The 57,671-nt window shown below is 63.8% G+C and carries 47 protein-coding genes and 4 tRNA genes (2 of these 51 only partly in view); 18 read left to right on the top strand and 33 right to left on the bottom strand.

All coding sequences use genetic code 11. The features are described 5' to 3' along the window. The 8 genes from INP52_RS10220 to INP52_RS09615 all read right to left on the bottom strand — a co-directional run. Window positions 1–156 carry the 5' portion of an ArsR/SmtB family transcription factor gene (locus INP52_RS10220; RefSeq protein WP_194371263.1) on the bottom strand. 126 nt of this gene lie to the left of the window's left edge, so the window shows 156 of its 282 coding nt (coding positions 1–156); its start codon is at window positions 154–156; its stop codon lies off the left edge, out of view. A 118-nt stretch (window positions 157–274) separates the two neighbouring features. After that, the gene (locus INP52_RS09960) at window positions 275–811 is read right to left on the bottom strand and encodes a rhodanese-like domain-containing protein (protein WP_232364354.1); all 537 of its coding nucleotides are present in this window, start codon (window positions 809–811) and stop codon (window positions 275–277) included. Window positions 812–862: 51 nt separating this feature from the next. Next, window positions 863–1,918, bottom strand: coding sequence for an NAD(P)/FAD-dependent oxidoreductase (locus INP52_RS09955; protein WP_228478343.1), 1,056 nt, complete (start codon window positions 1,916–1,918; stop codon window positions 863–865). Further along, the gene (locus tag INP52_RS09635; protein ID WP_194371262.1) at window positions 1,906–2,235 is read right to left on the bottom strand and encodes an ArsR/SmtB family transcription factor; all 330 of its coding nucleotides are present in this window, start codon (window positions 2,233–2,235) and stop codon (window positions 1,906–1,908) included. Before INP52_RS09635 ends, INP52_RS09955 begins: the two co-directional genes overlap by 13 nt. A gap of 251 nt (window positions 2,236–2,486) precedes the next feature. After that, window positions 2,487–3,245 carry an ABC transporter permease gene (locus INP52_RS09630; RefSeq protein ID WP_194371260.1) on the bottom strand — a complete coding sequence of 253 codons (759 nt, stop codon included), beginning with the start codon at window positions 3,243–3,245 and terminating at the stop codon, window positions 2,487–2,489. Beyond that, window positions 3,242–3,898, bottom strand: a complete 657-nt coding sequence (locus INP52_RS09625; protein WP_128742603.1) for an ABC transporter ATP-binding protein — start codon at window positions 3,896–3,898, stop codon at window positions 3,242–3,244. The genes INP52_RS09630 and INP52_RS09625 overlap by 4 nt, the downstream gene beginning before the upstream one ends. A gap of 75 nt (window positions 3,899–3,973) precedes the next feature. After that, complete coding sequence (locus INP52_RS09620; RefSeq protein ID WP_205703251.1) at window positions 3,974–5,146, bottom strand: MFS transporter; 1,173 nt, start codon at window positions 5,144–5,146, stop codon at window positions 3,974–3,976. A 359-nt stretch (window positions 5,147–5,505) separates the two neighbouring features. Beyond that, window positions 5,506–5,581: transfer RNA gene (locus INP52_RS09615), tRNA-Ala, on the bottom strand. An 86-nt stretch (window positions 5,582–5,667) separates the two neighbouring features. Between INP52_RS09615 and INP52_RS09610 the strand changes: the two genes are divergently transcribed. Beyond that, the gene (locus INP52_RS09610; protein ID WP_194371259.1) at window positions 5,668–5,973 is read left to right on the top strand and encodes a YraN family protein; all 306 of its coding nucleotides are present in this window, start codon (window positions 5,668–5,670) and stop codon (window positions 5,971–5,973) included. Window positions 5,974–6,321: 348 nt separating this feature from the next. On the opposite strand, the gene INP52_RS09605 is transcribed toward INP52_RS09610, so the two are convergent. The 5 genes from INP52_RS09605 to INP52_RS09585 form a co-directional block, all read right to left on the bottom strand. Beyond that, complete coding sequence (locus INP52_RS09605; RefSeq protein WP_194371258.1) at window positions 6,322–8,277, bottom strand: type IV secretory system conjugative DNA transfer family protein; 1,956 nt, start codon at window positions 8,275–8,277, stop codon at window positions 6,322–6,324. 10 nt (window positions 8,278–8,287) lie between these two features. Further along, window positions 8,288–9,646: a hypothetical protein gene (locus INP52_RS09600; protein WP_194371257.1), complete on the bottom strand. Its 1,359-nt coding sequence runs from the start codon at window positions 9,644–9,646 to the stop codon at window positions 8,288–8,290. Further along, window positions 9,627–10,091: a hypothetical protein gene (locus tag INP52_RS09595; RefSeq protein WP_194371256.1), complete on the bottom strand. Its 465-nt coding sequence runs from the start codon at window positions 10,089–10,091 to the stop codon at window positions 9,627–9,629. The genes INP52_RS09600 and INP52_RS09595 overlap by 20 nt, the downstream gene beginning before the upstream one ends. 54 nt (window positions 10,092–10,145) lie before the next feature. Then, the gene (locus INP52_RS09590; protein ID WP_194371255.1) at window positions 10,146–10,367 is read right to left on the bottom strand and encodes a hypothetical protein; all 222 of its coding nucleotides are present in this window, start codon (window positions 10,365–10,367) and stop codon (window positions 10,146–10,148) included. A gap of 161 nt (window positions 10,368–10,528) precedes the next feature. Next, window positions 10,529–11,389 carry a DnaB-like helicase C-terminal domain-containing protein gene (locus tag INP52_RS09585; protein WP_194371254.1) on the bottom strand — a complete coding sequence of 287 codons (861 nt, stop codon included), beginning with the start codon at window positions 11,387–11,389 and terminating at the stop codon, window positions 10,529–10,531. A 164-nt stretch (window positions 11,390–11,553) separates the two neighbouring features. On the opposite strand from INP52_RS09585, the gene INP52_RS09580 reads away from it, so the two are divergent. Then, entirely contained in the window at window positions 11,554–12,810 is a 1,257-nt protein-coding gene (locus INP52_RS09580; RefSeq protein WP_456300384.1) for an IS256 family transposase, read from the top strand. Between the two features lie 360 nt (window positions 12,811–13,170). Here the strand turns inward: INP52_RS09580 and INP52_RS09575 are convergent, their stop codons facing one another. The 7 genes from INP52_RS09575 to INP52_RS09545 form a co-directional block, all read right to left on the bottom strand. Beyond that, entirely contained in the window at window positions 13,171–14,883 is a 1,713-nt protein-coding gene (locus tag INP52_RS09575) for a diguanylate cyclase domain-containing protein (RefSeq protein ID WP_194371252.1), read from the bottom strand. A 30-nt stretch (window positions 14,884–14,913) separates the two neighbouring features. Further along, a complete protein-coding gene (pknB, locus tag INP52_RS09570; protein WP_194371242.1) occupies window positions 14,914–16,914 on the bottom strand; it encodes a Stk1 family PASTA domain-containing Ser/Thr kinase in 2,001 nt (666 codons plus the stop codon). Window positions 16,915–17,037: 123 nt separating this feature from the next. Continuing rightward, window positions 17,038–19,947: an FtsW/RodA/SpoVE family cell cycle protein gene (locus INP52_RS09565; RefSeq protein ID WP_194372945.1), complete on the bottom strand. Its 2,910-nt coding sequence runs from the start codon at window positions 19,945–19,947 to the stop codon at window positions 17,038–17,040. A 52-nt stretch (window positions 19,948–19,999) separates the two neighbouring features. Beyond that, window positions 20,000–21,265 (bottom strand): Stp1/IreP family PP2C-type Ser/Thr phosphatase, encoded by a 1,266-nt coding sequence (locus INP52_RS09560; protein WP_228478342.1) that lies wholly within the window; start codon window positions 21,263–21,265, stop codon window positions 20,000–20,002. After that, window positions 21,262–21,675: an FHA domain-containing protein gene (locus INP52_RS09555; RefSeq protein WP_194371240.1), complete on the bottom strand. Its 414-nt coding sequence runs from the start codon at window positions 21,673–21,675 to the stop codon at window positions 21,262–21,264. The genes INP52_RS09560 and INP52_RS09555 overlap by 4 nt, the downstream gene beginning before the upstream one ends. Next, window positions 21,672–22,814: an FhaA domain-containing protein gene (locus INP52_RS09550; RefSeq protein ID WP_194371238.1), complete on the bottom strand. Its 1,143-nt coding sequence runs from the start codon at window positions 22,812–22,814 to the stop codon at window positions 21,672–21,674. Before INP52_RS09550 ends, INP52_RS09555 begins: the two co-directional genes overlap by 4 nt. Continuing rightward, the gene (locus tag INP52_RS09545) at window positions 22,798–24,573 is read right to left on the bottom strand and encodes a serine/threonine-protein kinase (protein WP_228478341.1); all 1,776 of its coding nucleotides are present in this window, start codon (window positions 24,571–24,573) and stop codon (window positions 22,798–22,800) included. Before INP52_RS09545 ends, INP52_RS09550 begins: the two co-directional genes overlap by 17 nt. Window positions 24,574–24,845: 272 nt before the next feature. Between INP52_RS09545 and INP52_RS09540 the strand changes: the two genes are divergently transcribed. Continuing rightward, window positions 24,846–24,932, top strand: a tRNA-Leu gene (locus tag INP52_RS09540). A gap of 74 nt (window positions 24,933–25,006) precedes the next feature. Here INP52_RS09540 and INP52_RS09535 read toward each other — a convergent pair. Continuing rightward, window positions 25,007–25,210 (bottom strand): DUF6724 family protein, encoded by a 204-nt coding sequence (locus INP52_RS09535; protein WP_194371234.1) that lies wholly within the window; start codon window positions 25,208–25,210, stop codon window positions 25,007–25,009. Between the two features lie 97 nt (window positions 25,211–25,307). On the opposite strand from INP52_RS09535, the gene serS reads away from it, so the two are divergent. From serS to INP52_RS09520, 3 genes are all read left to right on the top strand, one after another. Then, window positions 25,308–26,591 (top strand): serine--tRNA ligase, encoded by a 1,284-nt coding sequence (serS, locus tag INP52_RS09530; RefSeq protein ID WP_194371232.1) that lies wholly within the window; start codon window positions 25,308–25,310, stop codon window positions 26,589–26,591. A 114-nt stretch (window positions 26,592–26,705) separates the two neighbouring features. After that, the gene (locus tag INP52_RS09525; RefSeq protein ID WP_194371230.1) at window positions 26,706–27,110 is read left to right on the top strand and encodes a hypothetical protein; all 405 of its coding nucleotides are present in this window, start codon (window positions 26,706–26,708) and stop codon (window positions 27,108–27,110) included. Between the two features lie 29 nt (window positions 27,111–27,139). Further along, window positions 27,140–27,499, top strand: coding sequence for a hypothetical protein (locus tag INP52_RS09520; RefSeq protein WP_194371228.1), 360 nt, complete (start codon window positions 27,140–27,142; stop codon window positions 27,497–27,499). Here the strand turns inward: INP52_RS09520 and INP52_RS09515 are convergent, their stop codons facing one another. From INP52_RS09515 to INP52_RS09495, 5 genes are all read right to left on the bottom strand, one after another. Beyond that, window positions 27,500–28,621 carry an IS1249 family transposase gene (locus INP52_RS09515; protein WP_194371226.1) on the bottom strand — a complete coding sequence of 374 codons (1,122 nt, stop codon included), beginning with the start codon at window positions 28,619–28,621 and terminating at the stop codon, window positions 27,500–27,502. Window positions 28,622–28,929: 308 nt separating this feature from the next. Continuing rightward, window positions 28,930–29,006: transfer RNA gene (locus INP52_RS09510), tRNA-Arg, on the bottom strand. 138 nt (window positions 29,007–29,144) lie between these two features. Further along, window positions 29,145–29,236, bottom strand: a tRNA-Ser gene (locus tag INP52_RS09505). A gap of 74 nt (window positions 29,237–29,310) precedes the next feature. Continuing rightward, complete coding sequence (gene gluQRS, locus INP52_RS09500; protein ID WP_194371224.1) at window positions 29,311–30,300, bottom strand: tRNA glutamyl-Q(34) synthetase GluQRS; 990 nt, start codon at window positions 30,298–30,300, stop codon at window positions 29,311–29,313. A 269-nt stretch (window positions 30,301–30,569) separates the two neighbouring features. Next, entirely contained in the window at window positions 30,570–31,223 is a 654-nt protein-coding gene (locus INP52_RS09495; protein ID WP_194371222.1) for a GNAT family N-acetyltransferase, read from the bottom strand. 69 nt (window positions 31,224–31,292) lie between these two features. On the opposite strand from INP52_RS09495, the gene purH reads away from it, so the two are divergent. The 3 genes from purH (at window position 31,293) to INP52_RS09480 (ending at window position 36,824) form a co-directional block, all read left to right on the top strand. Then, on the top strand, window positions 31,293–32,918 hold the full coding sequence (gene purH, locus INP52_RS09490) for a bifunctional phosphoribosylaminoimidazolecarboxamide formyltransferase/IMP cyclohydrolase (RefSeq protein WP_194371220.1): 1,626 nt from the start codon (window positions 31,293–31,295) through the stop codon (window positions 32,916–32,918). A gap of 381 nt (window positions 32,919–33,299) precedes the next feature. Further along, a complete protein-coding gene (locus INP52_RS09485) occupies window positions 33,300–36,017 on the top strand; it encodes an InlB B-repeat-containing protein (RefSeq protein WP_194371218.1) in 2,718 nt (905 codons plus the stop codon). A gap of 141 nt (window positions 36,018–36,158) precedes the next feature. After that, window positions 36,159–36,824, top strand: coding sequence for a hypothetical protein (locus INP52_RS09480; RefSeq protein WP_228478340.1), 666 nt, complete (start codon window positions 36,159–36,161; stop codon window positions 36,822–36,824). 239 nt (window positions 36,825–37,063) lie between these two features. Here the strand turns inward: INP52_RS09480 and INP52_RS09475 are convergent, their stop codons facing one another. Then, window positions 37,064–37,849: a C39 family peptidase gene (locus INP52_RS09475; RefSeq protein WP_194371216.1), complete on the bottom strand. Its 786-nt coding sequence runs from the start codon at window positions 37,847–37,849 to the stop codon at window positions 37,064–37,066. Between the two features lie 289 nt (window positions 37,850–38,138). On the opposite strand from INP52_RS09475, the gene nifJ reads away from it, so the two are divergent. Then, on the top strand, window positions 38,139–41,678 hold the full coding sequence (gene nifJ / locus INP52_RS09470; RefSeq protein WP_194371214.1) for a pyruvate:ferredoxin (flavodoxin) oxidoreductase: 3,540 nt from the start codon (window positions 38,139–38,141) through the stop codon (window positions 41,676–41,678). Between the two features lie 307 nt (window positions 41,679–41,985). On the opposite strand, the gene INP52_RS09465 is transcribed toward nifJ, so the two are convergent. Then, on the bottom strand, window positions 41,986–44,157 hold the full coding sequence (locus INP52_RS09465) for a MurT ligase domain-containing protein (RefSeq protein ID WP_194371212.1): 2,172 nt from the start codon (window positions 44,155–44,157) through the stop codon (window positions 41,986–41,988). 204 nt (window positions 44,158–44,361) lie between these two features. Between INP52_RS09465 and INP52_RS09460 the strand changes: the two genes are divergently transcribed. The 5 genes from INP52_RS09460 to INP52_RS09440 are packed head-to-tail and all read left to right on the top strand — an operon-like array spanning window position 44,362 to window position 48,815. Continuing rightward, a complete protein-coding gene (locus tag INP52_RS09460; RefSeq protein ID WP_194372942.1) occupies window positions 44,362–44,910 on the top strand; it encodes a QueT transporter family protein in 549 nt (182 codons plus the stop codon). An 8-nt stretch (window positions 44,911–44,918) separates the two neighbouring features. Then, window positions 44,919–46,211, top strand: a complete 1,293-nt coding sequence (locus INP52_RS09455; RefSeq protein WP_194371210.1) for a glycosyltransferase family 2 protein — start codon at window positions 44,919–44,921, stop codon at window positions 46,209–46,211. Next, window positions 46,208–47,635: a sensor histidine kinase gene (locus INP52_RS09450; RefSeq protein ID WP_194371208.1), complete on the top strand. Its 1,428-nt coding sequence runs from the start codon at window positions 46,208–46,210 to the stop codon at window positions 47,633–47,635. The genes INP52_RS09455 and INP52_RS09450 overlap by 4 nt, the downstream gene beginning before the upstream one ends. Continuing rightward, on the top strand, window positions 47,623–48,339 hold the full coding sequence (locus tag INP52_RS09445; RefSeq protein ID WP_194371206.1) for a LytR/AlgR family response regulator transcription factor: 717 nt from the start codon (window positions 47,623–47,625) through the stop codon (window positions 48,337–48,339). The genes INP52_RS09450 and INP52_RS09445 overlap by 13 nt, the downstream gene beginning before the upstream one ends. An 11-nt stretch (window positions 48,340–48,350) precedes the next feature. Further along, window positions 48,351–48,815 (top strand): metallophosphoesterase family protein, encoded by a 465-nt coding sequence (locus INP52_RS09440; RefSeq protein WP_194371204.1) that lies wholly within the window; start codon window positions 48,351–48,353, stop codon window positions 48,813–48,815. Between the two features lie 75 nt (window positions 48,816–48,890). Here the strand turns inward: INP52_RS09440 and INP52_RS09435 are convergent, their stop codons facing one another. Then, the gene (locus tag INP52_RS09435) at window positions 48,891–49,604 is read right to left on the bottom strand and encodes a phosphatase PAP2 family protein (protein WP_194371201.1); all 714 of its coding nucleotides are present in this window, start codon (window positions 49,602–49,604) and stop codon (window positions 48,891–48,893) included. Between the two features lie 19 nt (window positions 49,605–49,623). Continuing rightward, complete coding sequence (gene trxA, locus INP52_RS09430) at window positions 49,624–49,941, bottom strand: thioredoxin (protein ID WP_194371199.1); 318 nt, start codon at window positions 49,939–49,941, stop codon at window positions 49,624–49,626. A 168-nt stretch (window positions 49,942–50,109) separates the two neighbouring features. On the opposite strand from trxA, the gene INP52_RS09425 reads away from it, so the two are divergent. The 3 genes from INP52_RS09425 to INP52_RS09415 all read left to right on the top strand — a co-directional run bounded on the left by INP52_RS09425 (window position 50,110) and on the right by INP52_RS09415 (window position 53,860). After that, window positions 50,110–50,664, top strand: coding sequence for a hypothetical protein (locus tag INP52_RS09425; RefSeq protein ID WP_194371197.1), 555 nt, complete (start codon window positions 50,110–50,112; stop codon window positions 50,662–50,664). A 110-nt stretch (window positions 50,665–50,774) separates the two neighbouring features. Beyond that, window positions 50,775–52,469, top strand: coding sequence for a glucose-6-phosphate isomerase (gene pgi, locus INP52_RS09420; RefSeq protein ID WP_194371195.1), 1,695 nt, complete (start codon window positions 50,775–50,777; stop codon window positions 52,467–52,469). Between the two features lie 368 nt (window positions 52,470–52,837). After that, the gene (locus INP52_RS09415) at window positions 52,838–53,860 is read left to right on the top strand and encodes a helix-turn-helix transcriptional regulator (RefSeq protein WP_194371193.1); all 1,023 of its coding nucleotides are present in this window, start codon (window positions 52,838–52,840) and stop codon (window positions 53,858–53,860) included. A 41-nt stretch (window positions 53,861–53,901) separates the two neighbouring features. Here the strand turns inward: INP52_RS09415 and INP52_RS09410 are convergent, their stop codons facing one another. The 3 genes from INP52_RS09410 to INP52_RS09400 form a co-directional block, all read right to left on the bottom strand. After that, window positions 53,902–55,362, bottom strand: a complete 1,461-nt coding sequence (locus INP52_RS09410; RefSeq protein ID WP_194371191.1) for a DEAD/DEAH box helicase — start codon at window positions 55,360–55,362, stop codon at window positions 53,902–53,904. Window positions 55,363–55,494: 132 nt separating this feature from the next. Then, window positions 55,495–56,061 (bottom strand): YcxB family protein, encoded by a 567-nt coding sequence (locus INP52_RS09405; RefSeq protein WP_194371189.1) that lies wholly within the window; start codon window positions 56,059–56,061, stop codon window positions 55,495–55,497. A 279-nt stretch (window positions 56,062–56,340) separates the two neighbouring features. After that, on the bottom strand, window positions 56,341–57,671 hold the 3' portion of the coding sequence (locus INP52_RS09400; protein ID WP_194371187.1) for an adenine deaminase. The gene runs 481 nt beyond the window's last position; the window shows 1,331 of its 1,812 coding nt (coding positions 482–1,812); the start codon falls outside the window, past its right edge; it ends in the stop codon at window positions 56,341–56,343.

Below are 57,671 nucleotides of genomic sequence, written 5' to 3'. Positions count from 1 at the left end.
AGCATTTTCCCGCTTAAATCGGTCATTGATCCGATAATAAGTCCATTGCGCTTTTTTAAAACTGTCGAGAATGCCGCACTGTTTCAATGCCGTGAGATGTCTGGACGTGTTAGACTGCGACAGGTTTAGCACCGCTTCGATCTCACAAACGCACATTTCACCTTCTTTGCGTACCTACGATGTTTTCTGTAACCGACGATTATATTAATGAATGCTCATATACGCATATTATATGTTCTCGTTGACCATTTGTTACAAGAACAGAATAACCGATTTATTTCTCTGAATGTATTTTACAGTAATGCTTATATCCTCCCGAGAGGTTATATGCTTTTTGAAATCCGTCGTTGATCAGGATGTTCTGCGCTGCGTTTCCGGTCACGCCCTTATTGCAGTAGGTAACCGTGATAACGTCCCGATCCAGCGCCTCAGCCGTGGCTCTTACTTTGGCATGCGGGATACTTTTCGCGGTTTCGATATGTCCCTGTTTATATTGTACGGCAGCTCTGGTGTCGATCAACGTATAGGGTTTCCCGGACTGCATCAGGGTATCGAGCTCCTGCGCCGTGATCAGCGGCCTGCCTCTGTGAACGACATTGTCCAGGATCATGCCGGTGTACATCACCGGATCCTTTATGGTGGAAAACGGCGGGGCATAGGCCAGATCGAGATGGAAAAGATCTTCTACCTTCGCCTTGAAGGTAATCGCTGTTACAAACACGTCGATTCTCTTGTCCACGCCCTCATATCCGACAATCTGCGCACCCAGAAGCCTACCGCTCACGCGGTCGGCGATTCCCTTGATGACCATTTCCCGGCCGCCCATGTATTCCGGCCTGTTGGGCTTGATGTTGTGGCAAACCTAAACATGATAACCCAAAGCAAGCGCCTCATGTTCGGAAAGGCCGGTCTGCGCTACCGTCATATCAAATATTTTGAAGATTCCGGTACCGAGGATGCCTCTGAACTCCAGATCACCGCCCGTCATGCTGTCACCTGCGATTCTGCCGGTCTTGTTGGCCGTAGAACCCAGCGGCCGGTAAACCGGTTTCCCCGTCACCGCATGAAATTGTTCGATACAGTCGCCGCAGGCATAGATGTCCGGCTGGCTGGTTTGCATCTTTGTGTTCACACGGATCGCACCGGAAACGCCAAGCTCAATCTCCGCCGCTTTGGCCAATGCCGTGTTGGGGCGGACCCCGGCGGAGATCAGAACCAGATCCGCAGGAATCTCTTTGCCGTCCGACAAGATGACACCGCTTTCCGTGATCTCCGTAATAGAAACGCCTGTCAGGACAGGAACGCTGTTCTTTTCGATATGGTCCTGCACATAGACTGCCATGTCGCTGTCGAGCCCTGGTGTTACTTGCGGCAGCTTTTCCAGCAGAGTCACTTCTAAACCGAGTTTTTTCAGATTTTCACAGACTTCCAGCCCGATGAAGCCTGTCCCGATGATCGCCGCACGCTTCGGGCTATTTCCGTCGATATAAGTTTTGATGCGGTTCATGTCACCGATATTGCGCAAGGTAAAGACGTGCCGTCCGTCTGCGCCCTTGATCGGCGGAACAAACGCCTGCGCGCCGGTTGCGATCACCAGCTTGTCATACGAATCGGAAAACACCTCTCCTGTGGTAAGGTCTTTTACTTCCAAAACCTTTTTTCCGGGGTCAATCGAGAGAACTTCATGGCGGGTTAAAATATCCACATTGTATTTGCTCTTGAAAAACGCAGAATCGCGTGGGGTGAGTCCATCTGCGTTTTCGACTTCGCCGCCGATGTAATAGAGCATACCACAGCCGGAATAAGAAATAAAGCTGTCCTTGTCATAGACAACGATTTCGGCGCTTTCGCTGTTCCTTCTTGCTTTTGCCGCTGCGGAAGTTCCGGAAGCAACTGCACCTATGATTATGATTCGCATTTTCCTGCCTCCTCGACATTATTACAGATACAATCCCGATGCTCCGATGTGATTTCGTCCCAGAATCTTTTTATGGCGGAAACCTTTTTGACGTTGATCGTATACCTCATCCAGGCTCCTTCGCGCCTGCCGTTCACAAGGCCGCAATCCGTCAGGATCTTCATGTGGTAGGAAAGGGTAGGCTGCGTGATCTTGAAGGATTCCAGTATGTCGCAGGCGCACATTTCGCCGCAGGAAAGCATCTCGACGATCTTCAGCCGCGTTTCGTCGGACAGCGCCTTAAACACCGGGGCATATTCCGCGTGGGAATATTTCATTTTCTGTACGCCTCCCAGTTCTGCATTAAGATAGACATGCGTCGATTTCATTCAAATTCATCTATATTATATGCTCATATCGATGAATGTCAATATGTCGGGGAAAAAATTTATAAAACAGAACCCGGGAAGCTGCAGCCTTGGGCTTCATTTTCAGGTTATCCATTGCTTTTTACCGGTGATAAGCAACGATGAGCCACTCGACGACGTGAACGGCAGGCAAAAATGTTACAGACCGGTTGTCCTGTCAATTAAATCAGCTGCTTCCTTTCATTGAAAAAATTTCGGTAAGCGAGGAAACAGGCCATGAACGAGGCGATCGCGGTCGTCGAAAGCAGCATGAATGTCACCATGATCTGGTACCGGATCGCCATGAGAGGAGATGTGCCGGCAAGGATCAGCCCAGACATCATGCCGGGAAGGGAGACGATTCCCAGCGTCTTCGTGGAGTCGATGGTGGGAACCATCCCCGTGCGGATCGAGTCCCGGAGAATATCCATCGAAGCCGGAAGAAGGTCCGCGCCCAGCGAAAGCTTGATTTCCACTTCGCTCCTCCGGCTTTTGAAATTGCCGGTGAGCTGCCGGTAGCACAGGCCGATGGCGACCATGGCGTTGCTGATGATCATGCCGCTGATCGGAATGATCTGGTTCGCCTCGTACCGCACTGCGCCGGAGAGGACCAGGACGGAAAGCGTGGCGCCTGCGCCGACTAAAATGGAAAGGAAAGAAATCAGAATCCCGTTTTTGATCCCTTTTCCCCGCTTGGCCGCATTCAAGGCCGCGTTGAAGGTCATGAAGAGCACAATCAGCGTCGTGACGGCCGGGTTGCGGAGTCCGAAGATAAACTGAAGGACATATCCCACCGCAAAGAGCTGGATGACTGCCCGGATCACGCTGATGAGGGTCTCTTTTTCCAGCCTGAGTTTCTGAAAATAGGAAAACAGCAGGGAGACGAGAACTAACGAAGATGCCATCAGAAGAGAGACGTCGCTGATATTCGCACCGTTCATTTGATTTCCTCCGATGATTGAATTCGGCCGTTTTCCAGAGTCAGCAGCCGGTCGGCGTATTTCCGGCTCTGGGCATCGTTGTGGGTGACCCACAGAACCGTGACGCCCTTCCGGTTCATCCGCAGAATTTCCTTTTCAACCAGCTCCGCGTTCTCGGCGTCGAGCGCGGAAGTCACTTCGTCCAGCAGCAAAATCTCCGGCTCGAAAAGCAGCGTGCGGACCAGGGAAATCCTTTGTTTTTCCCCTCCCGACAGCCCTTTGACCTCATGCGAAAGATAGCTTTCGTCCAGATGGAAGCGGGCGAGCAGCGAAACGATTTTTTCCCGGTCGATCTTCCGGTCCCTGACGCGGTAGGGGAACGCGACGTTGTCTTCCACCGTATTCCCCCAGAGGACCGGCTCCTGAAAACAGTAGCTGATTTTTTTCCGCAGCCCGATCGGGTCTTCCTGAAGCATATCCTTCCCATGGAAGAAGATTTTTCCTTCCGTCGGACTGATCAGATGGCAGCACAGCCGTAAAAAGGTGCTTTTTCCGCTTCCGGAAGGGCCGACAATGGAGACAAAGTCGCCGGCTGAAAACTGTGCCGAGACGTCTTTGAGAATTTCTTTTCCGCCCTGTCGGTAGAAAACATCCCGGAATGTGAGCTGTTCCAACTCTTTCACCTCAAGATCAAGATTTTCTGCGGCGGCAGCGGCCGCTTTTTCTGAAGATTCTTTTCCGTTCCAGTTTCAAACCGAACGGCTCATCGCTTTCCGCCCTTTCCCGGAGCGGAGGATGACGGCGATCAGCAGTGCGGAGACGATGCCCAGAACGCCGCCGAACCAGAACGGCGCGTCGGAGCCCCAGACATTCCACATCCCGCCGGCGATCATGGAGGAGAACAGGAGGCCGAAGCCCTGCAGCATGCCGTAGATGCCGAGCACGGTTCCCTTATATTCCGCCGGCGACGCTTCCGCGATCAAGGCCCGTTCCGCTCCGCTGATAAAAGCGGTATAAACGCCGTAGGCGACAAACAGAATCAGCAGGGAGACTTTCGAGGTCAGCAGGGCAAACCCCAGATAGACCAGTCCGTAGATCAGATAACCGGGAACCAGAATCCTGCTTCTGCCGAACCGGTCCGACAGCCGGCCGGCCGGGATCGCCAGGATCGACGCGGAAACGTTGAAAATCAGATAGAGCAGCATCACCTCGGAGGTGGAAAATCCGCGCGACTGCGCCTTGAGCAGCAGAAAGGCGTTGGAAGAGTTGCCGAGACAGAAAAGGAAGATAACGGCAAAATACCATTTCAGCCTTGCGTCCAGTTTCAGGCCCCGAAAGACCAGCCTCCGTTGTTTTTGGACGGCACCTTTTTCTTCCCGGATCAGCGGAATGATTGCCACGGCGACGACGCCCGGAATGACGGACCAGAGGAACGCCGGGCGATATTTCATTCCGAAGGCGATAAACAGAAAAGCAAAAAGGGCCCCGAGGGAAGACCCCGCCATATCGAGCATCTTATGTAAACCGAAGGAACCGCCCAGTTTCCCTTTTTCACTCGACTGCGCCACCAGGGCGTCGCGCGGGGCGGTCCGGATCCCCTTGCCGGTGCGGTCGATCACCCGCGCCGCCAGCACGCCGCCCCACGAGCCGGCTATCAGAAGGACGAACTTATAGAGCACCGAGGCGGAATACCCGAGGAAAGCCAACCGTTTTTTATTTTGATATCGGTCCCCGATGTAGCCGCTCGCCACTTTCAGAAGGGAAGCCACGCTTTCCGCAACGCCTTCGATCACGCCGACGATGGCCGGCGTCGCCCCGAGAACCGCCGTCAGGTACAGAGGAATGATCGGGTAGATCATTTCCGTACTCATATCCATAAAAAAGCTGACCAGCCCGATCAGAAAAATATTGGAAACAATCATTGTCTTTTTTTTCGACAAAACAAACGCCTCCCCGTATTTATGACACTCTGTCAAAAAGCCGACCGCGCCGGCACAATCCGCCGTCATGCCGCCGTGAAAACAGAGAATTACAAATTTATCTTATGATAGCGCAGATATGGAATAAAGTTAAATAGGTTCAGTATAATTACTTTTTTCTGCCAAATCAAGTGCTTCCGCTTCTATACGTGAAGGGGGTAAGGATGATATGCAAAAAAGAGGCGCGGTCGTGTGCAGTAATGTGCAACGGCGTCTCTTTTTATGCTTTGCTCTTTATCAAGTGCCCGGTCTGATAGGTAAAACGAAAGCCACAAGGTTTTGGCCTTGTGGCTTATTGTTTTTGGTGGAGATAAGCGGGATCGAACCGCTGACCTCTTGAATGCCATTCAAGCGCTCTCCCAGCTGAGCTATACCCCCATGTGTTCGGAACCCCTTGATTTTACTGCATTTCCGGGCTATTCGATTTTTCGTTTATTCCTGATGTTAAGGTGTTGTTTACTTGGTTGCTTGCGCTCGAGCGCGACTGGCGGTGCGCCGTGGGGGAGGTCGACGTCGTGGCCGAGGACGAGGGCACGCCCGTCCTCGTGCTCGTGAAGACCGCTCGCAGGCTCGGGGAGGGCTCCGACCTTATGCCCGAGCTCGCCATCGACAAGGCGGAGCAGGCCAGGTGCCGCAGGCTCGCCCTGCTCTGGCTCGCGGTGCATCCCGAGGCCGAGGGCGTCCGCGTGGACGTCATCGCCCTCAACATCGTCGGCGAGCGCTGCGCACGCCTGCGCCACCTCATCGGCGCCTACAGCTGGGAGGAGTAGCCCTAGATACTCATAACCGCTGGGAGCGAAGAGACGACCGCTCGGGGAAACCTGGGCGGTCGTCTCTTCTCGCGGGCCACGGTCGCAGCCAAGCCCTCCCGCGGCCGCCCCTCGGCACACCAGGAACACCTGACGGCGTGCCGAGGGGAAGGGCCTCCCCTCCTCGCCAAGGACGCTTGGAAGGGGAGCGCAGGATAAGAGGGCATTACGAGCGTGCGGCGCAACCCGGCTCGCCGGGTTCGGAAGGGCAGGTCAGCCCCCTAGGTTGCCGCCTCGTGCCATGTAAACGCCGTGGCGGCATCCCGCTACGGATTCTGCCCTTGTGCAGCTCACATGCGTAGCAAGTTCTTAGAAACCCACGGGGACACTTGGGATGCTTGCCTTGGCCTTGGGGGCCTCGTCGGCGTCGATGGCGGCGGCTCCGGTGCCGTCCCAGACCGGTGGCAGTTCGGCGTTGCGAATCTCGCCGTCGACGAGGGCAGCCTCCATCATGGCCCTCTCGGCCTCCGGCGACGTCATGCCAAGCTCCCTGCCCAGGAAGGTCTCGGTGACGTCGCGGCTGGGAAGAGCGAGCGTCCCGGAGCCGCGCATGACGAGCGCGCCCGTGCCCTTGGCCGTCCACCTCATGAGCTCGTCGGGGCTTATGAGGGGTCGCCGCATGACCGATTCGCTGGAACCGGCGGACGAGGTGTTGGCGCCCCTGCTCCTGCTCTGGCTCCTGGTCGTTGCGCCGTATGTGCCCATGGAGTCGGAGAGCTTCCTGGCCGTCTCGACGTTCTCGACCGAGAGGATCACCTTGTCGCCGAGGAGGTCCAGGACCGTCTCGGCCTCGGCCTTGGTGTAGCCGGCACGGCTCTCGAGCTGGTTCAGGCTCTGGAACGCGCAGACGACGCTCAGGCCCGCGCTGCGTATCTCGCCCAGGTCCCTGAGCAGCCTATCGATCTTGCCGATCGCCGCGAACTCGTCCAGCAGCAGCATGGTCCTCACGGGGAGCCGGCCGCCGTGGACGGCGGCCTCCACGCGCAGGGCCGAGAGCGCCTGGGACCAGAAGGCCTGGACCAGGCGGTCGCGGTTGCCGGTCGCCGAGCTCGAGCTGACGTAGACGACGGTGGGGCGCCTGCCCGCCGCCGCGAGGTCGACCTCGTTGTCATGGAGCATGAGGGAGACGTCCTCGTCCGCGAACTCGACGAGGTAGTTCTGGAGCGTGGAGATGATGCCCTGTCCTCCGCCCCCGTCGCCGGAGACCCCGGCAAGGAAGGGGAGCGCCGGGTCGCCGGGCCCGAGCGATGCGGCCAGCGAGGCCACGCGCTCGACCGGTGAGGAGCCGTCCGTCGGCGCGAGCAGCGCCTGCACGGTGCGGAGGTTGCGGCACTCGTCCGGCACCACGGGGTTCGAAAGGACGAACAGGCATAGGCCCACGAACACGTTGCGCGCGCCGTCAGAGAAGAAGGGCTGCCCCGAGAGGGCCTGCGGAACGACGCACCTGGCGAGCTCGCGAAGCTCGCGCGTGGCCGCCCCCGCGCCGCCCGAGGCGAGGGCCTCCCCGGCGCGGGCCAGCGGGTCGAAGCGCATCGAACCGGCGGGCGCGTCGAACCTCACGGCCACGACGTCGTGTGTGCCCCTTGAGCGCACCCAGGCCTCGGTGAAGGCACGCAGCTCGCCCTTCACGTCGTTGACCATCACCGAATTGCCAGAGCACATGTTCACGCACAGGGTCTCGATGATGACGCGGCGGCTCTTGCCTCCGCCGCTGCCGGCGAGGAGCGCGGCATGGACGGCGTCGACGAGGCGGACGGAGCTACCCAGCTCACCCACCACGAGGTTGCCGCCCTCCGGCGCCTTTCCGGGCACCCAGCCGTAGGTGGCGCGCCGGAGGGCCGATGGCCTGCTCTCGAGCCATGCGTCGCCGTGGGTGCGCACGCCGGAGCGCGAGCCCCCGACCCACGTCCCGTCGTGGAGTGAGCGCCACGCGGCGAGCTCGCTCCAACCCCACATGGCCGCGAACGCCGCGACGGTGACGGCGCAGCCCATGGCGAGGGCGGTGCCGTCCAGCCCGATTGCCGCGAGCGCGGCCTCGGGGCCGGACCCTGTTCCATCGAGGCCCTGCGGCGGCTCGAGATCCGCCAGCATGGCCGAGCCGCCCGAGAATGGCGCCATCGCGTCCCAGACCGCCGCCCGAAGCGTCGGCCACCAGCACGCCAGTGCCACGCACGCCGCGACGGCGAGCGCCAGCGCGACGGTGCCCCCGCGCAGGGCGCGCGGCGCGAAGGGCTCGTTGAACGACTTCGACCTCTGGTGTCCCATGTCCCACTCCTCACATCGAGATGCTCATGATCGTCCTGATCGGCTGCGACACGGCGACCGCCACCCTCGCGGCGGTGCCGAGTGCGCCGGGGGCGCGCAGCAATGCGCGCACGGCGACGCGGGACAGGGCGCGCAGCATCGTCCTCGCCTCCTCGTCGGGGTCTCGCCGCCCGTCGGGCATGGCGCTCGCGAAGGCGCGCGACGCACCCGAGAGCGCGGACTCCAGGGGCGCGGGCGAGTGCCGCCCCAAGGCCTCGAACGAGGGACATCCCCTCACGGCGGACTTGGGCACGGGGTGGCCCTCGCGCGCGGCGGCGACGGCCTCCGCCGTCTGGCGCTTGCCCATGCACGCGGCAAGCTCGCGCCCCACGGCCCGCTCGCGCCTCCTCGTGGCCGCAGGACCGTCCTCGGGCGCGGGCCTCGGGGACGTCCGGCGCTCGGGCGACATCGCCCTGAGGGCCGCGTTGCACGCGCGGGCGCGTACGTCGGCGTCGGCCTTGGCGAGATAGGCCCCGCGCTCGGCACCGCCGAGTCCCCTGAGGTCTGCCAGCCCGACACACGCACTTGCGTGCGCGTCGAGCGCCGCGCGAAGCTCGGGCCGCTCCTCGGCGGCCCGCCCCACGGCGGACTCCACCTGGCGCGTGGCCTCGGGGTGCCACCTCCGGAGGTGCGCGTAGGAGACGCGACCCTCCGGGGGCAGCTCCACGCCACGGGAGAGGGAGGCCCCGTCCATGCTCCGCAGGATCTCGACCACCCGCTCGCGGGCGGTCTCGCGCTCCAGCCCCAGCCTTGCGACCTCCGGGGCGACGGCGGCCTCCGTGAGGTCGCGCCGGGCGCGCTCGAGGTCCGGCTTTGCCATGAGGCGGTCGAACCGCCCCGCCTTGTCGAACGCCAGCACGTGTATGTGCTGGTTGGCCTCGCTGTTGAGGTGGTGGGCTGCCACCCACCCCACCCGCGACTCAGGTATGCCCATCATGCGGGCGTACTCGCGCGTGAGGTTGGCGCGGGCGTACGCCTGCCAGCCCTCCTTGGTGTCCAGGCCGAAGCGCTCGCAGTCCTCTCGGCGCACGGAGATGACGCTGCACACGACCGCGCCGCCGCAGGCATCGAGCCTGCGGCGCGCCTCGGCGAGCGAGACCGCGCCGTCGGCGTCGAAGAGGGCCGTCGAGCCCGGACGGCAGCCGAGGTAGCCCACGAAGGCCTCGCGCTCGCGGGCGCGGGCGAGGTCGGCCTCGGTGGCCGACCGGTCGCAGCCCGGCCTCGTGGCGACGTACTCGACGCGGTGGCTGACCACCGCAGCGCGCGCCTTGGTACCCGACAGCGCGACGCGATGGTTCACGATGACGGCGCTACCGCCCCGCGCGGGCATCGGCCTTCACCTCATCGATCGAGCGTCCGGCCTGCAGTTCGCCGGCCTGCCTGGCGTAGGCGCGGTACACGTCCTCCACGGACACGTCCGCCAACCCCTCGAAGAGGCCCTTCGCGAGGTCGCAGGCCACGAGCGCGGCCACGAGCGCCCCCTTGGTGGAGCGGCTGGTCACGCGGGCCAGCCTATCCTCCGCCTCGTCGTTCCTGCGCCTCAGTGCCTCCTCGAAGCTGGCGAGACACCCATTCATCGTGGTGCGCAGGTACTCGCCCAGCTCCGTGCTGTAGAGACCCAGGCCATCCACGGAGAGGCCCTTCACGACCAGCTCTCGGATGGCGGCGCTGTCGGTGACGCCCGACCCGGCTGCGTAGGCTTTGATACGGCGATAGGTCTCCTCGTCAAACCTGATGGATTTGATCTGTCCCTTCTCGTTTGATTTCTCGTTCATGGCTCCTCCAAAATGGCCGCTGCAACCCACCATTGGGCTGCAGCGGCCTTCGTGTTAGAATTCCTGCTCGTACTCCGTATTCGGCCAGTCCATACGGATGCCGTGGCTGTCGATGGCCTCTTCGATAACTCTGAGCTCCTCCTCGGTCTTTGCGAGGCGCAACTCTGTGTTGAGCAGCTGCAGGGCAAGGTCGTGCTCATCGAGGGGCTGGTCAAGCCCGAACTCCGCGAGCTTGGTATGGAGGTGGATGCGGCTGATGGTCTCGAACTTGTTCATGGATACTCCAATCGGTTGGCCGGCAGGGTATGCGGATGCCCCGTCAGCCGAGATGCTTTGAATGAGGTTGAGGTCAGTGCAATCGATTACTTCTTGCAGGTAGGGTTGCGGCAAGTACTGTTCACCCCTACCTGCGATAGAGGTTTGCCCAGATGACCTGGTTAACGCTCAATGAAGGTGGCACGCGGTGCGTCGAAAGTAAAACCAACATGCCCACAGAGGCCGTAGCGGTTCTTCGTCACCGAGGCGACTATGGGACGAATCGGTTTCTCCATGTTCTCGAAACGCTCGGAGCCTTTCCCCTCGACTGACAGGCCGCATATGACGTCGGCTCCATACTCAAAGGCACTACAGCCGCCGACGGAGTCAAGGCCTGCGACCTGCTTGTCGTAGTTGGTGCGATTAATTGATGAGATGGCGATGAGGGGGCACTGAAGCTCGTCGACGATGAGGCGGAGCTGCGAGGCAACCAGCTTGAGGCCAACGCGCTCGTCAAGCGTCTGGAGTTCGGGCGGGAGTGAGACAATCTGGGCGTAGTCGCACACGACCAACGGGGCCTCGCCAAAGCGGTCTGCGGCAATGGCGACGGCATCGCGCATGGTCTTGTACTGAATGGGACCGTCGCAGATGAACAGGCGGGGCGCGATGCACTCGCGGTAGATCTTGAGAGCATCGTTAAAGAGAGCGCGACTCTCGCTATCAAGCGGGCTATTGAACATTGCCGTTGTCGTGAGCACACCCTTCGTGAGGCGGGTTAGGCTTTTTCCGAGCAAGGAGGGCTTGGATAGCTCGCCCTCGAAGAAAACGACGGGATGGCCGGAAGCGGCCCAGTGGTCGCCGATTTCATGTACGAAGGTAGTCTTCCCGACGCCGGGGGCTGCCGGAACCATTATCAGATGCGGCCTTATGCCGCCGAGCAGCCTATCGAGCTGCCTGTGGTGAATGTGGCCTATGGGCTTCGCATCGATGATGGAGCGCGCGGTTTCGTCTAGGCATTCGGCCATGGTCTTCAGAGGCTGCATGGGTCGCTCGCCTCCATCTCGTGCAAGAAGGGATTGCGTGCCGAATGTTGGTGTAAGGAAAAGTTTGAGTTGAGGGCTGGAATAGCCTGAATACGAGAATACGGCCATCGTCTAGAATCTGCTGACGACCAAGAAAACGGATTCAGGGAAAGGCGATGACCGCAATGGATACTTTACCCGATGCGATGCCGAAGCACGATGACGGAATGATCGATCTGCGAGAGTTGGGAAGAACGCTCGTGGAGACGCTCGTCAACGAGGTCATGGCCACGCAGGCCGATATGCTCTGCGAAGACGGCAACTCCCGCAACGGCTACCGCGAGCGCAGGCTCGTCACCAGCGTCGGCGAGATCACGATGAGGATACCCAAGCTGCGCATGGGGAGCTACTTCCCCGATGACGTCATCGAGCGCTATTCCCGCACGGACCGTGCCGTGGTGGCGGCCGTGGCGGAGATGTATGCCACAGGCGTCTCGACCAGGAAGGTCGAGAAGGTAGCAGCAAGGCTCGGTGTCGCCAAGATGAGCGCGAGCCAGGTCAGCCGCATCTGCGGGACATTGGATGAGGAGGCGGCCGACCTGCAGCACCAGACCTTCGAGGACATCGAGTTTCCCTACCTCTGGATCGACGCCACTTATATAAAGGCACGAAACGGCGCCCACACATCTTCGATGGCGGCCGTCACAGCCATAGGCTGCGGCGCGGATGGCATCCGCCGGTTCGTGGGATTCGACTGCGTCGACACCGAGTCATATGCATCTTGGAAGGGCTTTCTCAAAGGCCTCCGCACGCGTGGAATCAAGGGCGTGCGTTGCGTCACGACAGACGCCCACGAGGGCCTGAGGAAGGCGATGTCCGAATGCTTCCCCGGCGCGACCTGGCAGCGTTGCATAGTGCATCTGGAACGCGACGTCTGCTCGCTGCTGAAGACGAGGATGCAGCGTGCCATGGCGGGCAAGGCGATGCAGGCCGTCTTCGGGGAAAGCGATCCGGTCATGGTGCGCGAGGCCTACCATGTGGCGATCGACGAGATAGGCAGGTCCGGCTCCGCAGCCGCGGAGCTGCTGGAAGAAGCCGAGGTAGACGCGCTTGCACATCTGGACTTCCCCGTCGAGCACAGACGTCGTCTGCGCACCGACAACGTGCAGGAGCGGGCAAACCGCGAGATCAAGCGCCGTAGCCGCGTCGTGCAGGTGTTCCCATCGACGAAATCACTGATTCGCCTGATCGGTGCCGTATGCTGCGAGATGGACGAGGACTGGTCGTCGCGCTGCTACATTGCCCCTGATTCACTGGCCGCGTTGAAAGAGGACCCCAAGCCGGCAGAGCCGATCGAAGCGACCGAGGAGGACAAGCAGAGGGCTACAAGGTTGATAGCGGTGGCGATGGAGTCAGCCGGGCAGAAGAGGAGGGCTGCGTAGAACTGCTATGATGCACACGTAACGATTCTGGGCGATAACCCCTTACACCAACATTCGCGACACTACCCAAGAAGGCGAAGAGGCTGGACTGCAAGAGAAAGAGCCGGCCGTGCACACGGATGGCACGGCCGCTTTCCTTCATGAACTTCGACGCGGTGGCCTTACCGAAGCCAGTGAGTTGGCATACGTCGGGTATGCCGAACAAGCGCTCGTGGCCGAGCAGCTGCGAGTTTCGGGTGTCGGTGACACCCACGGTGGAATCATTCATGTTAAACTTTCCTTTAGCTTAGCTCGTTCCTCCCTATCGATCTTGGCGGACTGAGGGGAGGGGCGGGCGGCTTCTGATGCATAGGCGCGCCTCTAGGGCGCTCCCCAACCTTGTGTGACCTTCGTAAGGGTCCTCACCCACTCATCGCGCAGTTCGGCCGAGTCAGGTGCGATGCGTGCATAAGGGTTCCCGGCGATGCGGATTGCCGTGTCGTTGAGGATGGAGAATGCGTCGGCGAGATAGGCACACGTATCGTTACGCAACCCGATGGTGTCGAAGTCCTCGACGGCGTACTGAATGTAGCTTTGGGCTGGTGCGCTGGTGAAGCGTCCTGGGTCTGCCTCCACTAACAAATCGCGCCCAAACGTTACCTTCCGGTAGAGTTCATAGTTCTTGACTGGGCCGCCCCGCTCGGCCAACGTGTGGTCGAGAAAATCGACAACGTTCCCGAAACGCACTCGAAAATGATGGGAATCGCAGTGTCTGGTGTCCAAGGCCATGGAGAGGCCCTTGCGGCGAACTAGGACCAAACCGAACTCGAGGAGCGCGCGATACCCCTCCTCGCGGACGTCACCGACTGAGCCAGTGACGTTCCATCGAAGTACATCGGCTAGATCTCCGAGAAGCGTGGCCTCGCCCGTGTAGATACGCTCAGCATGAAGGCGAGAGAATGGTCCTTCAGGGAGCTGTGAGTTAATGATGTCCTTGATGATCGCGTCCGAATTCGAAAGGCCCCACAGTGCCGATTGGTCATCAATGATGCCCTCAACCAGCACGAGCCGGGCACTCTTGGGACGATGCCAGCGAACGAGCGCCTCGGCCCCGATGGGAACTCCCGTCGCGTGGTCATACTGTGGCTGGAGCCACATCTCGAACTGTCCCTCGTGCAGGGCGCTGAACATCTCGGATGCGATTTCCTGCTCGAACAGCAAGCGGCTGCGCATCGACTCGTCAAAGGTCGCGACGTAGGCGTCATATCTGGACCGAATGGACTCCTCTGCGAGAGCGGCCCTGCTCACAAGGCTTCTGACGGAGACAGACGGGTCGTCTGCGACGCATCGACCCACGTTGATCTTGATGCCTCGGCTCAGGCCGGGTGGATTCTCTGCCTGCGCGCGGCACAGATCCGGCCCTTTCGAGTCCAGGCATTCCCTGGGGTAGAGCAAAACGAAGCGATCGGAGACATAGTGGCAGCCGACCGCGTCGAGGGGCCCGGCAAAGCTCGCGAGGCTGCGTGCCACATGCGCAAGCACCTCGTCGCCCCGCCGCTCACCGTAGCGCTTGTTCAGGGCGGTGAAGCGGAGGATGTTTAGATAGGAGAGCACATAGTGACCTGGCTCGTGACCGGAGATCATTCGCGTTGCCCGGTCGAGAAACTCCTCCCGGCTGGAGAGAGACACCGCTGAGCCTGCTTGCGTCTCCTTGGTGGGCGCCTGTGCCCCACACAGACGGATGACGTTGTCGAGGGCATGAAGCAGTGACCTGGGATCGCAGGGACCTTGGACGCATGAAAGGGCTCCGAGTGAGAGGGCCTTGCCCTGGGCCCTCCCGCCGCCGATGCCCAGAAGCGCTACGGCGGGGATCCTTCTCCCCGTAGCGTTTGTGTTCAGCGCCTTGAGGGCGGCATAGCCGCTCCCGGAAGCATCCGAGAGGTCAACAAGAGCGGCCGCGACGTCATCGGGCCCTTGACCCAAGGCGTCGGCCAGCTCCCTCAGGTTGCCGACTTCCCGGCACCGATGGGCTTCTCGCTCGAGCGCGCTTCTTAGCTCGCGGCGGCGCTCTGCCGTTGCGGCAAAGAGCAGCACGACATTCGCAGGGCGCTCCATGGGAACGGGCTAGCCGTTGCTACTGTTGGCGCTCGTGCTGTTACTAGTGCCGTTTGTGCCGCTGCCCGCGTCGCTCCCGCCGCCGTTCGTCGGGTTCTTGTCGGCCCCTGTTCCATCGGTGGAGGCAGCCTGCGTGGTAAGGGTGATCGTGGTGCCCGCCGTTGCCGACCCGGTGGCGGACTGCTTCGTGACGATGCCCTCGGCGCTGCTCCCGCTTGCGAGCTTGACCGTGAAGCCTGCGCCCTCGAGCTCCGCCTTGGCGTCCGCGTAGCTCCAACCCGTGACGTCGGTAATCGAGACGCTCTCCGGCCCGCTCGAGACGTAGAGGGTGATGGTGGCACCCTTGTCGGCGGACGTGTTGACGCCGGGGTCCGTGGAGACGACGGTGCCCTTGGACACACTGCTCGAGCTCACGCTCTGCACGCTCACCTTGAAGCCCGCCTGCTTGAGTCGCGAGGTGGCGGTGCTCTCGTCGTCACCCACCACGTTGGTCACGACGACCTGCGAGGGACCGGTCGAGAGGTGGAATGTGACGGTGTCTCCGGCCTTGGCGGTCGTTCCGGCCTTGGGATCCTGTGAGCTCACCTTGCCTGCGCCCACGTCGTCGCTCTCCTCCTCGGAGCCAACCTTGCCCACGAGCCCCACGGCCTCCAGGGCGCTCTCCGCATCGGCGGCGGACTTGTTCGTGAGGTCAGGAACCTCGACCTCCTCCGCCGGCTCGGCCCCCTTCGAGACCCAGATGTTTACCGTGGAGCCCTCGGGCATCTGGAGGTTGGCGGCGGGGTCCTGGTCGCAGACCTTGCCCTCCGCGACCGAGGAGTCGTACTTGGAGTTGACCGACCCCACCTCGAAGCCCTCCTCCTCGATCTTCTGAACGGCCTCGTCTTGGGTGTAGCCCAGAAGGTTGGGGACGGCCTTTGCCGTCGTGGAGGAGCCTAGCATCGAGGTGACGGCGAAGATGATCACGGCGATGAGCGCAAGGGCCCCCACGACGCCCAGGATGATGTTGCGCTTCTTCTTGTGGGCCCTCTCGGCCTCCTGATCGGCGGCCTGCTCGGTTGCGCTCTGCGGGCGGAATCTGCCCGTGCGGTCCACGGCGGGAAGGGCGTTCGTGGCCCCGGTGGCCCCGGTGCGATCGAGCGCGGTCGTGGCTGCGGCGGGAAGCAGGGCCGTCGCGCTGTTGACGGACTGCATCCGGCCCGCAAGGTAGTCGCGCAGGGTCCGGTAGAGCTCGTCGGCCGTCTGGAAGCGCGCCGCGGGGTCCTTCTGCATGCACTTGAGGATGATCGACTCGAGCGAGGGGTCAACGGCGGGATTGAGCTGGCTGGGCGGCTTGGGCTGCTCGTTGACCTGCTTGAGCGCTACGGTTATGGCATCGTCGCCCTGGAAGGGGACCTGCCCGGTCGAGGCCTCGTACATCACGATACCCAGCGAGTAGAGGTCGGTCGTGGGGCCGAGCTCCTTGCCCTGAGTCTGCTCGGGGGAGACGTAGTGGGCAGTGCCCAGGACGGAGTTGTCGGTGGTGAGGTGGCTGTTCTTGGCGCGCGCGATGCCAAAGTCCATCACCTTGATGTTGCCGTCGGGCTGCACCATGATGTTCTGCGGCTTGATGTCGCGGTGGATGATGTCGTGCTTGTGGGCCACGGAGAGGGCCTGCGCGATTTGCGAGCCGATCTGGGCGACCTTCTTGCAGTCAAGGGCGCCGTGCTTGCGGATGCCGCTCTTGAGGTCGGTGCCCCGCAGGTACTCCATGACGATGTAGTAGGTGTCCGCGTCCTTGCCCCAGTCGTAGACCGAGACAATATAGGGGCTCTGCAGTGCCGCCGCGGCCTGCGCCTCCTGCTTGAAGCGCGCCGCGAAGGAGGGGTCGGTCGCATACTGGGGCAGCATCGTCTTGACGGCGACGGTGCGGCCGAGCACCTCGTCATGGCCGCGGAAGACCGTGGCCATGCCTCCTGTACCAATCTTGTCCTGGACCTGGTAGCGCCCGCCGAGAACCATCCCTGGCATACGATCTCTCCTTATCACACTCGCGGCTTGCCCGCGTTCCTTTTTCTGAGGCACCATCGCCGCGATGCCCTGCTACGTTTTTGCTGCGTTTCTGCTTCGTTTTGTCTTGATCGTCTGCCTCCATCAGGTGTCGGAGCCGGATGACTGGACGTTGAGCGAGGAGGCGAGCACCTGTCCGGCCAAAGAGGCCGCAAAGCCCTCGACGTCTTCTCCCTGTCCCTCGACGCAGACCGAGATGACCAGCGTCGGGTTGTCATACGGCGCGAAGCCGATGAAGAACGAGTTGATGTTGCCGTTCTCGACCTGGGCGGTTCCGGTCTTGCCGGCGACCTGCGTGCCCGTGATCTGGGCGCGCTGGCCGGTCCCGTGGTCGACGACTCCGAGCATGGCCTCCTTGAGCTGGGAGGCGGTGTCGGCCGAGATGGCCTGTCCGAGAGAGCGCGCCGTGGTGGTGGAGGTGGTGGTCCCCTCAGGAGAGAGGATGTGGTCCACGACGTAGGGGTTCATGGTGACTCCGCCGTTGGCGATCGTCTGGGCGACCACGGCGTTCTGCATGATGGTGGTCTGCGGGCCGGCGGGGCTTGCGTGTTGGCCCACGGGCTGGCCGCAGGCCGCCCAGGCGGTTTCCCACTCGGTCATCTCGGCGGGGTCGGGCATGAGCGAGGTTACGCACGAGAAGTCCTGTCCCAGAGCCTGCCCGTAGCCAAAGGCATCGGCGTAGCGCACGAGCGTGCTCGCTCCCACCTCGCTGCCCACCTGGGCGAACACGGTGTTGGAGGACAGTGCGAGGGCCTCCTTGAGCGTGGGGGCGCCGTAGTCGTAGTAGCCGTAGTTGGAGATCTCGGCGCCGCCGATCTGGATTGCGGGGCTGGCGTCGTAGACGTCCGTGAGGTTCGCCGTGCCCGTGTCGAGCGCGGCAGCGAGCGTGATGGCCTTGAAGGTGGAGCCGGGGGAGTAAAGCGCCTGGGTCGAGCGGTCCAGGAGTTGTCCGCCCGTGCCCGAGGAGATGATGCTGTCCAGGTCATCGACCGAGTAGGTGGGGTTGGACGCCTTGGCCAGAACCGCTCCGGTCTTGGGGTCGAGCACCACGATGGCACCGGTGTAGCCGTCCAGGGCGTTCTCGGCTGCCTCCTGGATCTTCGAGTTTATGGTCAGCGCGACGGTGGAGCCCGACTGCTCGACGCCGGCCATCGAGTACAGAGCGCCCTTCCAGGTCGAGTAGTCGGCATGGCCGGTGAGGGTCTCGTTCATGGATGCCTCGACGCCCGTGGTCCCGTACTGCGTGGAGATGTAGCCCACCGTGTGACGCGCGAGCGTCCCCTGCGGATAGCTGCGCAGGTACGTGCCATCGGCCTGTTCGACGCTCTCCGCCAGGGTGACGCCGTCGGACGTGATGATGGCGCCGCGTTCTACGTAGGCGCTCTTCGCGATCGTGTGGTTGTTCGTGGGGAGGTTCTGAACGCGACTCGCGTCAATTTGCTGGACGTAGGTCAGGTTGGCTATGAGCGCGGCAAACAGGACGGCGAAGACCGTGACCAGGTTGGTGAGGCGCTTTCCGAGCGCGACGCGGCCGAGCACGCCTGACTCGGGGGTCTGCAGGCCAAAGTGGCCGCGCGCATGGCTTCCGCGCACGACGTCAGCGGCATGCGTCCCCGCTGCGGCGAGCCTTCCGGGAAACGCGATCTTTGATCCCAGGCGGTCCTCGGGGTTACCGGGGTTGCTCGCCATCTCGGTCTCCTGGCCGGTGCCCTCGTCGCCCGCGCGCAGCAGAAGCCCCACGATGACGAAGCTCGCCAGAAGCGAGGTGCCGCCCTGGCTCATGAAGGGCAGCGTGACGCCCGTGAGCGGCAGGAACTTGGTGACGCCGCCCACGATGAGAAAGGCCTGGAAGCACAGGGCGCACGTGAGGCCGACTGCTGCGAAGGCGGACGAGTCGGACTTGGCCCGCGCGGCCGTGGCAAAGCCGCGCACGCACAGAAGCAGGAACAAGATGAGCACGCCCGAGGCGCCCAGAAGCCCCATCTCCTCGCCGATGGCCGAGAAGATGAAGTCGCTCTCGACGACGGGGATGATGGTGGCCAAGCCCTTGCCGATGCCGGTTCCCACCAGGCCGCCGTCTGCGAGCGAGTAGAGGGACTGCACGATCTGGTAGCCGCCTCCCGAGGCATCCTTCCAGGGGTCGAGCCAGATGTTCACGCGGGTCTGGACGTGGCTGAACAGGTAGTAGCAGGCGACCCCACCTATGGCCAGCAGAAGCAGGCTCACAATCACATAGCTCACGCGCCCCGTGGAGACGTAGAGCATGATGACAAAGAACACGAAGAAGAGTAGGGCGCTCCCCAGGTCCTTCTCGAAGACGACGAGCAGGAGGCTGATGCCCCACATAACGAACACGGGCATCAGCATGCGAAGGCGCGGCAGCTTGAAGGGGCCAAAGCTGCGCATGGACACCGAGAGGGCCTCTCGGTTGCCGGCGAGGTAGAAGGCCAGAAACAGCACGATGAAGATCTTGGCGAACTCACCAGGCTGGAAGCCGAACCCCCCGATGTAGATCCAGAGCTTGGAGCCGCCCTTCTCGGTGCCTATGAGCATGGGGAGCAGGAGCAAGACGATGCCTATGAAGCCCAGGGTGTACTTGTACTGGGTGAGCCCATCGAGGTTCTTGACCACGAAGAGCACGGCTACCATGACGGCGACCGAGAGGAACAGCCAGACTACCTGGCTGACGGCCAGGGTGGGCGCAAGCCTGGTGAGGAAGGTGATGCCAATCCCCGAGAGCGTGAAGACGATGGGGAGAATGGCCGGGTCGGCGGCCGGCGCCAGCCAGCGAATGGCCACGTGGGCCACGGCGAAGGCGGCGAACAGCGCAAGGGGCAGCCCCAGCGTGGAAGGCGTGACCTCGGCGTTGGCGTTGAGGACGTACAGGGCGTAGAGGAGCAGGACCGGCACGGCCGCCAGGCAGAGCAGGAAGAGCTCGGTGTTGCGCCGCGAGTGCTGCTGACGTCCCGCTGCGGGCAAGAAGGACGAGGTCATGGCCTCGACGTCTCCGCGCGTCCGTCCTCTGACGTAGAGTTTTCTCCTCATGTCAGTCGCCCTCGCTCTGGTCCGAGGTCGTGGTGTCCGTGGGGGTTGCCGTCTCGACCGTGGGATCGCTTCCCGAGCGGGCCTCCACGGCGACCTCCTGTGCCCGGCTCTTCTCGTCGCTGATTTGCTGGCTGTAGGAGTCGAGGGTCTGCTGGGCGCTCTCCTGGTTCTGGACGCGGATTCCCGCCTCGAGCTGGTCCTGCACGGAGGTGGGCAAGTCGGAGGTCGCGACGGCGCTCGTGCTCACGAGATCATAGAGCGGAAGGCCCAGAAGGTCTGCGTTGACGCCCTGGTAGACGGCAACGTTTCCGTCGCTCACCCCGAGGTACCACTCGTTTCTGATAAAGAAGAGCACGCCTGCGAGGCAGACGGCCACGGTGGCCAGCAGAATTCCCGCGATGGCGAAGATACGCTTGGTGAGCTGAGAGCGCGTGGCGTCCGCCACGCCGTCGTTGAGGATGTCGACCACCAGGGCGGTCACGTTGTCGGATCCTCCGGCCGTGAGGGCTGCCCCCACGAGGTTGTCCGCCGCCTGCTGCGGCGTGGCGCTCGAGACGGCCACGGCCTCGATGTCGCTGTCGGGGATCATGCTCGAAAGGCCGTCGGAGCACAGAATCACGCGGTCTCCGTCGCTGACCTCGAGCGAGAAGTGATCGGCGTACATGTCGGGGTCAGAGCCCAGCGCGCGGGTGATGATGGAGCGCGAGGGGTGCGTGCGTGCCTCGTCGGCCGTGATCTGCCCCGAGTCCACGAGCTCCTCGACGTAGGAGTGATCGTGCGTGATGCGCACGAGGGTCCCGTGGTGGAGCATGTAGGCGCGCGAGTCGCCCACATGGGCCACGGCCATCTTGTTCTTGCTGATGAGCACCGCGGTTGCGGTGCAGCCCATGCCGGGCTTGCCCACGCCGTCCTCGGCCCCCTTGATGACGGCCAGGTTGGCTGCCTCGACGGCTGCGCCCAGAAGGACGTCGTCGGCGGTTCCCGGCGCCTGCTCGCCGATGGTCTCGACGGCGATGGAGCTTGCGACCTCGCCCGCGGCGTGGCCGCCCATGCCGTCGCAGACCACGAAGAGGGGCGTGCGGAGAAGAAACGAGTCCTCGTTGTGGCTGCGTACGAGGCCCACGTCGCTACGGGTTCCCCACGAGAGGAACTCGTTGGAGCCCGATATGGCGTCTGCGCCCATGCGGCCCTCGACGGTCATCTCGGCGCGACCGGGAGCGTTGGCGGGCCCGGTCGCACGAAGCGTCTGTATCTGATCCGTACTCATCCGCGACTCACGCGCATGATGGTGTCACCGACCTGGACCTCGTCGGCCTCTCTCAGCGTGACGGCCTGCCCGATGGGATGGCCGTTGACGAGCGTCCCATTGGTGGATCCCAGGTCCTCGAGGACGAGGGCGGGGCCCTGCAGCGTGAAGCGCGCGTGCGAGGCCGAGACGTAGGGCTCGTCGACGACGATGTCTGACGACGACGAGCGCCCGACGACGACCGGCCCCAGGATGTCCACGTGCAGGCCGCGCAGCAAGCGCGTGCCCTTCTCGACGTCAACCGCCCAGATGGCCGTGTCGCGGCGCTGGCCGCGCACGAGGCCCACGCCCGTGCGCATGACCGCGAACAGGAAGACATAGAGGACGACGACGAGCAGGACGCGCCCCAGGAAGAGGACGAGGTCGATCATTGCAGGTTCTCCCTGAACTCAAGGTTCACGAGGCCCACGGTGAGCAGGTCGCCGTCGCGCAGGACGCAGTCAGTCACGTCGACATCGTTGACCAGCGTTCCGTTGGTCGAGTTGAGATCGGTGACGTGCCAGTCGCGCCCGTCGAAGGAGAGCTCGGCGTGGCGGCGCGAGACATTGGGGTCGCGCAGGACGATCTGCGCCTGCGAGCGCTCGCGCCCGATGACGGCGGACGGGGCCGTGCCCGTGAAGGTGCGCCCAGTCTGCCGGTCGATGAGAAGGCAGGTGGCCCGGGGGGCCGACGCGCTCGCGCGGGCGCGGACGTCGGCGACGCCGTGCCCGGAGGTCTCGACGACAGGGGCCGCATAGGCGGCGGGGCTCTCGGTGCTGGTCTGCGCGGCGGCGTGATGCGGGTCCACGAGGGGCACGTTGCGGCGCTGCGTCTGAGGAACGGGAATGGACATGGGTCGTGCCCCCTCGGCGACAACGGGCGCATTTGCCACGGCGACGGGCATGGGGGTGGACGCGGAGGCGGAGGCCACGGGGAGGGGCTCGTCAAAGTCTCCCGGAACGACGCCGAGCCCAGCGTCGGTGTCCGAGAAGGGCACGGAGGCCGGTGTCACGAGCGGCGTCGAGAGCGGGGCTTCCTCGTGGCGCGCGGGGCGCGATGCCTGAGGCTGAGGGCCTCGACGCTGAATCTGCGCCGCAGCGCCCCCGACGCTCGAGTTGCCGCCCAAGAAGGCGCGCTCCTCCTCCCGCAGGCGCGTGAGCGTGCGGGAGTCGACGTTCTCGGCGAAGACGGCGAACTTTCCCGACTTGAGGGAGGGATCGACCATGAAGCGCACGAGGGGGTTGCCCACGAAGGCGTAGTTCTTCTTCTGCGCCTGCGCAGTCATGAGCGTGGATATCTCGTAGGTGATCTGCTCGTAGAGGGGGCGCATGAGCGCGTCGTCAGACGAGGAGACCAGCACGGTGTAGAGCGCGGGCGCGGTGTCGACGCCGTCGATCTCGTACGTCTCGTTTTCCATCTCGCGTGCGGCCCGCTTGGCAAGCTTCTTGAAGGAGAAGGGCTCGGTGTAGCCCTGGGGGGCAGCCCCGAACACGGAGCCGATACGCCCCTCGAAATCACTGAGGAAACTCATTGATATCCTCGCCTTCCCGCTCCTCAAAGAGCGGACCTCTTAGGACCGTCGCGATGCACAAAAACACGAACAAGATTACCGCAAGGGCCACAGACTCCCCATCGGGAGGCATCCATATACCGCTATTCTCCATTCTAGCTGCGAGAACCTCAAAAAGGATGATGCACATAAGGCCAAGGGACTGCCCCGTCACACCAGCGGCCATGCTCCCTCGCAAAGCCACCGCCGAGGACACGGCCGCACACGCGGCGGCACCGGCGGCCATGAGCCAAAACGAGGGTCGCCCCCAGGAGACCAGCAGTGCCGCCACGGTGGGAGAGGCCGCGAAATCCGCTGCGGACGTGAGGTGAAAGAGGCTGCCCATGAGGTAGCCCACCACCCCGGTGAGCGCGGCGGGGGCGGGGTCGAGGGCAAAGCCTGCGAGGCCGGCTCCCGTCAGCGGCGAGGCGAGGCAGCACGGCAGAAGGACTGCCGCCGAGGCTAGGTGCTCGCGGCGTCCCGCGAAGACCCACCAGCCCCCGAGCCCGAGCGCGCTCAGCGCTGCCAGGAGAAATGACGCTACGGTTGGGGTGGTCATGAGGAGCGCTCCGCAGAGCAGCGCCCCCACGAGGGCCGAGCCCAAAGGAGGCCAGAGAGCCGAGGCGCCGCAGATGACGAGAAGGGCCACGACCATGGCCTGCGGGCTCTCACCCGCCAGTGCGGAGAGCAGGGGGTGCGCAGCCAGCAGCACCAGAAGGGCGGTGAGCGCTCGGACGAGCGCGCTCGCGAGCCAGGGGTAGCGCACGTTCAGCGGGAGGTGGCGCACCTCCCAGGAGGTTCTCTCGGCAGGCTCGTCCTGCTCGGACTGCTCGACGAGAGAGGAGAGCGAGGCGGCTCCGTTCTCTGTGGGGCCCAGGAAGGCAAGGAGTTCGCCCGCGAGCTGCCGCACCGAGGTCGTGCGCTCGGAGGTCACGGGGGCCAACGCGCTGAGCAGGACCCGCTCGGGTTCGCCCGCGAGCTCGGGGCAGTCCTTGGAGAGCGCGCGCGTGGGGCCCTTCTGAATCTTGTCGCGCGAGGCGGCGGCACTGGGCGCAAGGAAGGGGTCGGAGCCCGTGAGGGACTGCCATACCACAACCGCGAGCGAGAAGACGTCGGCGCGCTCGTCCACGAGAAGCCCCTCGATCTGCTCGGGTGGCATGTAGCCCACGGTGCCCCCGCGCGCCCCGCCGTAGCCTGCGGCCGAGGCGAGCGCGGCCATGCCAAAGTCGGCGAGCTTCACGACGCCCTGGCGGTCGATCATGATGTTGGTGGGCTTGATGTCCAGGTGCAGCACGCGGTTCTCGTGGGCAAACGAGAGGGCGCGTGTGACGGACTGGAGCATGTGGGCGCACTCCTCGTACGTGAGGCGGCCCCCCTCCACGCGCGCGAGAAGCTCGGCGAGGTTGAGCCCGTCGACGTACTCCATGACCAGGTAGGCATAGGAGCCATCGGTCTCGAAGTCAAAGACGGTCACGATGTTGGGGTGGGCGAGCATGCAGGCGGTGCGCGCCTCTGCTAGGGCCTCCTCGGCCGTGGTTGTGCCGTTTTGGGAAAGCAGCGGCATGCGCTTGATGGCCACGCGCCGTTGCAGGCGCGTGTCCCAGCAGGTGCAGACGGTGCCAAACCCGCCGGTGCCCCGTCGTGCCAAAACGCGATACCTTCCCAGAAGAACCTCGTCGGGAGGGGTGTCGCCTGGCTTGGGGGCCGCGCCGGGACGTACGATGGTCGGCGTGTCACTCACGGCTTCTCCTCGTCTTTTGAGCTGCGTGCTGCCGTGTGTTTGTGGGGCCATTCTACCCCGCATGCCATTGGGCGTGCCCCTCTACGCGCTGCGCACGGCTGGCGCGCACGTGCCGACCATGCCCGAACGCCTCGTTTGGGGCGATTTTGGACCTTAAACACGCGTTCGGGTATGGTCGGAAAAGTAGACTCCCTCCGCGAGGCTCATGACGAGGCGGCTGCCAGAAAAACTCCTTGGCACGCTGCGGTTGATGCGCTAAACTTACGCAGCACGCGGGCGTGGCGGAATTGGCAGACGCGTACGGTTCAGGTCCGTATGAGAGCAATCTCATGAAGGTTCAAGTCCTTTCGCCCGCACCAGTAAAGAAGGAGCCCCCGGCCTTGGTCGGGGGCTTTTTGTGCGCATAGGATGTGAGGGGCGCGGCGACGAAGGACTATTGCTCCTCGCCTTCGTCCTCGTCATCGCCAAAGAGGTCCCAGTCGTCCTCGCCCTTCTCGTGGTTGAAGTACTGACGCTTGGTCTTGCGCTCCATGACGATTGAGATGACGAGGCACAAGACGATGCCTCCCAGAACCAAGGCGATGACGCCGTTCCTGTCGTTGAAGAGCCACGTGAATAAGTTCCCGATCGCCTGCATGCCGCCTCCCGAGCGCGTCGCGTTTTATGAACACAAGTATATACTCGGGATGCCTTGCGACCGCAAGGCAGCAAACAGGCAGGAACGGAGAGCCACCATGCTCGACATCAAGTTCGTCCGTGAGAACCCTGATCTCGTGGACCATTCGTGCGCGTCTCGCCAGAACGCGCACTGGGATCGCGAGCGGTTCTTTGAGCTCGATGAAGAGCGTCGTCACGTCATCTCCGAGGTCGAGGGCCTCCAGGCCGAGCGCAACGCCACGTCCAAGAAGATCGGCGGGCTCATGCGCGAGGGCAAGAAGGACGAGGCCGAGGCCGCCAAGGCGCGGGTCGCGGCCAACAAGGATCGCATCGCCGAGCTCGACGCCCGCCGCGGCGAGGTCGAGGCGGATCTCTTTGACCTGGTCAGTCGCATTCCCAACATCCCCGACCCGAACGTGCCCTACGGCAAGGACGACTCCGACAATCCCGAGGCCCGCCGCTGGGGTACGCCGCGTGAGTTCGAATTCGAGCCTCAGGCGCACTGGGACCTTGGCCCCGAGCTGGGCATCATTGACTTCGACCGCGGCGTCAAGCTCGCGGGCACGCGCTTCTACCTCTTGGGCGGCCTGGGCGCTCGCATGGAGCGCGCCCTTATCAACTTCATGATCGATTTGCACACCAAGGCCGGCTTCAAGGAGTGGTGGCCCCCCGTCATCACCAACCACGACACCCTCTTTGGCACGGGGCAGCTGCCCAAGTTCGAGGAGGACCTCTATCACGTGAACCCCGACCTCTATCTCATTCCCACGGCCGAGGTCATGCTGACCAACATCCACCGCGACGAGGTTCTCGACGGAGCTCAGCTCCCGCTGTGGTATACCGCCTTCACGCCGTGCTTCCGCGAGGAGGCGGGCTCGGCGGGCCGCGACACGCGCGGCATCATCCGCGTGCACGAGTTCGACAAGGTCGAGATGGTCAAGTTCTCACGCCCCGAGGATTCCATGGACCAGCTCGAGAGCATGGTGTCCGAGGCCGAGCTCGTGCTCCAGGCGCTGGGCCTTCCTTATCACGTGGTCACGCTCTGCACCGGGGACATCGGCTTCTCGGCGCGCAAGTGCTACGACCTCGAGGTGTGGCTGCCCAGCTACAACGCCTACAAGGAGATCTCCTCCTGCTCCAACTGCTGGGACTTCCAGGCGCGGCGCGCCAACATCCGCTACCGGGACCCCTCCGAGTTCAAGGGGACGCGCTTCGTGCACACCCTGAACGGCTCCGGCCTGGCCGTGGGCCGCACCATGGCAGCCATCATCGAGAACTACCAGAACGCGGACGGCACGGTGACAGTCCCCGAGGCCCTGCGCCCCTACATGGGTGGCATCGAGGCCATCAAGCCCGAATAGCCAGAAGACCCTCGTCTTCTCTTGGGGCCGCCCTTGTTCAGGCGGCCCTTTTCCAACTATAAAAAGAACATGTGTTCCTAGAACATATGTTTGGGTATACTGGAACAAGGGAAGGTGACAAGAAAGGTCTGGGTGATTCTCATGGGGGAGTTTGAGGTCGCGCGTTTCGAGCGGGCCGGCGACGTGCGCAGAATGTCGGTGGCGCGCGAGGGGGGCGGCATCGTGCTGCGAGAGGACCTCTCGGGTCCCTCCACGCTCATCGCCTATGGGGACAAGGAGCGCAGTCTGCGAATCTTTCTGAAGCCTGCCGCACTTGACGCCCTAATCGAGCGAATCGGATTTTCTGGTGGGGAGGGCTCCCTCTGGGACTTTCTCACTCGGGAGCGTTATGACCTTGCAGATCTGATGGACCTCTGCGATCGCACGGGCATCCCCTACGTCTTCACGGGGATGGGAGACCGGAGCGGCCTGCAGTTCAGGCCCGCGCGCGCCGACTGCCGGCGCATCGCGTACCATTGAGCTGACTGCAAGATTCTGGGGAGACTGCCATGAGGCGCTACACCATCGATGGTCTTGCCCGCCTCGTCGGTCACACCAACCTTCATCCCGATGCCACGCACGAGGACATGCGGGTGCTCTGCGACCAGGCAAAGCGCTATCACTTTAGGATGGTTGCGGTGAACTCCGTCCAGTCACGGCTCTGCTCGGAGCTCCTGGCGGGGACGGATGTCCATACGGGTGCGTCCATCGGGTTTTCCCTTGGTCAGAGCTCGGTTGCTGCCAAGGTCTTCGAGATCAAAGACGCCCTTGCCAGCGGCGCGAACGAGATTGACTGCGTGGTCGATCTTACTGAGGTCAAGGCAGGAAACTGGAAATATGGGGTTATAGGACAAAACGTGTTGCTATGACTAGTCCCAGTCCGAACGCCAGGGGACCGACTGGTGCAGATCCTGCCAGACCAGGCCATCACCCCACTCCATCGGTTCTTCGCTTCTCTGCCCGTAGGTGATGTTGCGATATGCCCGGGCGATCTGGTCATCCGTGGGCATCACCTTCAGGATCTGCGCAGCGGGCAGGGGGCACTCCGTGTGCAGATAGCACCACCAGTAGACGGCCTTGATCCCTCTGGTCGTGCTGAGGCCCCTGTGATCCCTCAGCATGCGTCTCAGCTGGGCGTTCACGCCGCCCTCTATCCTGTTGTTCGTTGCCGGCAGAGGCCCGAGCACGCCCGTGAGGCCAGGGTCGACGTAGGTGAAGAGCGTCCCCTGCCTGACGAGGGTCGTAAGCGAGCCTCTCGCCCTGACGAGCCTCTCGTGGGTGTAGGCCAGGTGTCCGCGCTCGTCACGGGTGCGCTCGGCCAGGAACGCACCCCAGCGCGAGCACCATGACGCGTAGGAGACCATCCAGGCGGCCGCCTGCTCGGAGCTGGCAACATGCGGCAGCCGGCACGCGAGGTCATAGGGCTCGACGCCCGCCCTAAGCTTGGGACGTGAGGTGGTGTACCTTCTGACCTGGCAGAAGGCATGGAAGGTGCAACGCTGGACCCTCGTGGTGGGCCACATGCGCCTGGCGGCCTTGGCGAACCCCGAGCCGCCGTCACCCACCACCACGCCGGGAGGGGCGATGCGGGCCAGCAGGGCCGACCAGGCACGCGAGTTCTCGCTTCTTGCCACGTACCACCCGAGGACATGCTCGTCCGTGCAGGCTATGAGCACGACGACGTCGCGAGCGACCCATATCCCGTCGACGTAGACGACATCGAAGACCTCGTCCACGAGGGGAGGCAGGGGCCATATGTCCCAGAACCTGGAGGTCCTCCTCCTGAAGGTCCTCCCGCCACCCGGCAGGTCGGACTGTCTCTCACCGGAGAGCAGCCATGTCAGGAACCCGTCCAACGTCTTCGCGGAAGCATCTATCCCATGGACGAACGTTGCCCCGCAGGTGAGGCATCTCCAGCGCTGCCTCCCTGCGGTCGTCCTGCCACTCCTCTTGGTCTTGCCCCCGCAGTAGGGGCACCTCACCTTGCCCATCGGACCGCCTGCCTCCGTCGACGTCGACACAGGCAACTAACATGGCATGCTTATGGGCATTTAGCTGGGACGATAGGCGGGATCAGCAACACGTTCTGTCCATCCTCGTAGTTGGGAGGGACCAACTATAGACCCACCTTATTGGGGTGTTACCTGCAAGAACGTGACAGATCAGCAACACGTTTTGTCCTTTAACCCGAAATATGCGCGTGACGAGATGGAGCAGATCGTATCCGTGCGCCGTGCGGTTAGGTTGAATGTGATGATGTAAAAAAGAGGGGCCCCTTTGGGAGCCCCTCGTGCGCGCATGGTGCGGCGTATAGGATTCGAACCTATGACGCCCTGATTCGTAGTCAGGTCCTCTATCCAGCTGAGGTAACGCCGCGTGCAATCAGAAATAATGCCACGGTGCCCCCTCTGCGTCAAGGCGGAAAAAGAAAAAGAGCAAAGTCGTGTGGACGCTAGGGGGACGTTGCACATAAAAAAGAGCCCGCCCTCCTTGGGAGGACGGGCTCGAGCATTCTGGCGGAGAGCTGGGGATTCGAACCCCAGATAGGATTTGCATCCTATACTCGCTTAGCAGGCGAGCACCTTCGGCCTCTCGGTCAGCTCTCCGAACTGGTGCTCAAGCATGATACCCCACAACGGCTCCCGCCCACAACATCACGGCCTTCTTGAGCGAGAAAATCTTATCTGGGGAGGGGCAGAAGGCGGTGGAGAAATCTCTCGTCCACCACAATGTTGCCTCGTTGAGCGGCGAGCTTGTCCCACGAGAAGGAACCCACGAGCTCGGACGGCGCGGCCTCACAGCCGCGGTCGACCAGTCCGGCTGCGGCCGCGAGCTCTCCCGTGACGCGCTCGGCACGAATGCCGCGCGCACGCAGACTTCCGAGGTCGAGGTCACGCTCGCGCTTGGAGAGGCGGCGTTCGTCGGGGGCCACGAGCAGGGGCACGTGTGCGTAGCACGGTTCGTTGAACCCGAGGAGCCGCGCGAGGTAGATCTGGCGCGCCGAGGACTCCAGCAGGTCACGCCCGCGCACGACCTGGTTCACGCCCATAAGGGCGTCGTCCACGACTACGGCGAGCTGGTAGGCCGTCACCCCGTCGCTTCTGCGTACGAGGAAGTCGCCGCACTCGCGTGCCAGTACCTCGCGTTGGGGGCCAAAGACGAGGTCGGACCACGTGATGGTTCCAGCGGGGTCCTTCGCGAGGGGGACGCGCAGCCGCGTCGCAGGCGCGCGCCGCTTTGAGCGGCGGGTCACCTCGGCGGCAGAGAGATTGCGACAGGTTCCCTGGTACAGATAGGTGCCGTCAGAAGCATGGGGAGCCGTGGCCGCATGCAGCTCGGAGCGCGTGCAGAAGCAGGGGTAGGTAAGGTTCGCCGCCGTGAGGCGCGCGATTGCGCTGTCGTAGAGCTCCCCGCGCTCGCTCTGGAAGAAGGGTCCCTCATCCCAGTCGAGCCCCAGCCAGACGAGGTCGTCCACAAGCCGCGCGGCGACCGTACGGTCCTGCGCCCTCGGGTCAAGGTCCTCGATGCGCAGCACGAGCGTGCCGCCTGCGGAGCGTACGGAGAGCCAGGCCATGAGGGCGGAAAAGACGTTTCCCAGGTGCATGCGCCCGGACGGCGTGGGGGCAAAGCGGCCGCGCACGCCCGTAGGGCCAGGTCCGATGGTGGGCATCGCTGTTCTCCGAGAGGTAGTTAGTATCATTTTTCTTCGGACAGAGGGTAGCACAGGGCGAGCGCGGCCCCGCAGTGCTCAGTTTGGGCCTTCAACACATGTCCTCATGGTTTGAAAATAGGATATTGATTTCTTCTTTTTGCTCAATTCTGAAGTTCTCCCAGATGACGAGAAAACTGTCAGACGAGCAGCTCCGTATAGACGTGTATCGAAAGCCCAAACTGCGTCGCAAAATCAGAAAGCGTGCGTCGAAGGCCTAAACTGAGCCGCTAGAGTCGATCTGCGTAGACGTAGAGATTGAAGTCGTCCACGCCATTGCCACCGGCGGGCGACTCGATCTGCGAAGGCCGTGTCATGGTACGAGCGAGTCCCTTGTAGTCATAAAACGAGACGTCGCAGCCGTCATCGGTGAGCAGGAAAAAGCCCTCGGCACCCTCCTCACGAAGATAGCGCCGCGCCTCCCCGAAGAGGTGCCCGCCGATCCCCCTTCCGTGCGTCGCGGGGTCCACGACAAGAAGCTTCATGACGGCCGCACCCTCAGCCGCACCCGACGCGGCAAAGTCTTCCGCTAGGCGACTCTCCTCGTCGATGACGTCGGAGTTCTTTGCGACCTCGCGCGCGAGGTGGGCGTTCCTGTGCGACAGGCGCACGAGCCTGCTGTGCCTTCTGCGCCAGGCGGTTGCGTCTCTGGGAACGCGGTCAAGCTCGGCCAGGAGCATCGCCCCCACGAGCTCATCATCGAGCTCGGCGACGAGCGAATGAGTCGTCTGGGCAAGGTAGCCCGAGAGCTCGATGCGACTGGCGAGCTCACCGGCCTCGGGGATAAGTTCAGAGCACCAGAGTCGGTTGAGCAAAGTGGCGACGGCATCGAAGTCAGACGTTTCAAAAGGACGGTAGGTTACGCCGCCCTGCATCTTACTCATGTTCTCTCCTAGCTGCGTTATGGTGGAAACTACGGTACAACATGCGGTCGCTCTACCCAAGGAGGCTCCATGGAAGACACACCTATCAAGCGCGCGCTCGTCTCGGTGACCGACAAGACCGGCGTGGTCGAGTTCGCCCGGACGCTCGAGGACGAGTTTGGCGTCGAGGTCGTCTCGACGGGCGGCACGGCGCGCACTCTGACGGATGCGGGGGTGAGGGTCGTCCCCATCGAGGAGTACACGGGCTTTCCCGAGATGATGGACGGTCGCGTGAAGACGCTGCACCCCAAGGTCCACGGCGGCCTGCTCGCGCGCCGCGACTCCGCAGAGCACATGGCGGAGGCCGCCGCGCACGGTATCAACATGATCGACCTTGTCTGCGTGAACCTCTATGAGTTCGAGAAGACCGTGGCCGACCCCGAGGTCAGCTTCGCGGACGCGATCGAGCACATCGACATCGGCGGCCCATCCATGCTGCGCTCCGCCGCCAAGAACGCCGACTCCGTGACCGTGGTCACGGACCCCGACGACTACGACCTCGTGCTGGGTGAGATGCGCACCCACGCCGGTGCCACCACGCGCGCCGTCCGTCGGGAGCTCCAGCTCAAGGCCTTCGAGACCACGGCCTCCTATGACACGGCCATCGCCATCTGGCTGGGCGACCAGCTCGACACCGAGGAGAGCGCGCGACAGGAGAGCCCCGTCACCCCCGACGAGTTTGGCATCTACCTCGAGAAGCTCGAGGATCTCCGTTACGGCGAGAACCCCCACCAGACTGCGGCCGTCTATCGCTTCGCGGACGGGTTTGCGTCCCTGGTGTCCTCCGACCACCCGCTTGCGGCCGCGCCGCAGATTCAGGGCAAGCCCCTCAGCTACAACAACTACCTGGACGCCGATGCCGCGTGGAGCCTCGTGCGCGAGTTCGACGAGCCGGCCTGCGTGATCCTCAAGCACCAGAACCCCTGTGGCTGCTCGATGGCCGCCGACGTCACGACCGCCTATGACCGCGCCTTTGCCTGCGACCCCAAGTCCGCCTTCGGTGGCATCATCGCCTGCAACCGCGAGGTGCCCTATAACCTCGTGGAGCACTTCGCCGACAAGAACAAGCAGTTTGTGGAGGTGCTCATTGCCCCGAGCTACACGCCCGAGGCCCTCGAGCGCCTGGCCCGTCGCAAGAACCTGCGCGTGCTGGCCACGGGCGGGACGGGTGACCATGCGGCGCTCGAGCTGCGCTCCATCGACGGGGGCATGCTCGTGCAGTGCGTGGACACGGTCTCGGAGGACCCCTCGACCTTCATCGTCCCCACCAAGCGCACGCCCACTACGGCCGAGATGAACGAGCTCCTCTTTGCGTGGCGCGTCTGCAAGGGCGTCAAGTCAAACGCCATCCTCATCTCCAAGGGCAGGGCGGGCATCGGTATGGGACCAGGTCAGCCCAACCGCGTCGACTCGGCGCTTCTCGCCTGCAAGCGCGCCGACGAGGCGTGCGCGCGCATGGGGGCCGAGCCGGGCGGCTACGCCTGCGCCTCAGACGCCTTCTTCCCGTTTCGCGACAACGTGGACGTGCTCGCCGAACATGGCGTGACCTGCATCATCCAACCGGGCGGCTCCAAGCGTGACGACGAGTCCGTCGCCGCCTGCGACGAGCACGGCATCGCCATGGTGTTCACGGGAACGCGCCACTTCAGGCACTAGAAACAAGGCCGATTTTATAACACCTGAGGCGCGCCCCGCGGGCTGACACTCGCGGGGCGCGCCTTTTTGTTTTGCACAAATAGATAAAGTATTAAATACTACTTATTGTGAGCGTAAGAGGGACATATAGCCTCATATATGCCCCATCAGCGTTCTAAAAACTCGTATGTGGTAGGAAAACAGCAGCATATGGCAGCATTCACAGGGAGGCCTTCTGTAGGCACTCCTGACCCACTCACAAAAAATTGTGCATGCAACCATTGCTTTTTTATTATTGGAGGGGGTATTTTTCAGATGGTTATCAATCTACAGCGTCGATACGCTCGAGACGAAGCTCGCGACGGCACCCAAAAGAGCACCTGAGGTGCGAAGGGAGAAGCGGTGAACATACGGGCACGCATGCGCGTAGTCATTCTTTTGGCCCTTGCGGCGGTCATGGGAATGGCGCCCGCGCTGAGCACCACTGCTCTGGCTGACCCCACGACCCAAGGTGAGGACGGGGGCGATCAGGGCCTGGTGGTGAGCATCGCCAGCGCAGACGATCTTGCCCGCGCCATCAAGAATCAGGCCGACGGCCAGACGTGGAACCTCGCGTCGGGCACGTATGATCTGGGCGAGGATCAGCTCGCGCAGTACGAGGACGTGCAGGCCAGCGGACGCGTAGGCTGGTACCTCCCCCTCGCGGCCAACAACATCACCATCAATGGAAACGGGGCGACCCTCACGAGTAGCGTCGTCAGGTCAGATGGTGCCTGGCCCACGCAGAACTTCATCACCGTCTCTGGTTCCGACGTCACCATAAACGACGTGAACATCATCTGCAAGAGGGAGGTCAACAAGGCCATCGAGATTCTCGGTAAGAACTTCTCGATGAGCGACTCAGGGGTGCTTCCCGTCGACGGAGGAAACTCGGGCTCCATCTACTTCAACAACGCTGGAACACCTGGCAACATCGGCGATGCGCGCCTAACCAACGTCACCGTCTCCTCTTGGATTGCCAACGCCAACCTGGGCGAAGGGGACACCCTGACGCTTGACGGCGTCACGGTCGACTTCTCGGGTAACGAGTACGCGTCTGACCCGATCTATGCCCCCATTCGCAACAACCGCGTCACGCTCACGGGAGCGGGCCTCACCGTCAAGGCCGACGACGCCGTCGCCGACTTCGAGGATCAGGTTATCGAGCAGTCCCCGACGGGCGCGGTTCTTTCTCTGCAAAGCGATCTTGAGCTTGGCAGTACCCTGAACATCATGGACAAGAATGACCTCACCATTGAGGGCAACGGTCACACCATCACCGCAGCCGGGGACTTCACCGCGGACGAGTTCGGCCAGCTCAATCTCGTGAAGCCTCAGAGCTGCACGAACCTCACCCTCAGGGACGTGAGGCTCGTCGCAACCTCCGCCAACCGCCACGCGCTCGACGTCTATGGCTGCGCGGGCGTCTCCCTGCAAAACGTGACGCTTGACCACAGCGCGTCCACCGTGGGAGCCCCCCTTGTGAGCAACGGCTCGACCATCACCGTCGATGGCCCTCTCACGCTGGTCACCGGCGAGGGCTCCTGGTATGCCGCGAACGTCGACCGAGGCGGTGCGCTCGTGGTCAACGAGAAGAACGGCGGCAGCGTCTCCTTCTCGGGCGATGCGAGCAAGGCCGCGGTGTTCACCGAGGACCCCGACAACGTCGCCATCGACCTTGGAAGCTCGGGTGAGGACCTTGGCGGCGGCTGGTACGGCAAGGCGGCTGCGCGCATCGGAGCGCAGGGTTACCTCACGCTCGCGGACGCCGTCGAGGCGGCGCAGACGGGAGACACCGTCGTGCCGAGCGCGGGCGAGCACGTGGGATGCCTCGACCTCACCGACAAGTCGCTCACCATCGAGGGTCCATCCGAGGGGGAGGCCGTCATTGCCTTCGACCCGCAGACCTGCTCCCCAAGAACGTACCTCGATGACCTCACAGCGTGGCCCACGGTCTACTCCAACACGGATCTTGCGCTCAGAAACGTCACCCTCTCCGGCCCCTCCGCCCCCGGCTCGAGCATCGACGGCGTCTATGTCGCGGGCGGTGACCTCACGCTTGACGGGGTGACCATCAAGGACATGAGCCCCGTCCCCGCTGCCTCCCCGGCGCGCACGGGCGAAACCCCCTCTGGTCGCGGCGTCGTCTTTGGGGGCTCTGGGGACCTCTCCATCACCGGAGGTACCATCACGGGCTTCCAGAATGACGGCATCGACACGAGCACCACGGGCAGCGTCACGATTAACGGCACCACGATTACGGGCTTCGGCGGACAGAGCGCGGCTCCCCAGAGGGGGATCGTCCTGCGCAGCGGCACCGCCAGAATCATCAACGCCACCATCTCCGGCATGGCGGGCAGCGCCCTTGCCAGGCAGGCAAGTGGAAGCGTGGCGATTGACGTCTTCGACGGCGCCACGGCCCATCTCGCGGGCAACGTCCTTTCTGCCGACAATGACGCGGCGCTCTACCTCGAGGACGGCGCCCACGTCGTCGCCGCGGGCAACCAGATTCTCGCGCCCGTGTACAACTTCGGCACGGATGAGGTGGACCTAAGTGGCAACTACTGGGGAGAGGATCCCGACTTTGGCGTCCTGGCTCCCCCCACAGGCACCCTCAAGGTCTTCCCGCGCTACGCTGAGGCCTCCATGGGCACGCTCGTCGATGAGAACGGAGACCCCGTTGAGGACCCAGAGCCCGAGCCCACAACGCATCAGGTGACGTTCGTCTTTGGGGTGAGCGGCGTCGATGACGTGGTCGTCGAGGTCGAGGACGGTGCGACTGTCTCCGCCCCCTCCTCCCTGCCCACCGCTGTGGGCTACACCTTTGCCCACTGGTACGCGGACAAGGGACTTACCAGGGAGTTCGACTTCTCCGTCCCCATCACTGAGGACACGACCGTCTACGCTGGCTGGTACAAGCTGGGCTCCTCCAATAACGAGGTTGTGGGTGCGGTGTCGTCTGACGATGTCCTCGTGCCCCGAACAGGCGACGCCACCTCGTGGGCGTCCTTCGCCACGGCGGCCGTCCTAGGGGTCGTTGCTCTTGGTGCGGGAGCCGTTGTGGCCCGTAGGCACCGATAAGTGATTCGGACCTGCATTTCTCGTGCCTTTAATGACCCCCCAGTCCCGGCCAGCGCCCCCGCTGGTCGGGATCTGTTGTGTCTGGGGCCCCGCAGACGCCTAACGGATAAAATGAGCCCGGCGATATACGGAGGAGGACCCATGCACGAGGAGCGAAACGCAAGCACGCAGGTGGAGGGCTTCACGCTGGGGCGTCCCGCCTTGGTCTGCCGGTGGCGCCTCGCGCATCATCTGCTTCCCCTGGAGAATCGCCACCTGCGCGCCCTTGCCCAGCGCCGCGTCAACGGGGTGCCCGTGTCCACGCAGCTCGTCGCCTGGGCCAAGCAGCACATTGAGTGGACGCTGGGGGATGGCTCCGGCGAGCACCCCGACGGCGTGCTCATGCTCGTCGTCGACGAGCGCGGCCAGGCCGCCATGAGCGTGGGTCCCTACGAGCCCCTGGAGACGATCAGCGTATCGGAGCTCGCCTCCCGTGTGCGCCTGGCCGCGCGCGAAGCCCGCTCCACGGGTGTCTCGCCCGAGACGCTCTGGCTCGTGCGGGAGGGGCAGCTCGTCTGGGGCATCGAGCCGAGCGAGCGTCCCTCGGGTGCGGCCACGCTCGTGTCCGACCTTGCGCGCGCCGAGGGACTTGTCGTCACGCGTCGCGCGGGGCTTGCCCATGCCCTCTTGCAGGGAAACGTTGCGTACGACGAGGCCTTTCTCGTCTCGGACGAGCACGGGGTCGTGGGTGCCGACGACGCGCAGGGGCCCTGCGCGCAGCACTTTGCCAGAGACTACGAGAAGCTCCTGTCTACGACGCGCCGCTAACGCGTCCCCTGCGTATGGCGGGGCACCTATGGCGTTTGCGAGCCGATACATGCGTGGAGCGCCCCGCCGAACGGACTGAAGGGCGCCCCCACGGGGCGCTTGCTGCGTTTAGAGAAAGATATGTGCCGCAAGTGCCCTGCGAGGCTTTTCAACGCCATATCTGACGGGGCATATGCGGCGCTTGCGGGTTGGCCGTCGCGGGTTGGTGCGGCTCCGCGCCGCTCGCCGGCGGCTAAGTCCTAGGCGAGCGAGAAGCTCCAGATATTGCTGGCCTCTGCGCAGATAAGGTCGAGGTCCCACGTCCTCATGCTGCGCCCCACGCTGTTGGAGTCGTGGACGACTACCTTGGCGTCCTGCCCCATTCGCTCCAGCACAATATAGTGGCCCACCTTCGTGAACGTTCCCGGCTCCATGACGCAGATGAGGGGGTGGCCCGCCTCGAGCTCCTCTTCGAGCCGGCTGGACACGGCGGACAATACCTCGCTCGAAAGGCCCAGCTTCTGGGCACCCTCAGTCATGAGCTCCCAGGAGCTCCCGTCCTGGTCGGTCGCATAGCCGTTCCCGGTGCTGAACGCTGCCATCGCGCCAGGGTCGAGGTCCGTCTTTCCCGTCAGGTAGATGTAGACCATGGAGAGCGCGGTGGGCCCGCACCCCTGCTCCGCGAAGGTCCCGTTTGAGTATGCGACGTCTGCCCACTGGGGGTCGGTTTGATAGAGGTAGGGCATCTCGCCCTGGCGCCATTGATCTTGCGGGGTGCTGCTCGGCTCCCCATCGCCGGATTCGTCGGACTCGGAGGAGGGCTCCGCGGGAGTCTCTTTGACATTCTCCTGCCCCTCGGGGGCCTGCCCCGTTGGTCCGGAGCAGGACGAGAAGAGCGCCAGGAGCGCAAGCGCAAGCATCGCGATTACGCCGATGCCTCCCAAAATCAGGCGCCGGCGACCCCTCTTCTCGGTGGCGCGGTCGTCTCCGCGTCCGGCTGCGCGTCGGGGGCGAGACGAGCCACCTCCGCGAGGTGCGTCCTGCATGGCCCTCCTCTCAGAACATTTCGAAGATTCTAGCATGCTGACGAAGTCCCGGACCTAATTCCTAGTGAGGAAAGAGGTATTTAACTGCGCTTCTTTAAAAGGACAGATTAAGGAGAAAAGAGCATGAGAGCTAGAAAAGCGGGATAAGCTGAACCGCAGTCGTCTCTACGGGGGTAGACTGTCGGTATATGTGGGCGCTTGCGCCCACGCTCAGTCATGCTCCTTGTGAATGAGAACGATCTGGGGCCACGGGGGTCCCCAGCGTTTACGGAAACGAGAAGGAGAGGATATGGCGCGTAAGTTCAAGTCCATGGACGGCAACGAAGCCGCTGCATACGTCTCGTATGCATATACCGAGGTGGCGGGCATCTACCCGATCACCCCGTCGAGCCCCATGGCTGACCACGTTGACCAGTGGGCGGCCCAGGGCATGAAGAACGTCTTTGGCACACCGGTCAAGGTCGTGGAGATGGAGTCTGAGGGCGGTGCCTCGGGCACGGTTCACGGCTCTCTTGGTGCCGGCGCGCTGACCAGCACCTACACGGCCTCCCAGGGCCTGCTCCTCATGATTCCCAACATGTACAAGATCGCCGGAGAGGGCCTACCGGCCGTCTTCCACGTGAGCGCGCGTACCGTCGCCACCCACGCGCTCAACATCTTTGGTGACCACTCCGACGTCATGGCCTGCCGCCAGACCGGCTTTGGCATGCTCGCCGAGGGTAACGTCCAGGAGGTCATGGACCTCTCGCCCGTCGCCCACCTCGCCGCCATCAAGGGCAAGGTGCCGTTCGTGAACTTCTTCGACGGCTTCCGCACCTCTCACGAGATCCAGAAGGTTGCCGTCTGGGACTTCGACGACCTCAAGGACATGCTCGACATGGAGGCAGTCCAGGAGTTCCGAGACCATGCGCTCAACCCCGAGCATCCTCATGCCCGCGGCAGCCACGAGAACGGCGACGTCTTCTTCCAGCACCGCGAGGCCTGCAACACCGCCTATGATGAGCTCCCCGACGTCGTCGAGGGCTACATGAACGAGGTCAACAAGAAGCTTGGCACTGACTACGGCCTGTTCAACTACTATGGCGCGCCCGACGCCGATCGCGTCGTCATCTGCATGGGCTCCTTCTGCGACGTGCTCGAGGAGGTCATCGACTATCTCAACGCCCATGGCGAGAAGGTCGGCCTGGTGAAGGTGCGCCTGTATCGCCCGTTCTCCATCGAGCGCTTCGTCGACGTGCTCCCCAAGACGGCCAAGAAGATCGCCGTCATGGACCGCACCAAGGAGCCGGGCTCCATCGGCGAGCCCCTCTACGAGGACGTCATCGCCGCGCTGTACGAGGCTGGCAAGACGGGCATCAAGGTTGTCGGCGGTCGCTATGGCCTTGGTTCCAAGGACACGCCTCCCGCGTCTGCCTTTGCAATCTACGAGGAGCTCAAGAAAGACGAGCCCCGTCGCGAGTTCACCGTCGGCATCGTGGACGACGTCACGAACCTCTCGCTTCCCGAGGACCCGGAGGCTCCCAACACGGCCGACCCGACGACCATCGAGTGCAAGTTCTGGGGCCTCGGCGGCGACGGTACCGTGGGCGCCAACAAGAACTCCATCAAGATCATCGGTGACCACACCGACAAGTACGTCCAGGCCTACTTCCAGTACGACTCCAAGAAGACCGGTGGCGTCACGGTCAGCCACCTGCGCTTTGGTGACTCGCCGATTCGCTCTCCGTATTACGTGAGCAAGGCCGACTTCGTGGCCTGCCACAACCCCAGCTACATCGTCAAGGGCTTCCCGATGGTCCGCGACGTCAAGCCGGGCGGCACCTTCCTGGTGAACTGCCAGTGGTCTGACGAGGAGTTCGCCGAGCACCTGCCGGCGGTCGCCAAGCGCTACATCGCCAAGAACGGCGTCAAGGTCTACCTCATCGACGCCGTTGATCTGGCCGCCAAGGTGGGCATGGGCAAGCGCACCAACACGGTGCTGCAGTCCGCGTTCTTCTCGCTGGCCAAGGTTCTGCCCGAGGCCGAAGCCGTCAAGTACATGAAGGATGCTGCCACCAAGTCCTATATGAAGAAGGGCCAGGCCATCGTCGACTCCAACCACAAGGCGATCGACGCCGGCGCCACCGCGTATCACCAGTTCGGGGTTCCCGCCGACTGGGCCAACGCCAGCGACGAGAAGGCCCCGGTCAAGCTCGAGGGCCGCGCGGCCATCGTGCGCCAGGTCGAGGAGCTCCTCGGGCCCATCAACCGCATGGACGGCGACTCTCTGCCCGTCTCGGCGTTCATGGAGCACGCCGACGGCCAGTTCGAGCTCGGCGCCTCGCAGTACGAGAAGCGCGGCGTCACCTTCATGGTGTCCCACTGGGACGAGACCAAGTGCATCCAGTGCAACCAGTGCTCCTACGTGTGCCCGCACGCCACGATTCGCCCGATTGTCATGAACGAGGAAGAGGCGGCCGCCGCGCCCCAGAACATGCGTCGCCTTGACGCCAAGGGCAAGGACATGGACGGTCTGACCTTCACAATCACCATCTCGCCGCTCGACTGCATGGGCTGCACCAACTGCGTCAAGATTTGCCCGAAGCAGGCCCTCAGCATGGTCCCGCAAGAGGACGAGCACGACCAGATCCCCGTGTGGGACTACGCGGTCAACAAGGTCTCCGAGAAGAAGGAGCTCATCAACCCCACGAACGTCAAGGGCAGCCAGTTCGCCAAGCCTTACCTTGAGTTCTCCGGTTCCTGCGCCGGCTGCGCCGAGACGAGCTACGCGCGTCTCGTCACGCAGATCTTCGGCGATCGCATGTTCATCTCCAACGCCACCGGCTGCTCCTCGATCTGGGGCAACCCGGCCGCTACCTCGCCGTTTACCGTTAATGACGAGGGGCATGGCCCCGCGTGGAACAACTCCCTGTTCGAGGACAACGCCGAGCACGGTCTGGGACTCGAGCTGGGCTACATGGCCGTCCAGGACAAGCTTGTCGCCGACACCCAGAAGCTGCTCGAGTCCGGAAACGCCTCCGACGCGCTCGCCACTGCCGCGACCGCGTGGCTTGAGGCGCGCACGGACGCTACGACCAGCAGGACCGCGGCACTTGCCTTCGCGGACGAGCTCGAGAAGAGCGATGATGCGGTGGCCAAGGAGATTCTTGCCAACAAGTCCTTCCTCACTAAGAAGTCCTTCTGGATCTTCGGCGGCGACGGCTGGGCGTACGACATCGGCTTTGGCGGCCTTGATCACGTGCTCGCCTCTGGCAACAACGTGAACGTCTTCGTCTTCGACACCGAGGTCTACTCCAACACCGGTGGCCAGGCCTCCAAGGCCTCTAACCTCGGTCAGGTGGCGCAGTTCGCCGCCGCGGGCAAGGTCACCAAGAAGAAGAGCCTTGCCGAGATCGCGATGAGCTACGGCTCCATCTACGTGGCTCAGGTCGCCATGGGCGCCAACCCGATGCAGACCCTCAGGGCCATCAACGAGGCCGAGGCTTTCGACGGTCCGTCCCTCATCATTGGATACAGCCCCTGCGAGATGCACTCCATCAAGAAGGGCGGCATGCAGAACTGCCAGCCCGAGATGAAGAAGGCCGTCGAGTGCGGCTACTGGAACCTCTTCCGCTTCAACCCGGCTGCCCCGAAGGGCAAGAAGTTCACGCTCGACTCCAAGGAGCCGACGGGTGGATACCAGGACTTTCTGATGAACGAGGCGCGCTACGCCAGCCTGACCCGCGCCTTCCCGGAGCGTGCGAAGGACCTCTTTGTCGAGAATGAAGAGGCGGCCATGAACCGTTACGCGCACCTCAAGAAGCTCGTAACGCTCTACAACGAGGAGTAGGCTCTCTCGTAAGCGCACGTGACAAGGGCCCCCGACTTCGGCTGGGGGCCCTTTTCCGTCAAGCGAGCGCGAGGTAGAGAAGTGCGAGGGGAGTGCTGCGCCCGCGTCCTTTCAGCGGCGAGTGCGTAGAAGTCAGGCTGTCTTTGCGAGAAAGCTTACCTTTTAGGGGACGTTTTCCCAGTTGGCGGAAGGCCAGGCGCACGAGAAACGCGGACTTCTACGCACTCGCCGCTGAAAGGACGCGAATCCGCGGATCAGAGCGAGAAGGCTGATCTGTCACGTCCTGCGCAGGGGGGCGACGAGTTAGCTACTTTCGGCGGGCGATCTTAAGGGCCACGTTGTGGGCGGCCTTCTCGGCGGTGTCGTCGAGGGGGGCGAGTTCGACGGCGAGCCCGCGGCGGCGCAGGGCATGCGCGATGAGCCAGTCGGTCACGCCGGGGTTCTTGGGCAGTATGGGACCATGTAGATAGGTGCCCACGACTCCCTTGTGGAGGATGCCCTCGCCGCCGTCCTCACCGTTGTTGCCGGTCCCAGGGACCAGGCTCACGCCCAGGGGGGTCTCGCTCGCGCCCAGCACGGTGCGGCCGGCGTGGTTCTCAAAGCCCACGATGGGCTCGGCGCACAAGGATGAGTTCACGGCCATGTTGCCAATGAGGCGCGTGCTCGCCGCCGTGGTCACAAGGTCGAGGATGCCCAGGCCCTCGATGTTCTCGTCGCCCATCTGATAGGAGGTGCCCAGCAGCTGGTAGCCCCCGCAGATGGCCAGGAGGGCGCCGCCGTCGGCAACGTAGGAGGCGAGCTTCTCGCGCTGACCCCGGAGCTCGTGGGCCACGGCGAGCTGGTCGCGATCGGAGCCACCGCCAAGCAAGACGACATCGGCGTCAAAGAGGTCGAGCTCCTGTCCCATGAGCACCTGGTCAACGTCGACGGGGATGTCGCGCCACGCGCAGCGCTTCTGAAGTGACGCGATGTTGCCCCCGTCTCCGTAGAGGTTGAGCGCGTCCGGGTAGAGGTGGACGATGCGCAGGGGGTGGTCGAGAGCGAGGGGAGCGGGAAGCGGAGCAGCGTCCGAGCGTGTGCCCGCAGATGCCTGTACGCTAGCCTGGGCCCCAGACGTGGCCGGGGCAAAGTTCTTCTCCAGACGTCCGAGCTCGGCCACGACCGGAGGAAACGCGGTGTAATTGGCCACCACGTGGAGCGTGCGCTCCAGCGGCTGATCGGCGCACTGCCGCAGCGCGTCCCCCAGGTTCTGGATGACCACGGGCTGCGCGGGGAGGTCCGCATACTTGAGGCGCACCGCCAGGTCGTGGGCACGGGTGCCCCCGACGAAGATGCGCTCGAGGTCGGGGAGGTCCCCCAGGCGCTCGAAGTCCACGTCCCAGATCCAGGAGACGTCGTGGCCGTCGGCATCCTTATCGTTGAGGAAAAAGGCCATGAGCTGGCCGTTCTCGGTCTTGATCTCCTGAAGCATGCGATCGAACCCCGTGGGATTCTTGGCAAGGTTGGACATCACGTCGCGCCCGCCTACCGAGAAGGTCCGGCCGCGCCCAGACGCCGGACGATAAGCATCGAGCACGCCTTGGAACCTCTGGGCGTCTGTCCCCATGACGAGCGCGGCAGCAAAGGCCGCCGCGATGTTATAGACCATGTAGAGACCGTTGTAGCGGCAGCTCAGGTGGTGGGTCACGAGCGCATCCGCGCGGCGGTCCTCCACGTCGAAGGAGTAGCCGTCGCGGCCCAGCTCGACGTTGCGTACGGCAAAGGCGAGCTGGGGACGCCCCCAGCCGCAGCTCGGACAGCGATAGGAGCCCAGCTGTCCATAGTGGACGTAGGCGTAGTCAAGCGGGGCGTTGCATCGCGCGCAAAAGCGGCTGTCCGAGACGCGATCCGCCTCAAGGCCCGTGGGCTCGTCGACGCCAAGGGGAACGCCCCGGTTGGGAACGCGGTCGGCGATGGCGGCGCACAGGGGGTCATCTGCGTTGTAGACGAGCAGCGTCTCAGGCGAGGTCGCGAGCGCCTGGGCGATGACGTCTTGGGTGTGGTCGATCTCGCCGTAGCGATCGAGCTGGTCGCGAAACAGATTGAGCAGAACGAGCGCGCGCGGTCGCACGCGGGGCAGCACGCGCACGGTGTAGAGCTCGTCGCACTCGAGGCAGCCCACCTGGGGGCTCTCACGGCGTCCCTGGAGCAGGGCGGCGGCGATGCCGGACTCCATGTTGTTGCCCGCGCGGTTGCAGACCACCCGCTCTCCCCCGGCGGCGATTGCGTCGGCGATAAGGCCCGTGGTGGTGGTCTTGCCGTTGGTCCCCGTGATCATGACGCTGCGGTCGAGCCCCGCGGCGAGCGAGCCGATAAGCGCCGGGTCAACGCGCAGCGCGAGTGCCCCGGGGATGTTGCCGCCGTTGCGGCGCAGGACGTTGACAAGGCCCCAGTGTGCGACGTCCCCCGCCCAGCAGGCGATTCTCGCGCGGGAATTCATGATGGCTCCTCTTGTTGCCCAAAGCCGGGTGGCCGCGCCATTGACGGGGTGCACCTCGTTTGACATGGGGGTAATATTAGCACGGTAGGTTGTGCGCCCGCAGCCGCTGCCCGCCCGCACGCACGCGCTTCACGGAGGTAACCCTTGTCCACATCTCGTACGGCCGCGCCCGCGGTCCGCACCCAGAGAATCGTTCGCATCGGAATGATTGCCGCCACGTACGCGGCTCTCACCCTGGTTACCATGCTCTTCCTGGGCAGCCTTGCCTGGGGGCCCGTGCAGTTTCGCGTCTCGGAGGCGGTCTGCGTTCTGGCCCTGTTCACTGCCGACGCCGTTCCCGGCCTCGCGCTGGGCTGCGTGATCGCCAATCTTGCCAACATCGCCTTGTCCGGCACCGGCATGCTCGGCATGCTCGACGTCGTCTTTGGGGGACTTGCCACCTTGGTGGGCGCCTGGCTCACGTGGCGCCTGCGCGCGCGTCTCACCCTCGCCCTTCTGGGCCCCGTGCTCGCGAACGCGCTTATCGTGCCCGCCTACCTCCCGCTCCTGCTCAGGGGCGTTGGCTTCTACACGATTCCGTTCACCAGCATCGCTCTCGACGGCGCCTACCCGGCCATGTACCTCTTTGGCCTCGTGGCCACCGCCCTTGGCGAGGCCGTGGTCATGTACGTCCTGGGTCTGCCTCTCGCGCGAGCCCTGCGCAGGACGCCGCTCCCCGGCAAGCTCAAAGACGACGCTGCGACGCGAGCTTAGGAGGCCCCGTGAGACCCGTCATCATCATCCCCTCCTACTGGGCGCAGGGAAACCAGCCCGGAACCCTGGGGGAGCGCGGCGTCTACGACTACACCACACCCATCGACAAGCCCCTGCCGGAGCTCGAGCTGTGCCTCGCCTCTCTCGAGCAGGTGCGCGGCGTCCTGCGCGTGGTGGTTCTCGTGGTGGCACCTCCGTCATGTGCCGATTCGGCCCGCGCTCGCGTGAACAGCATCTGTCGCGCGCACGCCTCGCTCAACCCGCTCGTCATTGGCGACCAGGAGGCGGCGCACGTCGAGAAGGCCGTGGGCAGGATGGCCCATCACGTCACGGGTGAGACGGTCTCCTTGCGTGGCTACGGTGCCATCAAGAACATGGGCCTGGCGGTGGCCTCGGTCTTTGGGTACGACGTCGCGGTCTTTCTCGATGACGACGAGGTCGTGCTCGACCCCGACTTCCTGGTCAACGCCGTCTACGGCCTGGGATCGCTCACCCGGCAGAACCTGCAGATCCTTGCTAAGAGTGGCTTCTTCATCGATGCTTCCGGCTCCCCTTATGCCCAGGGCTCAGACGCCTGGAGCGAGAAGTACTGGACCAAGGCGGACGACTTCAACAGGATCATGGAGAAGGCGCAGGGACCCGTGCGGATCACGCGCTCCAATCACATGTGCGGCTGCTGCTGCGCCCTGCACGCCGCAGCGTTCACCAAGATTCCCTTTGACCCCTACATCACGCGCGGAGAGGACCTGGACTACCTTCTGAACCTGCGTGCCAACGGCCTCGACGTCTGGTTTGACAACGCCTGGTGCGTGCGCTCGCAGCCGCCCGAGGAAATGGCCCCCATGCCGTCCCTCTTCATGCAGAACGTGCACCGCTGGCTCTACGAGTATCGCAAGCTCGATGCCATGAACTCCCGCCGCGACCTCAGGATGGTCACTCGCGAGTCCCTCATGCCCTATCCAGCCCCCTGGCTCTCTTCCGAGGTGCGTCGCCGCGTGTTCCAGACGGCGCTCAGGCGTCTGATCGTGGGGCCCGATCGAGCCTCGTATCTGCGCATTCTTACGCGCGGACGCTACGAGGCGGATAAGTTCGCCCGCTCCTCGAGCTCGCGCTACCTCTCGTTCGCCATGGTGTGGCCCACGATCGCCTCGGCGCTCTGGGAGGATCGCTACCTGCAGAGCGCCATCCTGCGTACAGGCGAGGCGAGCGGCTCCGTTGAGGGCGAGGAGCCGCTGCGGTCCCTCTCCGACCCCTTCTCGGATACGGGGGCGTTTTCCCCGCTGACGGATGGTATGCAATGAGTCGGCGCGGGAGGATCTGCTCGCGCAGGACTGCCGACGCGCTTCTGGTCGTCTGCGCCTTGGTGCTAACGGGGACGCTCGCCTGGAGCCTCCAGAGCGGCCGCCTCGTGGTGGCCATGCTCGCGGGCTGCGGCTTTGCAGCCGTCATCGTCATGAGCGGGGCCGTCAACCTCACCTCCTCGCACACGCGCTCCGAGGCGACGGAGCGCACCCTGCGCGTCGCCTCGAACACCCTCGAGCACCTCGGCGGAGGGCTCACGGCAGAAAACGCCCACGCCATCTGCGCTCTGCTCCTGCCCGAGACCAACGCTGCGGCAATAGCCATCACGGACGTCTCGCAGGTGCTGGCCTACGAGGGGACGCTCGAGTCGCGCTTTAGGTCGGGTTCCCAGAACACCAAGCCCACGCTGGAGGTTCTTGAGAGCAAGCGCATGGAGACGTTCGTGGCCATGGATGCGGCAACGCAGGACGTGCGCCGCTTCGTCTTGGGCAGCCGCCACGAGAGCCATACCTTTGGCATCATCGTGCCGCTGCTCGTGCAGGGGCGCGCCGTGGGCACGATCAAGCTCTACTACGGGCGCGACCTGGACATCGACCGAACGCAGCTGGGCATCGCCGAGGGGCTGGGGATGCTCCTGTCTACGCAGCTCTCGTCCTACGAGCTCGACCGTCAGGCCGAGCTCACGGCCCGTGCCGAGGTCAAGGCCCTGCAGGCCCAGATCAACCCACACTTCCTGTTCAACGCGCTCAACACGATCGCCTCGTTTACGCGCACGAACCCCACGAAGGCGCGCGATCTCCTCCGCGAGTTCTCCCTCTTCTATCGCCGTACGCTCGAGAACTCCGAGAAGACCCTCATCCCGCTCTCGCAGGAGCTCGAGCAGACGCGTCGCTACCTCAAGATCGAGAAGGCCCGCTTTGGCGAGGATCGCATCTCCGAGAGCGAGCACGTCGAGCCGGGATGCGAGCGCCTCTCCGTGCCGTCCTTCCTGGTGCAGCCCATCGTGGAGAACGCGGTGCGCCATGCCATGCGCGACGAGGGGACGCTCCATGTGGACGTTCAGGTGGCGACCGACGGTGATGATATCCTTATAGCCGTCGCAGACGACGGCCTTGGCATGGATCATACGGTTGCAGACCGGCTTCTGGCCGGCGTCAACGATCCGAGGCCGTCGGGTGGCGGGAGCAGGGGGGCCGGCATGGCCCTGCGCAACGTCGCCGAACGCATCGAGCGCTTCTTCGGCGCGGGGTCAGGCGTCGAGATCGTGTCGAAGCCGGGGGAGGGCACGTGTGTGACGCTGAGGCTCGTCGGCGCATGCGAGGCTCTGCCCGTATGGCCTCCTCTCGCCGCCCGCAACGTGGAGAACCAAGGAGCCGGCGGTGCCGGCGCAACATACGAAGGGACCGACACATGCGCGCTATGATCGTTGATGATGAGGCTCCCGCCCGTTCCGAGCTGCGATATCTGCTTGAGGAAACCGGTAGGGTCGATGCCATCACGGAGGCTTCGAGTGCGCGCGAGGCCGTCGAGAAGCTCATGGACGGCAAGGCCGACGTCATGTTCCTGGACGTCTCCATGCCCAAGACGTCAGGCATGCAGCTCGCCGAGGCCCTGCACCGCCTCAAGAACCCCCCCTCCGTGGTCTTCGTGACCGCCTACAGCGAGTATGCCCTCGAGGCCTTCGAGGTGGATGCCATCGACTACCTGATGAAGCCAGTTGAGCCGGAGCGTCTTGTCCAGGCGCTTGACAAGGTCCAGGCGCGCATGAAGCCCGAGCCTCAGACGCACTCCTCGGTCGAGCGGATTCCCGTGGTCAAGAGCGGCCGCAAGGTCCTGGTCCCCATCGATGAGATTCGCTATGTCGAGGCAAAGGACGACTACTCCTGCATCTATACCGACGATGACCGCTTCTTGTCCACCATCTCGCTCGCCAAGCTCGAGCAGAAGCTTGCGCCCCATGGCTTCTTCCGCGTGCATCGGGGCTACATCGTGAACCTCAAGTACGTGGAAGACGTCGAGGTCATCTCCTCGGGCATTCTCCAGCTGGGGGTCAGCGGAATCGAGGGCAAGAAGATCTCCGTTTCGAGGCGTCGCGTGGTCGCACTCAAGCGTGCCCTAGGCCTCTAGAAAGGTTTTTTGTGACAAAGACGCGTTACGACATCATCGCGGACACCCATGGGTTTCTCTCTCCAGGACTTCTGGAGAACCTCCAGGGTGCCAATGTAATCGTGCATGCGGGCGACATCTGCTCGCCCTCCGATTATCGGACCCTCTGCGACATCGCTCCGGTTCAGATGTGCCTGGGCAACAACGATTGGGCCTACGACTACGGGCCCCTGGTCAGGGCGAGGAAGATCTTCTATGGCAGCGGCCTCAAGTGGCAGATCAATCACTATCGCGAGCACCTCAACCTCTCGATGAGCGACATCGCCATCTGCGGGCATACGCACACGCCCTTCGTGGAGCGCGACGAATGGACAAAGACCTTGGTGATGAACCCCGGGAGCCCCACCTATCCGCGTCACTCCCAACCCTCGATGGGGCGCATCGTGTGCGGGGACGACGGAACCATCCTCGAGGCACGCATTATCGAGCTCCCGTAGGGGCAAAGGGGACTTGTCAGCAGCCTTGATACTCGGCCAGACGAGAAAAAGCTGCTGACAAGTCCCCTTTGCCCTTTACGGAGATGGAGAAATCTGCTTTTGCGCGCTCTTTCGCACGGGAAGGTCGGGCATGAAGAGCGGCGCGATGATCTTTGTGTAGAAGACGAGCCAGATGATCGAGACGCAGAAGCCCGCGATCACGTCCGAGGCGTAGTGGACGCCCAGGTAGATTCTGCTGATGCCCACCAGGGCGATGATGAGGCCAAAGACAGCGCACCATACGTAGCGCATGACGTCATCCTCATGGTAGTGCCAGACCATCCAGATGACGAGCCCGAAGAACGCCATCGAGATCATGGAGTGTCCCGAGGGAAAGCTGTAGCCGCTCTCGGCAACAAGGCGAAAGCCGTCCGGGCGGGGACGTTGGATGATGTTCTTGAGCAGGATGTTCAGCACGCCGGCGCCCCCGATGTTGACGGTGACGCACCAGCCCGGTGCCTTGCCGGGGGCGAGTGCCGCCACGACCAGTGTCATGACAGCAACGACCACTACCGAGGAGAGCGAGGTGAACCCCTCCATGACGGGGGTCACCACATCGGAGCGGAGCGTCTGGACAAAGAACCAGTAGGCCAGAACGTCAAGACGCATGATCTCACCCTCGGCCACGTCCTCGAGGAGCATCACGAAGACGAGTGCGGCGGCCAGAAGGGCGAGCGTGAGGGCGTTCGTGCGAATCAAATGCAGAGCGCCGCTTCCAAAGGAGCGAACGCCCTGCACAATAGAGTTCATAGGGGAACCCATGCAACTCCTACAGGTTTGCCTTAAGCTCTGCCACGAGCTCGGGCTTGGGGGTGTTGCCCACCATAGTGTGAGCAGGCTTGCCGTCCTTGAACAGAATCAGCGTGGGGATGGAGACGATGCGGAACTTGGTGGCGAGGTCGGGCTCCTCGTCGACATTGCACTTGTAAACGGTCAGCTGGTCAGCCATCTCGTTGGAAATCTGCTCGACCACGGGGCCAAGCGCGCGGCAGGGGCCGCACCAAGAAGCCCAGAAGTCAATGAGCACCGGCTTGTCGGAGCCGGAAAGAACAGAGTCAAACTCTGCGGTGGTGATAGGCTGAGCCATGAGGAACCTCCTGTGTCATGTGGACGGCCCTCCGCCCACGCTTTCGTTCTGCTTGACAGGGGTTATACCCGAATCGCTGCGGTTATCACAGTCAGGGGGGAGCACGCATTTTGCGTGAGCGAAGAGGAGCTGCGGCCGTACACTAAAGCCCCGCGAAAGGAGAATCCCATGGCATCCGCGAGAGACGCGCGCCGCCGCGCATACTTGGACAAGGCTGCCGCCGAGGTTGACGAGCTCGTTGCTCGAGGCGTGAGGATGGGCGGCAACGCCTTCTCGCCAATCCTTCTTGCCAAGGGGGAGCTCACGGTCAAGGAGCGCGACGGAGCCGAGCCCTTCTCGTGTGCGGACGGCGCGGCGCTCAAGGCATCGCTCAAGGCCCTTGGCTACGCTCCCGAGGAGTGGGAGACGCTCCTGAGCGTGAACGTGGACGGCGCCCCACTGGGAGCTGCGCTCATGCGCGAGGCGGTATGCACCCTCGATCCTGCCACGCTCGTCTGCTGCGACGAGGCGGCGGCCGACGCGGTGCGCGAGGCCTTCGCCGATGATCTCGCGTCCATAGAGACGCTCGAGGAGGCCATGCTCGTTCCGGGCGCCGTGGCGCAGGTCTGTGGGATGCGCGTGCTCAACCTCGGCGGCTTTGCGGAGGCGCTCGGCGATGCGCACGAGAAGCAGGTCATGTGGGCGCGCCTCAAGCGGGTGCCGCCGCTCGGGGAGCCGTTCTAGAGCGCCCGCCATTTTTCTCTGCGCACCTGAGCTGGTCGCGGTATGCTTGCCATTGGTACGCAGCTGTCTCGGCTGCGTCTCTGCCCAGGGTCGCCCCAAAGGAGCATCTTATGTCTACCATTCCCACGCCTGTTGATGCCACCAAGACACCTGCCTGGGCTGCCCTCGATACTCGCCACAACGAGCTCGTGAGTTCCGGGTTCACGCTCAAGAGTGCGTTCGCGGATAATCCCAACCGGGTGGACGCGCTCTCCTTCGACCTAGATGACCTGCACTTTGATCTCTCCAAGAACCTCGTCGACAAGACCACCCTGGGCCTGCTCTGCGACCTTGCGCGCGCCGTCGGGCTCGAGCAGCGCCGCGACGCCATGTTCGCGGGCGCGCGTATCAACACGACCGAGGACCGCGCCGTGCTCCACACCGCGCTGCGTCGTCCGCTCTCGGATGCGGGCACGGTCATGAATGGCGAGCAGGACTGCGTCGCGGACGTCCACAAGACGCTCGACCGCATGTACGACTTTGCCGAGCGCGTGCGCTCCGGTGCGTGGACGGGCATTACGGGCAAGCGCATCGAGCACGTCCTGAGCATCGGCATCGGCGGCTCTGACCTGGGCCCCGTCATGGTCTATGAGGCGCTCAAGCCCTACGCGGACGCAGGCATCGACTGCACCTACGTCTCCAACATCGACCCCAACGACATGGCTGAGAAGGTCCGCCGCCTCGATCCCGAGACCACGCTGTGCATCGTGGTCTCCAAGACCTTCACTACGCTCGAGACTCTGACCAATGCCCGCGAGGCTCGTGCCTGGCTGCTCGAGAGCCTGCGCGCCTCCGGGGTCCTTGACGGCTCAGCCGAGCAGGACGCCGCCGCCATCAAGAAGCACTTCGTGGCGGTCTCGACGGCGCTTGACCTGGTGGAAGACTTTGGCATCGACCCCGCCAACGCCTTTGGGTTCTGGAGCTGGGTGGGTGGCCGCTACTCGGTGGACTCCGCAGTGGGCCTCTCGCTCATCGTGGCCCTGGGGCCTCAGCGCTTCAGGGAGTTTCTGGCCGGCTTCCACGACCTCGACGTCTACTTCCAGGCCACCCCGCTCGAGAAGAACGTCGTGGCCCTCATGGGGCTCATCAACGTCTGGTACGTCAACTTCTGGGGCATGGGCAGCCACGCGGTGCTGCCCTACAACCAGTATCTGCATCGCTTCCCGGCCTACCTCCAGCAGCTCACGATGGAGTCCAACGGCAAGAGCGTGCGCTGGGACGGCTCCCCGGTGAGCTCCGGCACGGGCGAGATTTTCTGGGGCGAGCCGGGCACCAACGGTCAGCATGCCTTCTACCAGCTCATTCATCAGGGAACGCGCGTGGTTCCCGCAGACTTTATCGCCTTCGTGAACACGCCTAACCCCACGCGCGACGGTGACCAGGACGTTCACGAGCTCTTCCTGGGCAACTTCCTCGCGCAGACCAAGGCCCTCGCCTTTGGCAAGACGGCCGACGAGGTCCGCGCCGAGGGCACGCCCGAGAGGGTGGTTCCCGCGCGCGTCTTTGCGGGCAATCGCCCCACGACCTCGATTTTTGGCACGGAGCTCACGCCGCACGCGCTCGGCGAGCTCATCGCCCTCTACGAGCACATCACCTTTGTTGAGGGCACAGTCTGGGGCGTGGACTCCTACGATCAGTGGGGCGTCGAACTGGGCAAGCAGCTTGCCAAGCAGATAACCCCCGCCTTTCACGATGACGCCGCCCTTGCCGAGCAGGATGCGAGTACGAAGGCGCTCATCGCATATTATCGCGAGCACCGCAGGTAGGGGTGCCGATAGGTTTGAGGCGACACGGGGCTCCGGGCGCGTGAGGACGTGCTCGGGACCCGTTTTTTCTGATTATGGGCAGTTCAGAATGTAGCCCTGCTTCCGGCGTTCTGCAGAGATGAGGCGTCCAAGATCAGCAGCGGTATCAATGCGTATCATGCTAGTCCCTTATGCGAACGCAGTTATTCGGCATGAGACAGGAACCAGAGGTTCAGCCTCGGTGTTCCCCTCCGGCTTGACAGCGTTGACCTGCACTTTGCAACTGCGAGGTGCCCTAGCTTCAAGAAAAGCAGCTCCGAGTTGGTGGCGGGTGACCGTCTGCTACCGTAGCTTGGACGGTGTCAGTACCGCATCAGAGAAGGGCGACCATGAGCTTTCGAGATAACCTCCAGCACCTGCGCGCCATGCGCAACATGACCCAGGAGCAGCTTGCCATGCTGCTCGGCGTCTCTCGCCAGTCGGTGACCAAGTGGGAGGCCGAGAAGAGCTATCCCGAGATGGACAAGCTCATCAAAATCTGCCATGTCTTCGACTGTTCCCTTGACGAGCTGGTGCAGGGTGACCTCACGGGTCGTGCCTCGGATTCTGGTGCGGCCGCGCTCGTCTCGGGCCCGCCGACTGACGTCTGCGGCTACGACGAGCACCTGCGTCTCTTTGCGAACCGGATATCCTCCGGTGTCGCCGTGATTATCGCCGGCGTTGCCCTTGGTACGCTGGCGGACTTTCTTGCGGGGTCCTATGGGTTCTCTGATGAGCTCTCAGCCATTCCGATTCTTGGGGCGGTGGCCCTTTCCCTGGCCTTTTTGATTCCCGCAGGCATGGAGCACACGGCGTTCAAGCGCTCACATCCTTACGTCGAGGACTTCTACACGCAGGCCGAGAAGGGCACTGCTCGCCATGACCTGGCAGTCGCGCTCGTAGCGGGCGTGGGCCTGATTCTTGTGGGGTGCATCCCCTCTGCCCTCATGGATGGCAGCGCATTCGAAGGCGGGGCGGACACCCTGTTTATGGCGATCGTTGCGGTGGCCGTATGGATGATCGTGCGGTGGAGCATGCTTTACCACGGTCACGATCTGTCGGCCTACAACAGGGAGGCCCTCTGGGATGCCGAGGTGGAGGACATCATGGCCGCGCAGATTGACGAGGACCGTCGTGAGAGGCTCTTGGCTGCCAAGAGGGGGAGGGCTGCGCGCAAGGGGGAGGTCACCGGAGGCATCTGCGGCCTGATCATGCTGGCGTCCACCATCGTCGCGCTCGTATGGCTCTTCAGCTCTCCCGCGCAAACGGGTAGCCAGGCCTCGATGCCCTTCTGGCTCCCGTGGCCCATCGGCGGGATCTCCTGCGGCGTCGTATCGATTGTCATCGACCTGGTTTGGAAGAACGACGCCTAGGGTCTGGCGTGAGGGGGCGGGTGTCCCCGCCCCCGCAAAGGCTACGAACGGGTGCGAGCGCCGCCATGGTCGCCAGGACGGCGGCGCGACGACGAGCCCGAGCGCTGCGCGGGAGCCTTCTTGCGCGGAGCCTCGCCTGGGCGCTTCTCGCCGCGCTTGCTGGGGCCGCGGCCCTGGGGCTTCGAGGGCTTTGGGGCCTCCGATGGCATGCTCACTTCGACGGTCTTCTCCTGATTGCGACTCTTGCCGGAGCCTCCGCGCTTGCGGGTGCGGCTGCTCTTCTTGCCGCCATGAGGTTTCTCGGCGGTGCGGCTGGGGTCGAGCTCGGGCGGCTCCTCGCCCGTGTCCAGCGACCGGGCGGGCTCGTAGGCGGGTACGACCTGGCCCATGAGACGCTCGATGGCGAGTAGGTCGTCAGCGTCGTTGACGGTCACGAAGGTGAGCGCCCAGCCCGTCTCGCCCGCGCGCCCCGTGCGCCCGATGCGGTGGATGTAGTCCTCGGGGTCGGCGGGAACGTCGAAGTTCACCACATAGCGCACGTCGGAGACGTCGATGCCGCGTGCGAGGACGTCGGTGGCCACGAGCACGTCCACCTCGCCCGAGCGGAAGCTCGCGAGCGCGCGCTCGCGCTGGTTCTGGCTGCGGTTGCCATGGATGGGCGCACACGAGATGCCCGCCCGCCGCAGCCTGCGGCAGCAGGCGTCCGCTCGGTGCTTGGTGCGGCAGAACACGATGACGTGCTGCGGCCCCTCGGCCGCCAGGACCGGTGCGAGCAGGTTGTTCTTAGCCTCGAGCGAGACCGGCAGCTCGAACTGGTCGATGGTATCGGCCACGGTGCCCTTGTGGGCGATCTCCACGATGGCCGGGTTGCTCACGAGGTCGCGGATTCCGCCAATGGAGCCCTCGTCGAGCGTGGCCGAGAAGAGCATCGTCTGGCGATCAGCGGGCGTCTGTCCCACGATCTTGCGCATGGCGGGCAAGAAGCCCATGTCAAGCATGCGGTCCGCCTCGTCGATCACGAGCACTCCGACTCCGGAGAGGTCCGCCACGCCCTGCTCGATGAGGTCGACGAGGCGCCCCGGCGTGGCCACGAGGACGTCGCAGCCGCGGCGCAGGGCGGCCTTCTGGGGCTCGTATCCCACGCCCCCCACCACGGTGGCGCTGCGATGGTGCGTGCGCTTCTCGATGGCGGAGCACACGTCGGCGATCTGCTGGGCGAGCTCGCGCGTGGGCGTCACCACGAGCATGAGGGGGCCCTGCTGGCGCGCGGCGTGGCCCAGGCGGCTGAGGGCGGGCAAAAGGAAGGCGGCGGTCTTGCCGGTGCCGGTCTGGGCGGCGGCAAGCAGATCGCGCCCCTCGAGGGCATAGGGGATGGCCTGGGCCTGGACGGGGGTGGGCTCGTCGTAGCCGAGGCCGTCCACGGCGGCGAGAACGTCAGGGGAGAGGCCGAGCGCGGAGAAGGTCGTCGCGTCGGGTGCGGTGGTGCTTTGGGTCATGGGCATGCGTGTAGGTTCCTGTTCTAGAGTGCGGCGGCTCCTCATGGAAAGCCCCTCCCGCGCCTGCGAGAGGGGCAGCTGCGCCGCTTGTATCGGAGCAATTGCTACAGTGTAGCGAAAAAGTGCGCGCCCGCGTCTCTAGCGGCGCTTTTCGCGCAGGAAGCGCACGAGATCGCGGAAGCGGTTCTCGCTCAGCGCCGCTCGCGGCACGTAGACGTAGCGCTTGGAGCCAAAGCCGGCCACGACGCAGTCCTCGGTGTCGTAGACGGCGCGCAGCTCGGAGAGGGGGTAGGAGGTGACCGCCCCGCCTTCGACCTGGGTGTGCACGGCGTCCTCGCACACCACGACGTGGCGTCGGCCGATGCCGTCCGCGGCCCCCAGGGTGGTCTTGCGCGCGTAGCGGAGCTGGAGCTTGTGCCAGTTGGTGATGGCGTTCAGCGCGACAAGGGCGGGCACCATGAAGACGAGCGCCCAGACGAGGTTGTCCTCGCTGATCATGAGGACGGCGACCATGCCCGCCAGGCAGACGAAGGCGACCCCCGTGGTCGCGGTCTTGCTGCGAGGGGCCAACTGCGCCGCCGCGCGCGTGAGCGAGAGCTCGCCGTAGTCGAACGTCGCCGAGAAGCGCACGCCCTCGTAGGCATCATCGAACTTGGGACCGCTCGGTACGACGTTCTTGTGGCGTGTGCCGAACTTCTTGGCCATGACGGTTTCTCCCTCTCTTGGCTGCTTACAAATCCTACCGCGCCTGTGGAGGGCGTGTCGGCGAGATATGCTTCGCCGGTGAAGAACGCCGTTCGCCGGAGCTCCCCGTTTGGGAGCGGCTCGGTCGGGCATCATTCACGTCGTGCAGGGAGCGATGACACGGCGGGCTCGCTCGCGTGTCGACGCACTGTGTGAGCGATAAGCTTGGCAGCTGCCAAAGTGGGGGCCCGAGACGCAGCGTCTCGGGCCCTCGTCTAGTTTCGGCCCTCTGCCTGTGGGCTACTCGACGAGAAGACCCTCCATCTCAAAGGTGAGGCAGTTCACGTAGCCGCGATTGGTGAGGCGCAGCTCGGGGACGCAGGCGAGGGACATGACGCCCATCGTCATAAACGGCGACGGCATGGTGCAGCCCATCTGGACCCAGGCCTTCTCGATGTGCGCGACCTTCTGGGCCACGACCTCGACCGGCTCGGTGCTCATGAGGCCGCAGACCGGCAGCTCCACGAGGGCAAGGACGTGGCCGTCGGCCACGGCGACCTCGCCTCCGCCGCACGCGACGAGGGCGCGGGCCGCCAGGGCCATGTCCTCGTCGCTATCGCCCATGACCAGGAGGTTGTGGGCATCGTGAGAGACGGTCTGTGCGAGCGCCCCGTGGATGCCAAAGCCCGTGACGAAGCCCTGAGAATGGGTGCCCGCGGCACCGTGATGGCGATCGAAGACGCATACCTTGAGCACATCGTGCGCGTGATCGGCAAGAAGCTTCCCGTCTCTCACGGGCACCTCGACGACGATGTCCTTGGTGATGGTCTGGCCGGGCTCGATGCCCATCGCCCGGACGCGTGCGACGCCGTCCGGGCGATCGACTCTGAGGGCGAAGGTCTCGGCCGTGGGCTCGAAGCCCAGGCTCATCGTGTGGGTCATCCAGTCGGGCCAGTCGCGGGGTGCCGCCTCGAACAGAGCACGGCCGTTCTCGGCCACGACCTCCCCGTCGATGAGAACCTTGCGGGCGAAGAAGTCCTTGAGGTCATCGAGAAGCACGATGTCGGCGCACATGCCTGGCGTGATCGAGCCCATGTCCGCCCCCAGCCCGAAGTACTCGGCGCAGTTGAGCGTGCACATCTGGATGGCGGTGACGGGGTCGCAGCCCAGCTCGACGGCAAGGCGCAGGATGCGGTCCATGTGGCCGTCGCCGACGAGGGTCTGGGGGTGGTTGTCGTCGGAGCACAGGGTGCAGTGGCGCAGGTCGACGCCAGACTCCAGAAGGCCGGGCAGGTAGACGGGCAGGTTGTGCCAGGCGGAACCCTGGCGCAGCTGCACGTACATGCCCAGGCGGAGCTTGGCGATGACGTCCTCGAGCCGCGCGCTCTCATGACAGGTCGAGACCCCGGAGGCGATGTAGGCGTTGAGGCCGCGGTCGGTCTCGGGCATAGTGTAGTGGCCGGTCGCGCGCTTGTCGGCGGCTAGGGTGGCGCTGACCTCACCGAGGGCGTTCTCCTCGCCCGCAAGGATGCCGGGGAAGTTCATCATCTCGCCCAGGCCAACCACGTTGTCCCAGTTCATGGTCTCGGCGACCTGGGTGGCGTCGATCGAGGATCCCGTGTCCTCGACGC

The sequence above is a fragment of the Thermophilibacter immobilis genome, from assembly GCF_015277515.1.
In the GTDB taxonomy this organism is placed as follows: Bacteria; Actinomycetota; Coriobacteriia; order Coriobacteriales; family Atopobiaceae; genus Thermophilibacter; species Thermophilibacter immobilis.
Note: the sequence above shows the minus strand (reverse complement) of the source record. Positions and strands in the feature narration are given on the sequence as shown.

Coding starts and splice junctions, on each gene's coding strand:
- INP52_RS09480 (WP_228478340.1), top strand. CDS start 36,159: ATGCACGAGGAGCGAAACGCAAGCACGCAGGTGGAGGGCTTCACGCTG.
- INP52_RS09535 (WP_194371234.1), bottom strand. CDS start 25,210: ATGCAGGCGATCGGGAACTTATTCACGTGGCTCTTCAACGACAGGAAC.
- INP52_RS09595 (WP_194371256.1), bottom strand. CDS start 10,091: ATGAACGAGAAATCAAACGAGAAGGGACAGATCAAATCCATCAGGTTT.
- INP52_RS09590 (WP_194371255.1), bottom strand. CDS start 10,367: ATGAACAAGTTCGAGACCATCAGCCGCATCCACCTCCATACCAAGCTC.
- INP52_RS09435 (WP_194371201.1), bottom strand. CDS start 49,604: ATGAACTCTATTGTGCAGGGCGTTCGCTCCTTTGGAAGCGGCGCTCTG.
- INP52_RS09515 (WP_194371226.1), bottom strand. CDS start 28,621: ATGGGCAAGGTGAGGTGCCCCTACTGCGGGGGCAAGACCAAGAGGAGT.
- INP52_RS09410 (WP_194371191.1), bottom strand. CDS start 55,362: ATGCCCATGACCCAAAGCACCACCGCACCCGACGCGACGACCTTCTCC.
- INP52_RS09630 (WP_194371260.1), bottom strand. CDS start 3,245: ATGAACGGTGCGAATATCAGCGACGTCTCTCTTCTGATGGCATCTTCG.
- INP52_RS09460 (WP_194372942.1), top strand. CDS start 44,362: ATGATTGCCGCCACGTACGCGGCTCTCACCCTGGTTACCATGCTCTTC.
- INP52_RS09955 (WP_228478343.1), bottom strand. CDS start 1,918: ATGCGAATCATAATCATAGGTGCAGTTGCTTCCGGAACTTCCGCAGCG.
- trxA (WP_194371199.1), bottom strand. CDS start 49,941: ATGGCTCAGCCTATCACCACCGCAGAGTTTGACTCTGTTCTTTCCGGC.
- nifJ (WP_194371214.1), top strand. CDS start 38,139: ATGGCGCGTAAGTTCAAGTCCATGGACGGCAACGAAGCCGCTGCATAC.
- serS (WP_194371232.1), top strand. CDS start 25,308: ATGCTCGACATCAAGTTCGTCCGTGAGAACCCTGATCTCGTGGACCAT.
- INP52_RS09465 (WP_194371212.1), bottom strand. CDS start 44,157: ATGAATTCCCGCGCGAGAATCGCCTGCTGGGCGGGGGACGTCGCACAC.
- INP52_RS09520 (WP_194371228.1), top strand. CDS start 27,140: ATGAGGCGCTACACCATCGATGGTCTTGCCCGCCTCGTCGGTCACACC.
- INP52_RS09580 (WP_456300384.1), top strand. CDS start 11,554: ATGGATACTTTACCCGATGCGATGCCGAAGCACGATGACGGAATGATC.
- INP52_RS09450 (WP_194371208.1), top strand. CDS start 46,208: ATGAGTCGGCGCGGGAGGATCTGCTCGCGCAGGACTGCCGACGCGCTT.
- INP52_RS09425 (WP_194371197.1), top strand. CDS start 50,110: ATGGCATCCGCGAGAGACGCGCGCCGCCGCGCATACTTGGACAAGGCT.
- gluQRS (WP_194371224.1), bottom strand. CDS start 30,300: ATGCCCACCATCGGACCTGGCCCTACGGGCGTGCGCGGCCGCTTTGCC.
- INP52_RS09550 (WP_194371238.1), bottom strand. CDS start 22,814: ATGAGTTTCCTCAGTGATTTCGAGGGGCGTATCGGCTCCGTGTTCGGG.
- pgi (WP_194371195.1), top strand. CDS start 50,775: ATGTCTACCATTCCCACGCCTGTTGATGCCACCAAGACACCTGCCTGG.
- INP52_RS09415 (WP_194371193.1), top strand. CDS start 52,838: ATGAGCTTTCGAGATAACCTCCAGCACCTGCGCGCCATGCGCAACATG.
- INP52_RS09475 (WP_194371216.1), bottom strand. CDS start 37,849: ATGCAGGACGCACCTCGCGGAGGTGGCTCGTCTCGCCCCCGACGCGCA.
- INP52_RS09565 (WP_194372945.1), bottom strand. CDS start 19,947: ATGACCTCGTCCTTCTTGCCCGCAGCGGGACGTCAGCAGCACTCGCGG.
- INP52_RS09635 (WP_194371262.1), bottom strand. CDS start 2,235: ATGAAATATTCCCACGCGGAATATGCCCCGGTGTTTAAGGCGCTGTCC.
- INP52_RS09585 (WP_194371254.1), bottom strand. CDS start 11,389: ATGCAGCCTCTGAAGACCATGGCCGAATGCCTAGACGAAACCGCGCGC.
- INP52_RS09620 (WP_205703251.1), bottom strand. CDS start 5,146: ATGATTGTTTCCAATATTTTTCTGATCGGGCTGGTCAGCTTTTTTATG.
- INP52_RS09495 (WP_194371222.1), bottom strand. CDS start 31,223: ATGAGTAAGATGCAGGGCGGCGTAACCTACCGTCCTTTTGAAACGTCT.
- INP52_RS09605 (WP_194371258.1), bottom strand. CDS start 8,277: ATGGGACACCAGAGGTCGAAGTCGTTCAACGAGCCCTTCGCGCCGCGC.
- INP52_RS09405 (WP_194371189.1), bottom strand. CDS start 56,061: ATGGCCAAGAAGTTCGGCACACGCCACAAGAACGTCGTACCGAGCGGT.
- purH (WP_194371220.1), top strand. CDS start 31,293: ATGGAAGACACACCTATCAAGCGCGCGCTCGTCTCGGTGACCGACAAG.
- INP52_RS09555 (WP_194371240.1), bottom strand. CDS start 21,675: ATGATCGACCTCGTCCTCTTCCTGGGGCGCGTCCTGCTCGTCGTCGTC.
- INP52_RS09560 (WP_228478342.1), bottom strand. CDS start 21,265: ATGAGTACGGATCAGATACAGACGCTTCGTGCGACCGGGCCCGCCAAC.
- INP52_RS09445 (WP_194371206.1), top strand. CDS start 47,623: ATGCGCGCTATGATCGTTGATGATGAGGCTCCCGCCCGTTCCGAGCTG.
- pknB (WP_194371242.1), bottom strand. CDS start 16,914: ATGCCAGGGATGGTTCTCGGCGGGCGCTACCAGGTCCAGGACAAGATT.
- INP52_RS09960 (WP_232364354.1), bottom strand. CDS start 811: ATGGTCATCAAGGGAATCGCCGACCGCGTGAGCGGTAGGCTTCTGGGT.
- INP52_RS09600 (WP_194371257.1), bottom strand. CDS start 9,646: ATGCCCGCGCGGGGCGGTAGCGCCGTCATCGTGAACCATCGCGTCGCG.